The organism is Tardiphaga sp. vice304 (genome assembly GCF_007018905.1).
GTDB lineage: Bacteria > Pseudomonadota > Alphaproteobacteria > Rhizobiales > Xanthobacteraceae > Tardiphaga.
Genome location: NZ_CP041402.1, coordinates 2,471,829 through 2,529,499, shown reverse-complemented (window position 1 = coordinate 2,529,499; position 57,671 = coordinate 2,471,829). Strand labels below are relative to the sequence as shown.

The following is a 57,671-nucleotide window of genomic DNA, read 5'->3' as shown; positions in this document are numbered from 1 at the left end:
GCGGCTCCGAAGTGCAGGAGCTGGCCTGGGTACTGGCCGTGATGGTGTCCTATCTGCGCGCGCTGGAAGACGCCAACATCCCGGTCGAGACCGCGCGCTCGATGATCTATGCGCGGCTCTCCGCCGACGCCGACCAGTTTCTCACGCTGGCGAAATTCCGCGCGCTGCGGCTGCTGTGGGCGCGCGTCGAGGAAAGCTGTGGCCTCGCGCCGAAGCCGCTGTTCATCGCCGCCGAGACGGCGTGGCGGATGCTGACCCAGCGCGACCCTTACGTGAACCTGCTGCGCGCCACGGTGGCGACCTTCTCCGCCGGGCTCGGCGGCGCCAATTCGGTCTGCCTGCTGCCGCATACGCTGGCGCTCGGCCTGCCCGACGCGTTTGCACGAAGGGCTGCGCGGAATACCCAGCTCGTGCTGCTGGAAGAGTCCAACCTCGCAAAAGTCTCCGATCCCGCGGCCGGCGCCGGCGGCATCGAACAACTGACGCAGGAATTGTGCGCCAATGCCTGGGCGCTGTTTCAGGACATCGAAAAGGCCGGCGGCGCGTTCTATGCGCTCGGCAACAATTTGCTGCAGCCGAAGGTATCCGCGACCCGCAAGGCGCGGCAGGCCAGCATCGCGAAACGTCGCGAGGTGCTGACCGGAGCCTCCGAATTCCCCAATCTGCACGAGCCCCGCGCCAGCGTGCTGAAGGTCAAGCCGGTGCCGGCGAAGCCCTACGGCCGCGACAAGATCAAGTTCAACGCGGTGGAGCCGATCCGGCTGGCCGTGCCGTTCGAGGCGCTGCGCGACAAGTCGGATCACATTCTCGCCCGCAAGGGCGCGCGGCCAAAAATGTTCCTAGCCAATTTGGGCACGCCGGCCGATTTCACCGCCCGCGCAGGCTTTGCCAAGAGCTTCTTCGAGACCGGCGGCATCGAGGCCGTCGATAATGAGGGCTTCACCGATCCCGGCGCGCTCGCCGAGGCCTTCAAGGCGTCGGGTGCGGCGCTGGCCTGCCTGTGCTCGTCCGACAAGCTCTATCCCGATCACGCCGTCGCGACCGCCCGGGCGCTCAAGACCGCGGGCGCCAAGCACATCTATCTCGCCGGCAAGCCCGGCGAACTGGAGCCCGCCCTGCGCGAGGCCGGCGTGGCGGATTTCATCTTTGCAGGCGGCGATGCGCTGGCGCTGCTGGTGGCCGCCTACGGCCGGATGGAGTGAGCATGGGAATGGCGGCGAGCAAACCCGTTCTGACCGGCGGCTGCCAGTGCGGCGCGATCCGCTTTGCGCTGTCGGCCGCGCCGACCCGCGTCAGCCTGTGCCATTGCCGGATGTGCCAGAAAGCTACCGGCGCGCCATTCGCATCATTCGCCGACATTCCGAACGCCAACTTTGCCTGGACCCGCGGCACGCCGTCGTCGTTCAAGTCCTCGTCGATCGCCGAGCGCGATTTCTGTGCCGCCTGCGGCACGCCGCTGAGCTATCGCAAGATCGATGGCGACAACATCGAGATCATGACCGGCGCCTTCGACCGGCCCGACCGCATGGTCCCGACGCTGCAATTCGGCACGGAGTCGCGGCTCGGCTGGATCGGCAATATTGCCCATTTGCCGAGCAAGACCACGATGCAGAACTACGGACCCGTGCAGCTGGCGCAGGTGTTCAGCTATCAGCAGCCGGATCATGATTGATGACGACAGATACACGCAGCCGTCATTGCGAGGAGCCCTTGCGACGAAGCAATCCAGCCTTTCTGCGTGGCTTACTGGATTGCTTCGCTGCGCTCGCAATGACAAACACTAAGGCTGGATGACATGAGCAAGATCCCCGTTTTCGCCGACATTCCGTTCCAGACTGCAGCCGGCGCGCAAGGCATCGCGGCGGGGGAGCCGTGGCTCACCCCCGAGGGCATCCTCGTGAAGCCCGGCTACTCCGAAGCCGATCTCGACGGCATCGATTTCCTCGACACCTATCCCGGCATCGCGCCGTTCCTGCGCGGGCCGTATCCGACCATGTACGTCAACCAGCCCTGGACGATCCGGCAATATGCCGGCTTCTCCACCGCCGAGGATTCCAACGCCTTCTATCGCCGCAATCTCGCGGCCGGCCAGAAGGGCCTGTCGGTCGCCTTCGACCTCGCCACCCATCGCGGCTATGACTCGGACCATCCGCGGGTGTCCGGCGACGTCGGCATGGCCGGCGTCGCGATCGACTCCATCTACGACATGCGGACGCTGTTCTCCGGCATCCCGCTCGACCAGATGAGCGTATCGATGACCATGAACGGCGCGGTGCTGCCGATCCTGGCGCTGTATGTCGCGGCGGCCGAGGAGCAAGGCGTGCCGCCGGAAAAACTCACCGGAACGATTCAGAACGACATTCTGAAAGAGTTCATGGTGCGCAACACCTACATCTATCCGCCGACGCCCTCGATGCGCATCATCTCGGACATCTTCGCCTACACCTCGCAGAAGATGCCGAAGTACAATTCGATCTCGATCTCCGGCTATCACATGCAGGAAGCCGGCGCCACGCAGGACCTCGAGCTCGCCTACACGTTGGCCGACGGCGTCGAATATCTGCGCGCGGGTCTGGCGGCGGGCATCGACGTCGATCGTTTCGCGCCCCGGCTGTCGTTCTTCTGGGCGGTCGGCATGAACTTCTTCATGGAGGTCGCCAAGCTGCGCGCCGCGCGGCTATTGTGGGCCAAGCTGTTGACCCAGTTCAATCCGAAGGACCCGAAGTCGCTCTCGCTGCGCACGCATTGCCAGACGTCGGGCTGGTCGCTGACCGCGCAGGACGTCTACAACAACGTGATGCGTACCACGATCGAAGCGATGGCCGCGACGCAGGGCCACACCCAGTCGCTGCACACCAATGCGCTCGACGAAGCCCTCGCTCTGCCGACCGACTTCTCCGCACGCATCGCCCGCAACACGCAGCTTTTCCTGCAGCAGGAAAGCGGCACCAACCGCATCATCGATCCCTGGGGCGGCTCGTATTATGTCGAGCGGCTGACGCAGGAGCTCGCCGCCAAGGCCTGGGGCCACATCCAGGAGGTGGAGGCGCTGGGCGGCATGGCCAAGGCGATCGAGGCCGGCGTGCCGAAGCTGCGCATCGAGGAAGCATCGGCCAAGACCCAGGCGCGGATCGATGCAGGCCGCCAGGCGGTGATCGGCGTCAACAAGTACAAGCCGGTCGATGAAGCGCCATTGGACGTGCTCAAGGTGGAGAATTCCACCGTGCGCCGGCTGCAGATCGACAAGCTCAAGCGGCTGAAGCAGGAGCGCAGCCAGGCCGACGTCGATGCAGCACTTGCCGCGATCACCCGTAGCGCGCAGGACGGCAACGGCAATCTGCTGGCGCTGGCGATCGACGCGGCGCGCGCCAAGGCCACCGTCGGCGAAATCAGCGACGCCATGGAAAAAGTGTTCGGCCGCCACCGCGCCGAAATCAAATCCATCACCGGCGTCTACAAGCGCGAGGCTTCCACGATGTCGGACCGGGTCGAGAAGGTGCAGGCGCTGATCGATGCCTTCGAGGACGCCGAAGGCCGCCGCCCGCGCATTCTCGTCGCCAAGATCGGCCAGGACGGCCACGACCGCGGCCAGAAGGTGATCGCCTCGGCCTTCGCCGACATCGGCTTCGACGTCGACATCGGGCCGTTGTTCGCCACCGCCGACGAGGCTGCGCGCCAGGCCGTCGAGAACGACGTCCACATCCTCGGCCTGTCCTCGCTCGCCGCCGCGCATCTGAGCGCCGTGCCGGAGTTGAAGGCCGCCTTGAAGAAGCAGGGCCGCGACGACATCATGATCATCATCGGCGGCGTCGTCCCGCCGCAGGATTACGAGGAATTGTACAAGGCCGGCGCCGAAGCGATCTTCCCGCCCGGCACCGTGATCGCGGATGCAGCGGAGGAGCTGATCCACAAGCTCAATGCAAGGTTGGGGCATAGCGAAGCAGCGGAGTGATCCGATGAAACATGTGACAGTCACGGAAGCCGAAGCGCAGCTCGACAAGCTCGTTGCCGAGGTCGAGCAGACCGGCGACGAGGTCGTCATCACCCGCGACGGCGCGCCGGTAGCCCGGCTGGTTCGGGAGGAAGCGCATTCCCAGAGCGACGTACTGACCGCCGAGCAGATCGAGCGGCGCCGGCAGGCCGGACTCAATCTGCGAGAAATTGGCAAGCGGCTGAATGTCGGCGCGACACAGGAAGAGATCAAATCCTGGATTGAGGAAGGCCGACGTTGATTGTTGTCGATGCGTCCTTTGTCATCGCGCATGTGCTCGGCGAGGATGTCGCCGTGGAGCAAGCCAATCTCATCGAGACATTGCGGCAGGAACGACTCATCGCGCCCGCCCATTGGCCTGCCGAAATCAGCAATGCATTGGTCACAAATGTGCGCCGCAAGCGAATTTCACTTCAAGACGTCGGCCTGATCCTGGATGAATTGGCGACCTACACTATCGAGATCCAACCAGCTTTTGCCGGCGATGCCGCGAGACTGGTCGCTATCTCCAGCGAGCAAAACCTCACGGCTTACGACGCGGCCTATGTGATCCTGGCGATGGACTTGAAAGCGTCCATCGCTACATTGGATAAAGCCATGCGACAGGCAGCGCTCCGTCTCAAACTCAACGTGTTACCGGTCTAGATGGCAATTCCCTCCCCCCTCGATATCCCCGCTTTCGCCGCGTCCGTCCGCGCCGGCTCGCGGGCCGCGCTGGCGCGTGCGATCACGCTGGTAGAGAGCCGCCGCGCCGACCATCAGGCCGCGGCGCGCGAACTGGTGCAAACGCTGCTTCCCGACACTGGCCGCGCCATTCGCGTCGGCATCACCGGCTCGCCCGGCGTCGGCAAGTCGACCACCATCGACGGGCTCGGCATGTATCTGATCCGGCAGGGCCACAAGGTCGCGGTGCTGGCGGTCGATCCCTCCTCCGCGCGCACCGGCGGCTCGATCCTCGGCGACAAGACGCGGATGGCGATGCTCTCGGCGGAAGACAACGCCTTCATCCGGCCGTCGCCGTCGTCGGGCACGCTCGGCGGCGTCGCGGCGAAGACGCGCGAGGCGATGCTGTTGTGCGAGGCCGCCGGCTTTGACGTCGTGCTGGTGGAGACCGTCGGCATCGGCCAGTCGGAGACCGCGGTGTGCGACATGACCGACTTCTTTCTCGCACTCATGCTGCCCGGCGGCGGCGACGAGTTGCAGGGCATCAAGAAGGGCCTGATCGAGCTCGCCGACATGATCGCCATCAACAAGGCCGACGGCGACAATCTCAAGCGCGCCAATATCACCGCCGGCGACTATCGCGGCGCGCTGCATATCCTGACGCCGCGCAGCGAGCACTGGCATCCGCCGGTGGTGACTTATTCGGCGCTGGCCAATACCGGCATCGAAGACCTCTGGCAGAAGATCCTCGAACATCGCACGGCGATGAATGCGTCCGGCGACTTCGCGAGGCGACGGCGCGAGCAGCAGGTGAAATGGATGTGGACGATGCTGGAGCAGCGCCTGATGGCGAGGCTGCGTGCCGATCCGGCGCTGCGAGGCAAGGTCAAGGCGATCGAACGCGAGGTCGCCGACGCGAGCCTCACGCCCGCGGTCGCCGCCGAGCAGATCGCCGCCTTGCTGAAGGAGTGAGATGGCCACGCCCTTGCGCATCCTGATCACCGGCTTCGGCCCGTTTCCCGGCGCGCGGTTCAATCCGACGCCTGCGCTGGTAACGCGGCTGGCGACCCTGCGCCGTCCGGCGTTCGCCGACATTCTCCGCATCGCGCATGTCTTCCCGGTGAGCTACGGCGCCGTTGATCGCGAATTGCCGCGGCTCCTGGCACAGCACCGTCCCGATGCGCTGCTGATGTTCGGCCTGGCGGCGCGCACGCCGTTCATCCGGGTCGAGACCCGCGCGCGCAACGACGTCACGCTGCTGTGGCCCGATGCCGAACACACGCGCGTCCGGCAATCCGCGATCGTGCCGGGCGCGGGACCCCAGCCCTTCGGCCCGCATACACACGCGCTGCTGCGCGCGGGTCTGCGCAGCGGTTTGGATATCCGGCCCTCCCGCGATGCCGGCCGCTATCTCTGCAATTACCTCTCCTGGCGCGGCATCGAGGCGACGCAGGCGCCATGCGGCCCGGCACTGGCTGCCTTCATCCATGTACCGCTGCTGGCCCGCGATCCCCGCCCGCGCCGGTTGACGATGCCGCAATTGCTGGAGGCCGGCGAGGCGCTGCTGCGGGAAACCGTGCGGCTGACCCGGGTTTCCCGCCGCAAGACTCAGCCATAGCGCCTTGATGCGCCGGATTGCTTCAAAATCCGTCCTCTCCTCGATGGGAAAGGTGACAGAGCACCGCTGTTGCCTGGTTCCCCAATCCGCATTTGCGAAGCTGCCATGCCCAAAAACGCTTGTGCAACGCAGCATCCCCACGATAACTGCCGTCTCCTGTGAGGATTCCGCGACGTGACTGACATCAATGCCGACGCCTGGGTGTCTTCGACGCATCGACCGATGCGATTCCCGGAATTCGTCCTGGTGATCGCCTCGATCATGGCGCTCAACCCGCTGGCCATGGACATCATGCTGCCGTCGCTGCCGGACATCGGCGCGGCCTTCCGGATTTCCGACGCCAATCGGTTGCAGACCGTGCTGTCGACCTTCCTGCTCGGTTTCGGCCTCGGCCAGTTCATCATCGGCCCGCTGTCCGACCGCTTCGGTCGCCGCCCGGTGCTGCTGCTCGGGATGTCCATGTATTGCGCGGCCAGCGTTTTGGCGATCCTGGCGCCGTCGTTCGAGACGCTGCTGCTGGCGCGCGCGCTGCAGGGGCTGGGAACCTCGGCCACCCGCGTCATCGCCACCTCCGTGGTGCGCGACTGCTATGCCGGCCGCCGCATGGCCAGCGTGATGTCGCTGGTGATGATGGTGTTCATCGCCGTGCCGGTCGTGGCGCCGGCGATCGGCCAGACCATCATGCTGCTGGCGCAGTGGCGCGGCATCTTCATCGTGCTGATGGTGTACGGCTTTGCGGCGCTGATCTGGTGCGCGCTGCGGCTGCCGGAAACGCTGCCGGTGTCGGAACGCCGCTCGCTGGCGCTCGGTGACGTGCTCTCCGCCTATCGCCAGACCATCACCAACCGGCAGACGCTGGGCTATGCGCTGGCCGCCGGCGGCGTGATCGGAACGCTGTTTGCCTTCGTGTTCACCGCGCAACAGGTGTTCACCGAGATCTTCCATCTCGGCCATTACTTCCCGCTGGCCTTTGCCGCCATCGCAGTCGGCGTGGCCATTGCCGGCTTCATGAATTCGCGATTCGTAGGCTCGCTCGGCATGCGCGTGATCTCGCATGGCGCGCTGGTCGGCTACGTCATGGTCGCAGCCGTCATGCTGGCGGCCGTGAGGTTCGACATGATGACGCTGCCTCTGTTCATGGTGCTCTCGGCGCTGATGATGTTCGCCTTCGGCCTGGTGTTTTCCAATTTCACCGCACTGGCGATGGAACCGCAGGGTCACATCGCCGGCACCGCCTCGTCGCTGTATGGCACCATCACCACCCTGCTCGGCATCGGTATCGGCACTATCATCGGCCAGGACTATGACGGCACGCTGATGCCGTTCGCCACCGGGTTCTTCATCTGCACGCTGGCGGCTCTGAGCGTCGTCGCGATCGTGGAGAAGGGCCGTCTGTTCACGCCTCACAAGATGGTGAACTGAGCCTCCACGGGCGCTGGTCCGGCATGTCCTGCGCGACGTGCTCGAAAAGGACCCTCCGCCGTTCTGCAACGTTAACGTCTTTTACCGGAGCGATCCGATGCCCTATGCGCTGTTCAGCGACGATGCGAAATTGAGCAAGTCCTATCCGACCGAAGCCGACGTCTGGAAACTGGCGGCCGACAGCGGTCTGGTGACCGACGTCGAGGCCAAGACTGGCCAACCGACGCCTCGTCGGATGCTCGACAATGATTACGAGATCCGCCCCTGCCAGGCCGAGGCTGACGAATGTCCTGAAAAGAACGAGCGCGACGCCCGCGCCGAAGAGGAATTCCAGCAATTGCTGAAGGGGCGCGCGGCGTAGTTGTTGTCCTTGTCGCAGCAACGCGGCGCGCGGATGCGATACGTCCTGGCTACAAACCAATCGGCAAAACGGCTGCCGTTGCTGGAAAAGCAACGGCAGCTGTTTTGTCAGTGATTGGCCTTCAGCGAGGCCATGTCGATCACGAAGCGGTACTTCACGTCGTTGCGGATCATCCGCTCATAGGCCTCGTTGATGTCCTGGATGGCGATCATCTCGCAATCGGGCAGGACATTGTGCTTGCCGCAGAAGTCGAGCATCTCCTGGGTTTCCTTGATGCCGCCGATCAGCGAACCGGCGATGGTCTTGCGCAGGCCGACCAGGGGCGCCGCGTTGAAGCCGGGCATCGGTTCGATGGCGCCGACCAGCACCAAGTCGCCGTCACGCTTCAACAGCGCCACCAGCGGATCCAGCGGGTGGCCGGACGGCACGGTATCGAGGATGAAGTCGAAATGATTGGCCGACGCCTTCATTGCGGCTTCATCCTTCGACAGCAGGAAGTGGTGGGCACCGAGCCGGCGCGCATCGGCTTCCTTGCCGGGCGAGGTGCTGATCATGGTGACGTCGGCGCCGAAGGCGTGCGCCAGCTTGAGCGCCATGTGGCCGAGACCGCCGAGGCCGACCACGCCGACCTTACTGCCCGGACCAACCTTCCAGTGGCGCAGCGGCGAATAGGTGGTGATGCCAGCGCAGACCAGCGGCGCAACGCGGCTGATGTCTAGGTTGCCGGGCACCCGCAGCACGAAGTGCTCGGTGACGACGACGCTCTCGGAATAGCCGCCCTTGGTGACGGAGCCGTCGACGCGGTCCTTTGAATTGTAGGTCTGGGTCGCGCCGCTCTCGCAGAATTGTTCGAGGTCCTCCTTGCACGACGCGCAGGTCATGCAGCTATCGACGAGGCAGCCGACCGCGACCGTGTCGCCCGGCTTGAAGCTCTTGACGTGGCCGCCGACCTCGAGGACCCGGCCGACGATCTCGTGGCCGGGCACGGTCGGATAGATGGTGTTGTGCCATTCGTTGCGGACGACGTGGAGGTCGCTGTGGCAGATGCCGCAAAATTGGATGTCGATGCGCACATCGTGCGGCCGCAGCTCGCGACGCAAAACGGCCACGGGAGCCAGCGGCTTGTCGAAGGCCGGTGTGCCATAACCCTTAACGGTGATCATCAATGACTGCTTTCATCTGTCTTCAATTCAAATCGCCCGGCCACGGGGCAGAGCGTCGCCGTCCCCGCTGCGATCGCAGCGAGGATGAGAGGTTGCCGGGTTGTCGAAAGCCGGCGGCCGGCTCAGCTTGCGCTGATGTCGAGCACGACGCGGGCCGGCACGTCGCCGGTCTTCAGGCGGTCGAACACCGAGTTGATCGCCGACAGCGGCTGCAGTTCGATGTCCGCCTTGACCTTGCCTTCGGCGCCGAATGCCAAAGCCTCGGCCATGTCACTGCGGGTGCCGACGAAGGAGCCGCGAATGGTGATGCAGTTGGCCACCACGTCGAACAGCGGTACCGGAAACTCGCCGGGCGGCAGCCCGACCAGCACGCAGGTGCCGCGCTTGCGGGCCATGCCGATGCCCTGCTTGAAGGCGCCGAGCGACGGCGCCGTGATCAACACGCCATGCGCGCCGCCGCTGGTGCCCTTGCGCACCGCTTCCACCGCATCCGGAGCTTTGGCGTTGACCACGAGATCGGCGCCGAGCCGCGTGGCATGCGCCAGCTTGCCGTCGTCGATGTCGACGGCGCAGACCTGCAATCCCATCGCCTTGGCGTACTGTATCGCCAGATGCCCGAGGCCGCCGGCGCCGGAGATCGCGATCCATTCGCCGGGCCTGACCTCGGCCTCCTTGATGCCCTTGTAGGTGGTGATGCCGGCGCAGATCAGCGGCGCGGCCTGCTGCGGCTTCAGCCCGTCCGGGATGTGGGCGACATAATTGGGATCGGCAATGATATATTCGGCGAAGCCGCCGTTCTTGGTGTAGCCGCCGAACTCCGCTTCGCCGCACACCGTCTCCCACGCCGCGAGACAGTGTTCGCAATGGCCGCAGGCCGAATATAGCCAGGGCACGCCGACGCGGTCGCCCTCCTTCACGATGGTGACGCCGGCCCCAACGGCGGCCACACGACCGATGCCCTCATGACCGGGAATGAACGGCAGCTTCGGCTTCAGCGGCCAGTCGCCGCTGGCGGCGTGCAGGTCGGTGTGACAGACGCCGCAGGCCTCGGTCTTGACGAGGATCTGGCCGGGACCGGGCGTGGGCACATCCCACTCCCGCAATTGCAGAGGTTTGCCGAATTCTTCAACGACGGCGCATTGCATCTTCAGTGCCATGACGATGTCCTGTTCAAAGAGGAAGCGGAGTGGGCGACGCGACGGCTGCGCATTGTCCGTTGAAAGAGATCGCGCGCGACGGGCTACAGCGGCGCGTCCACAGTATTGATGCGTACCAGCTTCTTGTTGACGAAGGCCTGAATGCCCATGTCGCCGAGTTCGCGCCCGTAGCCGGAATTCTTGATGCCACCGAACGGCAGTTCGGCGTCAGTCCACGATAGGTTGTTGACGAACATCATCCCGGTATCGATCCGGCTGGCCACGCGCCGGCCGCGGGCGAGGTCCGCGGTGAACACGGAGCCGCCGAGGCCGAAATCGGAATCATTGGCGAGTGCGATCGCAGCCTCCTCGTCTTTCACGCGGAAGAACATCGCCACCGGGCCAAAGAACTCGTCGCGGAACGCCGGGTTGCCGGGCTTCACATCGGTCAGGATGGTCGGCTGCATATAGAAGCCCGGCCGATCGACGCGCTTGCCGCCCAGCACCAGCTTGGCGCCGCCAGCGACAGCCTTGTCGACCTGGTCGAGCAGTTGCACAAGGGCGGCTTCCGACGACAGCGGGCCGAGCGTGGTCTTCTCGTCGAGCGGATCGCCGGCTTCGAGCGCGCCAAGCGCCCGCTTGAATTTCTCGAGAAACGCGTCGGCAACGCTGTCGACGACGATGAAACGCTTGGCGGCGCAGCAGGTCTGACCGTCGTTGTACATGCGGCCCCACACCGCCCATTTCACGGTGTGCTCGAGATCGGCGTCCTCCAGCACGATGAAGGCATCGCTGCCGCCGAGCTCCATCGACGACGGCTTGAGATTCTGTCCGGCGCGCGCGGCGATGCTGCGGCCGGCCGCCACGCTGCCGGTCAGCGCCACGCCCTTGACGCGGGGATCGTCGATGATGGTGTCCGACTGATCGTGGGTGATGAACAGGTTGGTGTAGAGGCCGACCGGCGCGCCCGCGTCCACCCATAATTTCTCGAAGGCCAGCGCGGATTGCGGGACGATGGCGGCATGCTTCACGACGAGCACATTGCCGGCCATCAGTTGCGGACCGGCGACGCGGGCCAGCTGGTAATAGGGAAAATTCCACGGCTGGACGCCGAAGATCACGCCGATCGGACTGCTCTCCATATGGGCTTCGCCAGCGGTCGGATTGAGTTTCTGTGGCGCCAGGAAGCGCTCGGCATTCTTGGCATAATACGCCAGGATGCTGGCGCTGAACTCGACCTCGCCTCGAGCCTCGCCGATCCGCTTGCCCATTTCCAGCGTCATGATACGGGCGTAAGCCTCGACCTGGTCATGCAGCAGGGCGGCAGCCTTGTTCACGATCACCGCGCGCTCGGCATAGGACTTATGCCGCCAGATGTCATAGCAGCGCGCCGCCACCGCCAGCTTGTCGTCGAGCTGCGGCGCAGTCAGCGGCTCGAACGTCTTGAGCAGTTTGCCGCTGGTGGGGTTGATGCTTTGATAGGCCATGGATGGTTCTCATTGCTGATGTCGCGCGCCAGCAAGCGGCAGCGCGGCGGGAGCCGCGCAGTCACGATGGTCGCGGTGGACGGAGAGCACAGGCAGGCGTCGCGCTATACCGCCGGGTAATTCCGGACGGAAACGACCGCCTTCGGTAATCCAAGAGACCACGCGCCACGTTGTTCCAATTCAACGGCGCGAATTCGGACACGCGACGGCGGCATTCCTCCGCGGCCGCAGCCACGCAGTTAACCCTACTGCCAACAATCGACGGCTTGTGCTCTCGCCTGTCGGGCTGCGGCGCGGCATGGTCAGTGGCGCCGGATTGCCTATAGCAGTGCGATCCCCCGGGAGCCACGCCATGGACGTCAATCGCCGCCAGCTGCTCAATGCCTCCGCAGCCGGCCTCACCGCCGGCGCGATCGCCATGACGACGGATGCCGCGCGCGCGGCGCCGCCGGTCTCGGCGCTCGGCCGCGACGTCACGCAATATGGCGTGCGGCCGAACAGTCCGGACGACCAGACCCGCGCGCTGCAGCGGGCCATCGACGACGCCGCGCGCGCGCAGGTGCCGCTGGCACTGCCGCCCGGGACCTACCGCAGCGGCCCGCTCAGGCTTTCGACCGGCACGCAACTGGTCGGCGTGCGCGGCGCCACCATTCTGAAATTTTCCGGCGGCGCCTCCCTGCTCGCCAGCGACGGCGCCGATCACATCGGCCTCAGCGGCCTGGTGCTCGACGGCTCTGATATCAAGCTGCCGAACCGCCGCGGCCTTGTCCATTGCACAGCCGGCAAGGATCTGCGCATCAGCGAATGCGACATCACCAGATCCGGCTTTGCCGGCATCTGGCTTGAGAACATCGCGGGGGCCATTTCCGGCAACAGCTTCACCGACATCGCGACCACCGCCGTCGTCTCGTTGGACGCGCAGGGCCTGGTCGTGGCGCAGAACACCATCCTTCGCACCAGCGTCAACGGCATCGAGATCCTGCGCAGCGCGATCGGCGACGACGGCACGCTGGTGATCGACAACCGCATCGAGGACATCAAGGCGGGGCCCGGCGGCTCCGGCCAGTTCGGCAACGCGATCAATGCGTATCGTGCCGGCAATGTGATCGTGCGCGGCAACCGCATCAAGAATTGCGACTACTCCGCCGTGCGCGGCAATTCGGCGTCGAACATCCAGATCTCCGGCAACAGCGTCAGCGACGTCCGCGAAGTCGCGCTGTATTCCGAGTTCGCCTTCGAGGCCGCGGTGATCGCGAACAATACCGTCGATGGGGCTGCGGTCGGCGTCTCCGTCTGCAACTTCAACGAAGGCGGCCGTATCGCGGTGGTGCAAGGGAATATCTTGCGCAACCTGCGCCCGAAGCGCCCGATCGGCACCGCGCCGGACGATGATGCCGGCGTCGGCATCTATATCGAGGCAGATGCCTCGGTCACCGGCAACGTCATCGAGAATGCGCCGTCGTTCGGCATCGTCGCCGGCTGGGGCAAGTATCTGCGGGACGTCACCGTCACCGGCAATGTGGTGCGCAATGCCTTCGTCGGCATCGGCGTCTCGGTGATGCCCGGCGCCGGCACGGCGGCTATCAGCGGCAACCTGATCTCCGGCGCGCCGCGCGGCGCCGTGGTCGGGCTCGACCACGCCAGGCCGGTGACGCCGGACCTCACCGCCGATGGCGCGCAGAAATATGCCCAGGTCGCCCTGTCGGGAAATGTGGTGCGCTGATCGCAGCCCGGATGAACGGCACGCCCCCCTGCGTGACGACGCGACAGGCGATCCGTTACATCGTCGGCCGCAGCATCGGATAGCGCTCGCCCAGCACGTCGGGATCGAGCGCGCGCCGCCAGTCGGCGTGCGGCGCCGCGGCACGCAGCGGCTCGGCCGGCGGCTGCAGGGCCGGCGCCTCCGCGGCCAGTTCGACGACGGTCGGGGCCTGGACCCCGCGTGGCGCCCGCGGCACCTCGTGCAGCACGCGGCCCTGATATGAATTCGGCACGCCGTCCGGCCGGTCGAGCCAGGACCACGTCACCGGCTGGTTGTCGGCGGTCGCCTCCTGGGTGGCCATACCCCGCCAGCGATCGGCCGCGGCCTTGGCTTCACGAATATTGTCGAGGAAATCGACCTCGGTATGAAAACGGCGCCAACGACCGCTCTCGAAAAGATCGGTCAGGTAGTCCAGCCGGCGTTCGGCGAGGTCGGCCCAGCGCTCAACGAGCTGCCGCCCGGTAACGGATTCAGACTGCAATGACATGGAAATGTCCGCGAGAGGGAAACGGACGCAAAAAGCAACACACGAATCGATTGCCGAGACCTGATGATGGTCGGAGGAAAAGTTCCCGGGGTCCAGCGAAATGTGTCCAAAATTGGACACTCCCGCAGTTGCCCTTGGTCCCAACCACGCCTGACGTCCGGCAAGTCAAGCCGCAGGCGGATCATGGGTCAAAGATGGTTAGCAACGAGTTAACGAAAGACCCGCCCGGGGGGACAGCCGGGCGGGTCAGGCCATATCAGGCGCTTGATGATGGGCGCTTGCGCCGATCGGCCATCGGGGAGGGGTGACCGCTCCCACACCAGTAGGTCGAAGCCCGGCCGGCAAACGTTCATGCCGTCAGCGCGAAAATATTTACACGGATGGGTGAAGCGCCGTGCGAGGGCAGAAGCCAGCCTCGCCGTCACCGGCGGGCGTTTCCAGCCCCCCTGCCGGGTGGAAGGCGCCTACGGCGCGGCTGTGACCGAGCTGACGATCTTTTCGTTCGACAGCCGGCTGACCCAGCCGGCGACCTGCTCCTTGGTCATCGGCAGGCGGCCGAGCTGCAGCCGGAACAGGCCGGCCTTGCCGCCATCGACGATGGTCGCCTGATAGGTGTCGAGCAGCGCGGTGATATCCGACACCCGGGCCGCCGGCGTGAAGCGCACCAGGAGGCGGGGCGCGGCCTCCGGCGCGATCGACCGGGTGATGATCGCCGCTGAACCGGGCGGCGCGGGCGCAGGCTCGGCCGCGGTCTCGACCAGGGCATCGCCGCGCTGCATCACCATGGTGCCTATCACGCCGGCCTGCAGCACCAGCGCCAGCGCGCCGACCGCCGCCGAGGCCATCAAGGTGCGCGCCGACAGGCCCGCGAAGAACCCGGCCAGCCGCCTCGACAAGCTCGCCGAACCCGAGCTGGTGCGCGCCGGCTCGGCGTCGATCGCGGCAAAGAGCTTCTGCATCGCGCGCAGCGACGGCGCGCCGAGGCTTTCGTTCAGCAGGATGGTTTCGGCATATTCCTCGCGGATCGCTTCGTATTGCCGGGCGAGGTCGGGATCTGCCGCCAACGCCTCGTCGACGCGGCGGGTGTCGCGGGCGCTGAGCGTGCCGGCGGCATGCCACGGCAGCAGCGCCTCGATCTCGCCGGGCTGCTCGTCCTGAACCGTGTTTCTGATTGCCATCATGGCCAGCCTCGCTCCACGCCGGCTGCCTTGAGCAGATCGGCCAACTTCTTGCGCGCATAAAACAGTCGCGTCTTCACGGTATTCTCCGGAATGCCGACGATCGTTGCGACCTCTTCCACGGACTTCTCATGGTAGTAGACAAGATCGACGATCTCGCGATGTTCCGGCGACAGCGCCGTCAGGCATTTGCGCAAGGCGGCGCCAGTATCCTTCTTCTGCACCGCCACTTCCGGATCGTCGGAATCGTCCTCGATCGCGTTGGCGGTATCATCGTCCAGCTCGGCGTCGCGGCGCTTGCGCAGCGCCGACAGCGCCTTGAACCGCGTGATCGCCAGCAGCCAGGTCGAAACGGCGGACCGGCCTTCGAACTTGCCGGCCTGGCGCCAGACGTCGAGAAAAACTTCGCTGATCAGGTCCTCCGCGATCTGCTCGTCCCGCACCAGCCGCAGGCCGAAGCGAAACACCCGAACATGATGGCGACCATAGAGCACCTGCATCGCGAGCCGGTCGCCCTGCGCAATTCGCCCGATCAGCAGGTCGTCCGATGTCGCCTGCGTCGCGCTCAATGGCCATCTCTTTGGATTGGTCGGGGAAAAAACATAACAGGTTCAACCGGCAGCATCGGCTTTGCAGACGCACGGCATGCGCAGCGCGTCCTGCGGACAGGCGCGCAGAAGCTCAGGATAGGGCGGCCACCTCACCCCGCTTGACCATCCGGCATCACTATCCCCGGCCGGGCAGCGCAAGTCCGGCTAAATTAGGTCAATCGGCACCGAAAAAGGTTCATCTGAGACTACCGGATCCGGATACCTTGTCGGAAATCGGGAACGATTCTCTCGGGCCCCCCGGAAATCGGTCCCGCTCCGCACGCCGTCCAACCACTCAATATCACTTGATATCACTTGCTCAGCATCCCACCATGTGTCGCCTACCGGACAATTGAGGGCCAGGAAGATGCGTCGGGTTGCACGGGTTACCAAACCTAAAGGGATTCGGCGGTAAGGTTCCATTAACACGACGGTAGCGAGAACATGACCGCAGCACTTTCCGCCATCCTGACCCCGAACAACGGCGATTTCGATTCCGTTGACGGCGAGCTCCTTGCCGAATCGCTGGAGCGGCGACGGCGACACCGGCGCCACACCCTGATCGTCGCCGCCACCTTTCATGCCGCGAACATCGTCCTGCTGACGATGTTCGCGGTCGCCGGCACGGTCTCCGCGCCTGTCGCGCTCGGTTTCGCCGGCTGCGTCGCCGTCACCCTCGGGATATTCTGGGGCTTGTCCGAAGGCGGCATCAGCGATGGCTGGAATGACCACTCCTTCGCCCTGCCCTATGCCGCCGCGACGCTGCTGCTGCTGCTGAGTTTCATCGCTATCGCCCCGCAGGTGGCGGTAGTGTTTCTGCTGGCGCTGCTGCTGGTCGCCCAGATGGCCGGCATGCGCGCGACGCCGCGGCAGGGCCTGATCGTCTGGCTGGTGATCAGCGCCGGCGTCGTGCTGCTGTACTGGCTCGCCGAACTGCCGCTGCTATTGCCGGTCGCCAACGGCCAGGAGCGCTTCGCCACGCTGATGACCTTCTCGCTCACCATAGCCCGTGTGATCTATATCGGCGTGTTCGCCGGCTCGATGCGCGGGGCGCTGTATCGCCGCCGCATCGAACTGGAAGCCGCCTATAAAAGAATCGAGGAGCTGGCCGAGCTCGACGAGCTCACCGGATCCTACAATCGCCGCTGCATCATGCGGATACTCGGCGACGAAGCGGTCCGCGCGCAACGCAGCCAGTCGCCCTGCTCGGTCGCGCTGATCGACCTCGACTGGTTCAAACGCATCAACGACACCTATGGCCATCCGACCGGCGACGAAGTACTGCGCACCTTCGCCATCACGATGTTCGCCAATATTCGCTCGATCGACAAATTCGGTCGCTATGGCGGCGAGGAATTCCTGCTGGTGCTGCCGGACACGCCGCATGATATGGCGGTGCAAATGCTCGATCGGCTGCGCATGATCGTCGCGACGCTGGACTGGAGCGCGTTTTCCCATGGCCTGCGCGTGACCATCTCGGCCGGCGTCGCGACGCTTGCGCCCGACGAATTGCCAGTCACCCTGCTGGCCCGCGCCGACGCGGCGCTCTACGCCGCCAAGGCCGGAGGACGTAACTTGATAGCAAGCAACTAGGTCGTCTCCACAACCCTGGTCCGGCAACAAGAAACGCTGCCGTTACTTCAGGAAATTCAGCTTCGCGAAGCCTCCAGAACAGAGACAACGATGTCGAAACCCGCTTTGGCAGTCAGCTTACTCGATGAACTGCAAACAGCTCTTGCCCACGGCACGGTGGCACGCCGGGTCGAGACGTTGCGGCGCGTGACTGACCTGTTCCTGGACAATGCCGTTCCCTGTACCGACGAACTGCTCGCCATGTTTGACGACGTGTTCGAATGCCTGGTCGTGCACATGGAGAGCGCGGCCAGGATAATGCTGGCCGAACGCCTCGCGCCGGTCGATAGCGCGCCGCCGCGCATCGTCCGCACGCTGGCGTTCGACGACCTGATCGAGGTCGCAGGGCCAATGCTGTCGCAGTCCCGGCGGCTCGACGAAGATGCCCTGATCGAGAACGCCCGCACCAAGAGCCAGCGCCATTTGCTGGCGATCTCGCTCCGCAAACTGTTGAGCGGCGCCGTCACCGAAGCGCTGGTGGAGCGCGGCGATGCCGAGGTGGTGCGCAGCACGGCGTCCAATCCCGGCGCCGAATTTTCCGAGAAGGGCTACACCACGCTGCTGTCGCGGGCCGAGCACGACGACGCCATTGCCACCTGCGTCGGTCTGCGCCCGTCGATTCCGCGGCATCACTATCTGCAACTAGTCGCCCGGGCCTCGGCCTCGGTCCGCAAGCGGCTGGAAGCGGCGCATCCGCACTATGCCAACGAGGTTTCGCACGCCGTGGCGGAAGTCACGCGGCGCGCCCGCGAGGCCCCTGCCGGCGTCCCCCCCCCAGAGCAGCATCGCCCACGGCCTGGTGCGATCGCTGTTCGAGGATGGCCGGCTCGACGAGGCGGAAGTATCGGCCTTCGCCGAGGCCGGAAAATTCGACGAGACCAACGCTGCATTGGCCTTCCTCGCCAATGTGCCGGTGATCGTCGCCGAGACCATGATGATCGAATCCCGGAACGAAGGCATCTTCGTCCTGAGCAAGGTCGCCGGGTTTTCATGGGTGACCGTCAAGGCCATCATCCGGCTGCGCGGGCGACTGTCAGGCGGGGTGCTGTCGGCCACGGACGTCGACCGGGACCTCTACGAGCGACTGCGGCTATCGACCGCGCAACAGGTGCTGCGCTTCCACCGCATGCAACAGGCCACGGCGCAACTGCCGGCCTGAGCGCAGCCCGCACGGGCCGCCGCGGCCGGCAGCGCTTTTGCCAGTGCGACGCATTCTTGCAACGCCCACAGCGCTGATCTGCCATCCGACATCGGGCATCGACTTGCGCGCGACCGGCTTGATAGTGGTCGCGGCGAGACGGCCTGTGCCGCCGCGCGGGATCATGGTTGCGGGACGGCCACAATGCGGATTCTCATCACCGGCGCCGGCGGTTTTATCGGCCAGACCCTGACGCGCGTTCTGTTGCAGAACGGGCACCTCAAGAACCGCGCCGGCGAAACCGCAGCCATCGCGGAGATCCTGCTGCTCGACACAAGGCTGCCGGCCTGCTCCGATCGCCGGCTGAAGCCGCTGCAGGCCGACCTCAGCTCGCCCGCGACGCTACAGGCGATCGCACAATGGCAGCCGGACAGCGTGTTTCATCTCGCCGCCGTGCTGGCCAGCGCCGCCGAACTGGATCCGGTCCATAGTCTGGCCATCAACGTCTCGGCGCTGGCGGAACTGATCGGCGCGATCGGCAACAAGGAAGCAGCGCCACGGCTGATCTTTCCAAGCTCGATTGCCGTATTCGGCGGCCTGCTGCCGGATCATGTCGACGACGACCATCTGCAACGTCCGCAGACCTCCTATGGCACACAGAAGGCAATCGCCGAGCTGATGCTGTCGGACGCAACTAGGCACGGCGTGGTCGATGCCCGGGCGCTGCGGCTGCCGATCGTGCTGGTGCATCCCGGCCCGCCGACGCAATCGGTGTCGGACCGTATCGCAGCGATGGTGCGCGACAGCGCCGCAGGCCGCCCCGCGGTCTGTCCGCTGCGGCCCGACACCAAGGTCGCCGTCGTCTCGGCACAGACCGCGGTACAAAACCTGATCACGCTGCACGATGCCGACCCCGTGAGGCTGCGCGGCAAGCGTATGCTGAACCAGCCGGGTCTGACGGTGAACATGATGGAGATCGTGGAATCGATCGGCCGCGTGATCGGCCCGCCCGATATCGGCTTTGCACCGGACGCCGCGCTGAAAAAAATTGTCGATGGCTGGCCGAAAGGCTTTATTTCCACCCGTGCGCCCTCAGTCGGCCTCGTTGCCGACACCAGTTTCGATGATATCGTCCTGAATTATCTTTCCTTCCTCGCAACCGGCAAATCCGCGGCATGACCCAGACTTCCGCCGACATCTGCATCATCGGCGCCGGCTCCTCCGGCATCGCCGTGGCCAAGGCGCTGAACGACAAGGGGCTCGCCTTCGAGATTTGCGAGAAGGGCTCCGACATCGGCGGCATGTGGCGCTACGGCAATGACAACGGCCTGTCCTGCGCCTATCGCAGCCTGCACATCGACACCAGCCGCGAAAATCTCGGCTATTCCGACTTTCCGATTGCCGCCGACAAACCGGACTTCCTGTCGCACCAGGATCTGCTGGCCTATCTGGAGGCCTACGCCGACCGCTTCAATGCGCGCTCCTCGATCCGCTTCAACTGCGAGGTCACCGCGGTCGCCAAGGAGCGGCTCGGCTGGCGCGTCACCACGATGCAGGACGGCGTCGAGGACACCCGCCACTACGGCGCGGTGATCGTCGCGAACGGCCATCTGTGGGATCCGCGCTGGCCGTCCTTTCCCGGCACGTTCTCCGGCACGACGATCCATTCCAGCCAGTATCGCACCGCGCAGCCGTTCGACGACAAGAAGGTGCTGGTGGTCGGGATCGGCAATTCTGCCGTCGATATCGCGGTCGACCTGTGCCGGCGCGCCAGCCACGTCACCCTGTCGACGCGCACCGGCGCGCATATCATGCCGAAATATCTGATGGGAATCCCGGTCGATCGCTGGTCGGCCTTCCTGACGCGACAACTCAGACTGCCGACGCAGGTGGCGCGCCGGATCATGGCGCGGCTGATCTATCTGGCGGTCGGCAACCAGGCCCGGTTCGGCGTGCCCAAGCCGAAGCATCCGATGTGGCGCGAGCACGCCACGCTGAGTCAGGAATTGCTACCCTATGCCGGCCACGGCTGGGTGTCGTTTCGTCCGAACATCGAGACGCTCGACGGCGATGCCGTGGTGTTCACCGATGGCCGTCGCGAGCCGTTCGACGCCATCATCTACGCCACCGGCTACAAGACCAGCTTCCCGTTTCTGGCGCCGGAGATCTTTGCCGTGCCGGAGAATGGCGGCATGGTCGAGCTGTACCGCCGCATCGCGCCGCCGAACCAGCCCGGATTGTTCTTCGCCGGATTGGTGCAGCCGATCGGCCCGACGATTCCGCTGGTCGAGATCCAGGCCCGCTGGATCGCTGCCGTGCTGTCCGGCCGGGTGACGCTGCCCGATGTCGCCGAGATGGCGCTCGAAGTCCGCAGCTTCCACCAGCAGCAATTGCACACCTGGCTTCCGTCTGCGCGCTACACGCTGGAAGTCGATTTCAAGGACTACGCGGCCGAGCTGAACGGCGACATCGCGAGTGCCGCGCGCGGCAGGTCGGCGGCGGCGAAGTAACTTCGTAGCCCGGATGTCAATCCGGGACCGGCCACGCCCCACGATCGCCATTCCGGGATTGCGTCGCCGTGCCAATGGGCACGCCGACTTCATCCGGGCTACAGATCGACGCTAGTACTTCAGCCATCTCGCGCCGGCGAGCGCGCCGATCGCGGCGACCAGTGCGGTCGCCAATGTGTACCAGGTCGCGACGAACAGCGGCGAGTCGTCGATGCAATGCGCGGCGTACAGCGTCGCCGCCAGCCCCGCCGACAGCAGTCCCGCCACCGCCCCCGCCAGCGCCGGGCGTGACGGCGCGCCCTGGCGCAACGCCAGCAGCGCTGCCGCCAGGATCGGCAGTGCCAGCAACGGGATCACGCTCAGGCACAGCATCGCATTGTGGCCCATCCAGCGAGCCCCCATCGGCAGCCGGTCCGGCATCGCCATTTCGGCGGCAGCACCGAGCGCCAGGATCACCAGCGGCGCCAGCAGCCACCAGCCGCGACCGCGCAGCGTCGCCTCCGGCCGCGACAGATGCAGGCTGATCGCCAGCGCCGGGATCGCCAGCGCCAGCGTCACCACGAATTTCAGATCGAACAGCGGCGTCCGCATGGCGCTGCGAATATCCGGGCGCAGGCCGATGGACGACAGCATAATGAGCGCAGCGACCGGCAGCGCGAGCAGCAGCGCGGCCGTCAACCACAAGCCCACCGGGCGGCGCGGCGCGGCGTCGGCGGCCAGGGTCCGGATCAGGCGTTCGGTATCCATGATCATTCCTTCCGCAACTGGGACGCCAGCTTCGCCAGCCCGCGATGCAGTGCCACCCGCACCGCGCCTTCGCTCATCGCCATTTTTCGCGCGGTGTCCCTGATCGAGACGCTTTCCACCGCGATCGACTGCAGCACCTCGCGCTGCCGCGCCGGCAGTCCCGCCAGATGCGTGGCGAGTTCGCCGGCCGGCAATGTCTCGGCCGGCTCCGCGCCAGGCAACACCTCGGCGAAATCGTCGATGTTGACGAACACCCGGCGGCCGCGACGGCGCAGCGCATCGATCAGCTTGTTGCGTGCGATCGCAAACAGCCACGGCGCGAACGGCGCGTCGACCTTCCAGGTGTGTCGCTTCAGATGCACTGCCAGCAAGATGTCCTGCACAATATCCTCGGCCTGGTCCGGCGGCTGTCCGGCCCGCGCCAGGCCGCGCCGCGCGCCGGCGCGCAGCACCGGCGCGACCGACACCAGCAGCCGCCGGTAGGCCGCCTCATCGCCTGCATTGGCCGACCGCATCCAATCGGTCCATTCGTCGTCACGTCCGCGCACGCACGCTCCTGCAAAGCCCTACGGCCAGGTTTTCGATTTGTTACGGCACCTGCCCAGAATACGGCGGGAAAATGGTCCGGCAGGCCGGGCCGTCTCTTAGCACTGTTTGAAGGCCTGGGCATAACGCCGGGGACACCAGCGGTTTTGCCGCCATTGCAAGAAAATTCCCCTTTTCTGCCCTGCTGTGAACACGCGCGCAGCTTCCCTTGGCGCCCATCGAAAGCGGGCAGATCCGGAGATGGCCATGAACATCCACATCAACCGACGCGCAGCGTTGAGCCTGGCCACCGGGCTTTGGATCAGTCTTGCGGGCTTTGCCGCGCCAGGCTTTGCGCAGGAAGCCGAACCGGCCGCCGCCGCCGAGGCCCCGGTGGGCAAGCCGATCGCGCTGAAAAAATTCACCAAGCCGGCGGCGAAGAAGAAGGCAGGCGCGTCTCCCCGCACCGAAAAGGTCAAGGCCGCGAAGGCTGCGGCCTCCGACGATGCGGCGCCCGCGGTCGTCATTTCCGAAGACACCAGCAAGGCGGGCAAGGCGGCGTTGTCGCCCGCCATTGCCAACGCCAATGCGCAATGGCCGACCGAGCCGGTGGCCGATCCCTTTGCCGCCGCCACGCCGGCGCAGCCCAGTCCGCTGCAGGCCGATGCGCTGATCAAATCGGTGGGCGCCGAGTCGCATCGGGACGCCACCACGGTCGCTGCGACGGGCGCGCAGGTGGTGTCGCCCGACGAACTCAACGAGATCGACCGCGCAGCCATCGAGCCCCGCCCCGCGCTGACGCTGGCCAGCGCCACGCTCGACGCGCCGGCCGCCGCCGAGGTGAACTCGATCGACAATTCGACCTGGGACAAGACCTCGCTGATCGGCAAGATCTTCATTGCCTTCGGCGGCCTGCTGACGATGGCGTCCGCCGCCCGCATGTTCTTTGCCTGATAAGCGGTCAGGTCCGGTTGCGTTGCGGCGTTTTCGCGCCGCTGCGGCGGGATCCGATCGAGGCTCGTTCCGCGCTTGAACCGACTGCCGTCTTCGCCCACATTGCGCCGCGCCCACCAGGCCGGCAACAACATGCGGGAAGAAACATGAGCAGCTTCGAACACATCCTCGTCGAACGCCACGGCGCCGTCGGCATCCTCCGTCTCAACCGTCCGAAAATGCTCAACGCCCTGTCGTTCGGCGTGTTCGGCGAAATCAAAATCGCGATCGACGATCTCGAATCCGATGACGCCATCGGCTGCATCATCGTCACCGGCAGCGAGAAGGCATTCGCCGCCGGCGCCGACATCAAGGAGATGCAGCCGAAGACCTTCATCGACATGTACCAGAGCGACTTCACCGCGATCGGCGGCGACCGCGTGGCCACCTGCCGCAAGCCGACCATCGCTGCCGTCTCCGGCTACGCGCTCGGCGGCGGCTGCGAACTGGCGATGATGTGCGATATCATCGTGGCCGCCGACACCGCGAAATTCGGCCAGCCGGAAATCACGCTCGGCACCATTCCGGGCATCGGCGGCACGCAGCGCCTGACGCGCGCGATCGGCAAGTCGAAGGCGATGGATCTCTGCCTCACCGGCCGCATGATGGACGCCGCGGAGGCCGAACGCGCAGGCCTCGTCAGCCGCGTCGTGCCCGCGGACAAATTGATGGAAGAAGTGATCGCGATGGCCGAGAAGATCGCAGGCATGTCGCGCCCGGTGGCGTCGATGGCCAAGGACGCCGTCAACCGCGCCTTCGAGACACCGCTCCATGAAGGCCTCAAGGTCGAACGCGACCTGTTCCACGCCACCTTTGCGCTGGACGACCGCCGCGAGGGCATGGCCGCCTTCATCGAGAAGCGCAAACCGGTCAACACGAACCGCTAGCTCCGATTAGCAACAACTCAGCCGCCGTCATCCTGAGGGGCTCGCCGTCTGCGGCGAGCTTCGAAGGACGCGGCGCATCCTGCGAGGCCGTCGCATGTGCGACGGCATACGATCCTACAAAACTACCGCCGCGCCGTTCAGAAATGTCACCGCCATGCAACACACGGCTGCGTATATGGGCAGGCTAGTTGTCGCATTCCGATAACCGGTATTTGCCCTTAGGGTCCTGATCAATCAAGCGAAGTGGGCTGCAAATGCCCTGTGGGGAACACGCCAAAGCACGAGGGTTGCTCACCGGATGGTTTGCCTGTGAAGGCTGCGCCCTCTAAAGATACGGTGGACGTCGGCGGGGGCGGACGTTCGAAGACTGCTTTGGGATAAAATGATTCGGAATCACGGGAGATCGGGCCTCGCTGCTTCGCGCGTGCTCCGCACGGGCCTCGCGCTGGGCGTAATCGGCTGCAGCGTTGTGGCGGTCGGCGCAGCGCGCGCCGAGACCGTCGCGGAAGCGCTGGCACGGGCCTATCAGTCCAATCCGCAGTTGAACGCGGAACGCGCCAGGCAGCGCGCCACCGACGAGAACGTGCCGCAGGCGCTGGCCGGTTACCGGCCGCAGGTCAATGCGACGCTCGGCTACGGCCTGCAGGCGGTGCGCAACCTGCTGGTCGACAACACCATCGCGGGCGCCACGCTGAAACCGTGGACGATCGGCGTCACCGTCACCCAGACGCTCTATAACGGCAACAAGACCGCCAACAGCGTCCGCGTTGCCGAGGCGCAGGTGCAGTCCGGCCGCGAAGCGCTGCGCAATGTCGGCCAGGGCGTGCTGCTCGATGCCGTGATTGCCTATACCAATGTGCTCGCCAACCAGTCGCTGGTCGAGGCGCAACGCGCCAACGTCACCTCGCTGAAGGAAACGCTGGGCATCGCGCAGAAGCGACTCAATGCCGGCGACGTCACCCCGACCGACGCGTCGCAGGCCGAGGCCCGCCTCGCGCGCGGCCAGGCCGACCTCAACGCCGCCGAAGTCAATCTGGCGATCAGCCAGGCGACCTATGCCGCGGTGATCGGCGCCGCGCCATCGCGGCTCAGCCCGGCCGAGCCGATGGACCGCCTGCTGCCGCGCAGCCGGGAGGATGCCGTCGCGCTGGCATTCAAGGGCCACCCCGCCGTGCTCGCCGCCGGCTTCGACGTCGACGTCGCCACCACCACGATCAAGGTCGCCGAAAGCAGCCTGCTGCCGACCATCACCTTGCAGGGCAGCGCCAGCCGCTCGCGCGATTCCGACCCGACGCTGGGTACGTTCGGCACCGACCAGGCCTCGATCATCGGCCAGTTGAACGCGCCGATCTATGATGGCGGCCTCGCCGCGGCGCAGACAAGGCAGGCCAAGGAACTGTCGTCGGTGAGTCGTCTGGTGCTCGAGCAGGTCCGCAACCAGGCGCGCACCGCGGCCACCGCCGCCTGGGTCTCGAACGAAGGCGCCAAGGCGGCGGTCACCGCCGCCGAAGCCGAAGTCCGCGCCGCCGGCGTGGCGCTGACGGGCGTGCTGCGCGAAACGCAGAGCGGCCAGCGCACCACGGTCGATGCGCTGAATTCGCAGCAGGATCTGGTGTCGGCAAAGGCCCGCCTGATCGGCTCGCAACGCGACCGCGTGATCGCCTCCTATTCGCTGCTCAGCGCGATCGGCCGCCTAGACGTCAAGTCGCTCGGCCTCAACACCCCGGACTACCTGCCCGAGGTGCACTACCACCAGGTCCGCGACGCCTGGCACGGTCTGCGCACACCGGGCGGGAAGTAGCAGTTCACATCGTCCCGCTGCGGTGCGAGGGAAGAAACGCCTAGCCGTTCTTCCCCATCGCCAATGTCAGCGCCGCGATCAGCGTAGTGACGTCGTATGGCTTGCGCACGATCGGAACATGACCGAGTTCGCTTGGGATCAGGCTGGTCTCGCCGTGGCCGGTCGCGAATACGAACGGGATGCCACGCGCAACCAAGGCCTGCGCGACCGGAAGCGAGCTACCATTGCCGAGGTTGACGTCGAGGATCGCAATATCCGGCTGGAAGATCGTCAGACTATGCATTGCCTCCTTCACCGAGGAGGCGGTTTCCACCGTTCCCGCGCCCTCCTGCGCCAGCATGGTCTGCACATCCATCGCTATCAGCAACTGGTCCTCGACCATCAGGATGCTCAGCCCGCGCATCGACGCCTGCGGCGTCGCGTTGACGACCCGGGCTGGAAGGTCGGGTTTGGCCAGCGGCGCCGTCCAGGTGACGAAGCGGCCGGGGATCAGCAGTTTGACCCGCGCGCCCTCCTCCGCATAATCGACCTCACTCACGCCGCCGAGATCGTAGGGAACGCTGCGGCCGATCAGCATCGAGCCGAAGCCGGGCTTGGCGATCGCGCCGACGCGCGGGCCATCGCGCTCCAGCCAGCGGATCTCGCAATCGCCCTCGTCGGTACGCTCCCAGCGCAACGACAGCCGGCCGTCCTTGACCGACAGCGCGCCATATTTGGCGGCGTTGGTGGCAAGCTCATGCAGCACCAGCGCCAGCACGGAAAACGCGCGCGAATCGAGCAGTACGTCAGGACCGTCGAGCGAAATGTCGGCCACTGAATCCCGGTACGGCGAAAGCTCGGCATCGATCAACGCACGAAGCCCGCCACCGCCACCGCCGCGGATCACCTGGTCATGCGCCAGCGACAGCGCCTGGATGCGGCCCTTCAAGGACTTCACATAGTCTTCGATACTGTGGCCGAGTTCGACCGGGTGCGAGACCAGCGACTTGATCAGCGCCAGGATATTCTTGACACGGTGGTTGAGCTCCTCATTGAGCATCTTCTGGCGCAAATCGGTCTTGTGGCGCTCTTCGGCCAACAACTCGCTATGGCGCATCACCACTTCCACCAGCGCGATGCGCGCGGCTTCCGCCGCTTCGCGCTCATTGGCGAGCCAGGGGAGTGATTGCCGATCCACCTCCTGCTTCCAGATCGCAAAACTCTTGCGCGGCGTCAGACGGTCGCCCAGCGGGCCGCTCTCGTAACGCTTGGTGGGATCGCCGCCCCAGTTCACGGTCTGCAAGACCTCTTTACGGAAGAACACCAAATAGTCGCGCGGCAGTTGCGACAGCGGCACCGCCAGCACGCCGGACACGTCGGCGCGGTAGGCGTCCGCGCTCGGCAGCCGTTCGCTCAGCGCATTGGTGGCCCAGACGTCGCCCTCGGCCACCGAACTCACGAACGCCATCAATACCGGCACCGCCGCCGCGGGCGGCACCGTGCCATAGGTGGTCCAGGTGCGGTTGATGTAGAGCCCGACGCCGTCGCACGGCATCAGCGCGGTGAAATCCTGCACGCTATCGCGCAGCAGCTCTTCGACCTCGCCATGCGGCGCAACGTTCAGCATCAGCCGATCGAGGCATTCGCGCGCGCGCGCGGCGGCCGCGATGCGCTGCTTCTGGATCAGGGCCTCGAGCTGCATCGAGAAGAACTCGCCGAACATTTCGGCGGCAACGCGCTTTTCCATCGGCAGCACGCGCGGCTCGTAATGGTGGCAGGCGATCAGCCCCCACAGCCTGCCGCCATTGACGATCGAGATCGACATCGACGCGCCCACGGCCATGTTGCGCAGATACTCGCAATGCACCGCCGAGACGCTGCGCAGATGCGCGAACGACAGGTCGAGCGGCTCGCCGGAGGCGTCGATCTCAGGCTCGATCGCAATCCGCTCGCCATTGGAATCCGACACGATGCGGATGGTGTTCTGCAAATAGAGCACGCGGGCCTGCTGCGGAATGTCGCTGGCAGGAAAGTGCTGGCCGTGAAAACTCTCGAGATCGCCGCGTTTGGCCTCGCTGATGACCTGGCCGGCGCCGTCCGGGGCGAAGCGATAGATCATCACGCGGTCGTAGCCGAGTGCGGCGCGCAGCAGCCGCGCGCCGGTGTCGAACAGCTGATTGATGTCGGCGACCTGGGCGATCCGCCCCATCAGCAGCCGCGAAAGTTCCAGCGGCGAGGTCGTCTCGGCCGCGTTGGCGGGCTCGAATTCGACGATGTTGATGCCCTGGTGGCGATGCACCGCGATGTTGAACAGGCCGGGCGAATGCGCCAGCCGGACGTTGGTCATCAGGCCCGGACGCGGCAGATTGCCCCAGCGCGCCACCGCGTTGCGGATATCGTGCGTGGCTTGCTCGCCGATCAGATCGTCGAGCGTGGCACCGTTGATCTCGCGGCCGGCGAGGCCGAGCACCGCAGCGGTATTGACCGAATGACGGCGCACCATCGCAACCGACCCGTCACAGGCCAGCAGACAGCCGTGCGACTGAATACTGCCGGGGATATGGATCGGCTCGCGATCGCAATTGGTCAGATCGACGTTATCAACGGTAGTCAGCATCAATAATCTCTGAAAGGCGCAACAGCGGCGCTGTCGGCAGGCGATGCGCCGGGAAACCGTTTCGAATATGGGAGAGACAATAGCGGATTCGAACGCTTTCGGAACACGGGTGAACCGACGGGCACGAGACGTGCACGCCGGGATACGGTTTCAACGACCGAGCGTTCGGTTTTGATCCCCTGCGGGCGTGAAAATCCCGCTTGTCACCGTGCAATAAACGTCCCGGCGTCCGGGAACCCCGGCTTTGCACGCCGCGATACCATTTGCCGCACGATAGGCGGGCACGCGCCCGCTCAGTTCGGGGCTCCAGCGGCCAGCCAGGTGGCGATGGTGGCGCGCTCCTCGGTGGTCATTTCGGTGATGTTGCCGGGCGGCATGGCGCTCGACCACACGGCGTTGCGGCCGATCAGCGCGGCATAGCGGCGGATATGGTTGGCATCGTCCAGCAGGATCGCTTTGGGTGCCGTGACGATGCCCGACCACACCGGCTCGGCGGCGTGGCACATGCTGCAGCGGCTCGTGACGATCTCCTCGACCGCGGCGAAATCGACCTTCGCGGGCAGCGCGCCGAGATGCGCGTCGCGCGGACCCGCCGCCGAGAGCAGCAGAATTCCGATCATGCCCAGCGCGGCCACGCCCCACACCCACCAGGGCGACTTCTTGCCGGCGTGGCGGGCGTTGAAGAAATGCCGGATCACCGGGCCGAGCGCCAGCACGATGGCGACGATCGCCCAATTGTAGCGGGTGCCGAACAACAGCGGGTAATGGTTGCTGATCATCAGCACGATCACCGGCAGCGTCAGGTAATTGTTGTGCAGCGACCGCTCCTTGCCCCACGCCCCCCAGCGCGGGTCCGGCGTGTCCCCCATGATCAGCGCGGCGACGATCTTCTTCTGGTTCGGAATGATGGTGGCGAACACGTTGGCGACCATGATGGTGCCGATGATGGCGCCGATCTGGTTGAAGGCGCCGCGGCCGCTCAGCACATGGGTGAAGGCGTAGGTCAACCCGACCAGGAACAGGTAGCCACCGATCGCGAACGGCAGCTCGTGGCGCGCAAGACCCGAGCGGCACGCCATCTCATACAACAGCCAGGCCAGCACCAGGCTGCCGAAGCTGAACAGCGCCGCCTGCAGCGGCGTCAGATCCATCACCGATTTATCGACCAGGAATAGGTCGGCCTCGAGGTAGTACACGATCACCACCAGCACGAAGCCGGACAGCCAGGTCGTATAGGCCTCCCATTTGAACCAGGTGAGTTCGTCGGGCATCGCCGCCGGCGCCACCAGATATTTGACGATGCGGTAGAAGCCGCCGCCGTGCACCTGCCACGCCTCGCCCTTGACGCCGTCCGGCAGGCCCTGCCCCGGCTTCAGGCTGAGATCGAGCGCGATGAAGTAGAACGACGATCCGATCCAGCCCATCGCCGCCACCACATGCAGCCAGCGAAAAATCAGGCTGAGCCACTCGGTCGCAACGGATTGCCAGAGCATCGGGATTCCATTCCAGGGACGAAAACATCGACCCTGTCATGCGATGGCCGCACGCACGTTGACGCACGTCAAAGCGCGAAGTGTGGGGGACTGGAGCGCCAGTTGCGCACTTCTTCCTTCTCCCCTTGTGGGAGAAGGTGGCGCGGACGAAGTCCGCGTCGGATGAGGGGGCGACTAGGCGACAGAGCTTGTAGCACCCCTCACCCGTCTCGACCGCCCGTGCGAAGCAAAGCTTCGCTAGAGCGATCGATCCACCCTCTCCCACCTAGCGAAGCTTCGCTTCGCGCGGGGGAGAGGGAAGGAAGGCAATGTGCCCCTACCTTACCTTCCTTGAAAACACCGAGATCAGCACCGGCAGCGTGATCAGGATCACGAACGGCGCCAGCATCATGCCGACGACGACCACTACCGCCAGCGGCTTCTGCACCTGCGAGCCGATGCCTTCCGACAGCGCCGCCGGCAACAGGCCGATGCCCGCGACGATGCAGGTCATCAGCACCGGGCGCAGTTGCAACTCGCCGGTGCGAATCACCGCCTTGATGCGTTCATAGCCCTCGTCGATCAGCTGGTTGTACTGCGACAGGATCAGAATGCCGTCCATCACCGCGATGCCGAACAGCGCAATGAAGCCGATCGCCGCCGAGACGCTGAACGGAATGTCGAAAATCAGCAGACCCACCACGCCGCCGAAGATCGCCATCGGGATCACGCTCATCGCCAAGAGCGTGTCGGCCATCGATCCGAAGTTGAACCACAACAGCACGCCGATCAGTAAGAGGCTGATCGGCACCACGATCGACAGACGTGCGATGGCGTCCTGCAGATTGCCGAACTCGCCGACCCATTCGGCGCGGGAGCCCGGCGGCAGCGGCACCAACTCGGCGATCTTGTCCTGCGCTTCCTTGATGGCGCTGCCGAGGTCGCGCTCACGCACCGAGAACTTGATCGGCAAATAGCGCTCCTGGCCCTCGCGATAGATATAGGCCGCACCCGATACCAGATTGATATTGGCGACTTCGCTGAGCGGGATCTGCGTGATGGTGCCGTTCGGCCCGGGCGCGCCGATCCGCAGATTATGGATCGCCTCCGCGCTCTTGCGATATTCCGGCGCCAATCGCACGATGATCGGGAAGTGGCGATCAGAGCCCGGCTCGTAGAGATCGCCGGCGCTGTCGCCGCCGATGGCGACCTTGATCGTCGCGTTGACGTCGCCCGGCGACAGGCCGTAGCGCGCGGCCTTGGCGCGGTCGATGTCGATCTGGATGGTCGGCTGGCCCAGCGAGGTGAATACCGCCAGATCGGTGACGCCCTTCACCGTCGCCAGCACCGCCTTCATCTTGTTGGCGGTCTCGGTCAGTTGCTGCAGATCATTGCCGAACAGCTTGATCGAATTCTCGCCCTTCACGCCGGAGACGGCTTCCGAGACGTTGTCCTGCAGATATTGCGAGAAGTTGAATTCGACGCCGGGAAATTTCGTCTGAAGTTCTTTCAGGAGCCGCGCGGTCAGCGCGTCCTTGTCCTGCGGCGCCGGCCATTCGGTCGACGGCTTCAAGGGTGCGAAGAATTCGGCGTTGAACAGGCCGGCTGCATCGGTGCCGTCATCTGGGCGGCCATGCTGCGACACCACCGACTCCACCTCGGGCTGCTTGGCAATCAGCTTGCGCATCTCGTTGACATAGGAATTGCCGGCCTGCAGCGAGATGGTCGGCGGCAGCGTGGCGCGGATCCACAAATTGCCCTCTTCCAGCTTGGGCAGGAACTCGAGGCCCAGCAGCCGCGCCAGAATGACGGTCAGCACCACCAGCGCGATGCCGCCGGCCATCACGATCTTCCGGCTGGCGACCGCCCAGGTCAGGATCGGCATATAGGCCTTGTGCAGCATCCGCATGATCCAGGTCTCGGTCTCCTCGACATGCGCCGGCAGGATGATCGCCGACAGCGCCGGCGTGATGGTGAAGGTCGCGATCAACCCGCCGGCCAGCGCATAGGCATAGGTCCGCGCCATCGGCCCGAAGATGTTGCCCTCGACGCCGGACAGCGTGAACAACGGCAGGAAGGCGGCGATGATGATCGCGGCGGCAAAGAAGATCGAGCGCGACACGTCGGCGGAGGCCGACAGGATGCCGTGCTTCTTGATGCCCATCACGGTTTCAGGCGAGATCCCGCTGGCTTCGGCCTCCGACAATTCGGTGGTGTGCGACAGCCGGCGATAGATCGCCTCCACCATGATGACGGTGCCATCGACGATCAGGCCGAAATCGATCGCGCCGACCGACAGCAGATTGGCGGATTCGCCGCGCAGCACCAGGATGATGACGGCGAAGAACAGCGCGAACGGAATCGTGGCGCCGACGATCAGCGCGCTGCGGAGATTGCCGAGAAACAGCCACTGCAGGAACACGATCAAGAGGATGCCGACCACCATGTTGTGCAGCACGGTGTGGGTGGTGACGTCGATCAGGTCCTTGCGGTCGTAGATCCGTTCGATCCGCACGCCGGGCGGCAGGATGCTGGAATTGTTGATGGCGTGCACCGCCTTCTCGACGCGGGCGATGGTCGGCGACGACTTCTCGCCGCGGCGCATCAAGACGATGCCCTGAACGATGTCGTCGTCCTGGCCGAGCCCGGCAATGCCGAGCCGCGGCTTCTCGCCGACCGAGACGGTCGCGACGTCCTTGACCAGCACCGGATTGCCGCCGCTCTGCGAGATCATGGTGTTGCCGAGATCCTCGACCGAGCGGATCAGGCCGACGCCCCGCACCACGGCGGATTGCGCGCCGATGTTCACGGTGTTGCCGCCGACATTGATGTTTGCGTTGCCGACGGCGGTCAGAAGCTGCGGCAGCGTCAGGCCGTAGGCGACGAGCTTGCTGAACTCGACCTGGATCTCATAGGTCTTGGTCTTGCCGCCCCAGCCGGTGACGTCGATGACGCCCGGCACGGAGCGGAAGCGGCGCTGCAGCACCCAGTCCTGCAGCGTCTTGAGATCGAGCACCGAATAGTTCGGCGGACCAACCAGGCGATAGCGGAAGATTTCGCCGACCGCGGATAAAGGCGAGATGCCGGGCTGCGCCCCGCCCGGCAGCGGCGCGAGCTGCGACAGCCGGTTCAGCACCTGCTGCAAGGCTTCGTCATAGGTGTAGTCGAACGAGAACTGCAGCTTGACGTCGGACAGGCCATAGAGCGAGATCGTCCGAATCACCTTCAGGTTCTTGATGCCTGCGACCTGGGTCTCGATCGGGATCGTGATGTAGCGCTCGATCTCCTCCGACGACAGGCCGGGCGACTGCGTGACGATGTCGACCATCGGCGGCGTCGGATCCGGATAGGCCTCGATGTTGAGCTGATTGAACGCGAACACCCCGCCGATCATCACGGCGAGCAACAGCCCCACCATCAGAAAGCGGCGGTTGACGGCAAGGGCAACGAGACGATCCATCCAGATCGGACCTTTCAGAAAAGCCGAAGCTGGGAGTTAGGACGATGACGCCGCGCGGTCGATGAACAGCGAGCCCCTGGTGACGATGCGCTCGCCCGGCCGCAAATTGCCGGAGACCTCGACCAGATTGCCGTTGACCAGCCCGGTCTTGATGACGCGCAGCTCGATCGTCTTGTCGTCATCATGCGCGACCCAGACGCGGACCTGGTCGCCCTCGTAGATCAGCGCCTGGCGCGGCACGCCGACGGTCGGCTGGTCGCCCGGCGCGTAGATCGTCACGGTGGCGAACATCTCCGGCTTCAACAATCCGGCGGCATTGTCCAGGGTGGCGCGCACCATCAGCCGGCGCGTCGCAGGATCGAGCGCGGTGGCGACGTAGTTGATCTTGCCGGTCAACACACGGCCGGGCAGCGCCAGCACGTTGAAGGTCAGCTCCTGGCCGAGTTCGACCTCGGAGGCTTCGGTCTCGCGCACGAAAGCGGTGAGCCACACGGTGGAGAGGTCGCCGATCACGTAGGCCGGATCGGTGGCGCCGGCGCTGACGAACTGGCCAGGGCCGATCTTGCGCGCCACCACGACGCCCGCGATCGGCGCATAGATCGTGGTCTCCGGGTTGATCTTGCCCTGGTCCTGAAACGCGGCGATCGCCTCATTGGTAAAGCCGAGAAAGCGCAGCCGGTTGCGTGCGGCTTCCAGCGCGGTTTCGGCCGAGCGCTGGTCGTTCTGCGCCTGCAGCAGCGTCGCCTGGGTCTTCTGATAGTCCTTCAGCGGGATGGCACGGCCTTCGGAGAGGTCCTTGGCGCGCTTGTCCTGGATCGTCGCCAAATCGAGCTGCGACTTGGCCTTGTTGAGGCTGGTGATCGCGGTAATGAAATCGTTCTGCGCGCCGACATTGTCGGCGGCCTCGATGGTGAACAGCGGCTGGCCGGCACGGACGCTGTCGCCCGGCCTGGCGAGCAGCTTTGTCACCCGCCCGGCATAGGGCGAAAATACCGGCGTCGACTTGTCCTCGTCGACCGCGATCTTGCCTTCGGTGACGTGCTCGGCGCGGAACGCCCGCGCGCTGACCGGCTCGACGGTCAGGCTGGCCCATTCGGCCGGGGTGGTCACATAGCGCGTCGGATTCTTGCGCGACTGGCTCGAAACTTCGGAATTGCTGCGCGGCGCCTCGCCGCTCCGCGTCAGCGCTACGATACCTATCAAAACGACCAGAGCAGCAGCCCCGCCAACGGCGAGGCGCTTTTTGCCAAGGGACGGAAATCGTTGCTTAAAATTCATTTTTCGAGCACCCAATATCGGAGAAGGACCAGCCCGCGTCACTTTGTCTCGTCTACGCGCTAATAGTGCGCATTCTGACCGTCACACAATCAAAAACGCATGCGTACGTACGATTTTTTGTAAAAACCGGACAGTGAGGTGAACGCATTGGACATGGCTCGCTCTTGCTGCTCTGCAACATCGAGCTTGACGACCGTCGCGTCCGATTAACATCGCCATATGACGAGACGCCGACAGCCGTAGCCCTCACCTTCCCGCTCTTTACGGGACGAGGCAAGAAGCCTCAATGAAAATCCCGCGACTTGGGCAGGATGCGGACGTCGCGCGGATGCTGGATTTTCTGCGCGGGGGTGTCAGGGTGCTCGCGGCGGTCGTCGTTGAGCGGCTCGGATGGTGTTACCCCCAAGGCCGGCCGGGCAGCCAGATTGTCCGACAACCGGTTCATCTCGAAGCTGCGATCGATCAATCGCGCCGCCACCAGATGCACGACGCCCTCCTCGCTCGACTGGATAGTGCCTTCGACCATCAGCAGCCGCGCGCCCATTACTTCTTTTCGAAACCGCTCCATGACCTGGGGCCAGACCACGACATTGGCGATGCCGGTCTCGTCCTCCAGCGTCATGAAGATCACGCCCTTGGCGCTGCCGGGCCGCTGCCGCACCAGCACCACGCCGGCGCAACGCACCCGGCGGCCGTTGCCCTTGGTTTCCGAGACGCTCTTGCAGGTCGTGACCTTCTCGGCGTCGAACATCGCGCGCAAAAATTCCAGCGGATGGCCCTTCAGCGACAGCCGCAGCGTCTGGTAGTCGGCGATGACCTGCTCGGAGCGCGGCATTTGCGGCAAGGGGGCGGCGTGTTCATCCGGCTGTTCGCGCGCCTGCGCGGTCTCGAACAACGGCAGCGCCACGTCGTCCGGCAGCCTTCGCACCGCCCATAGCGCCGCGCGGCGGTCGAGCCCGATCGAGCGGAACGCATCCGCATCCGCCAGCACGATCAGCGCGCGCTTCGGCAGCGCGGTGTCGCGGGCAAAGTCCTCCAGCGAGGTGAAGGGGTTCCGCGTCCTTGCTGCAACGATGCGCGCACCCCAGTCCTCCGCGGCTGGCTTGCCGGCTTTCGCGCGTTCGCGTTGCTCGTCGGGATCGCCCCAGACAAAGCCGTCGATCTGGCGGAAGCCCAGCCGCACCGCGTGATAGTTCCGGCTGGTCGGCTCCAGCGTGTTCTGGCTGTGGCTGAACGAGACGTCGATGTCGCGGATCACGACCCCGTTCTCGCGCGCGTCGCGCACGATCTGCGACGGCGCGTAGAATCCCATCGGCTGCGAGTTCAGCAATCCGCAGCAGAATACGTCGGGATGGTAGTGCTTCAGCCACGACGACACATAGACCAACTGCGCAAACGCGGCGGCGTGGCTCTCCGGAAAGCCGTAGCTACCAAAACCCTTGATCTGCTCGAAGCAGTTCTTGGCAAACTCCGGATCGTAGCCGCGCGCGATCATGTTGCCGACCATCTTCTGCTCGAACGAGCCGATGGTGCCGACATTGCGGAACGTCGCCATGGCGCGGCGCAGGCCGTTGGCCTCCTCCGGGGTGAATTTGGCGGCCTCGATGGCGATCCGCATCGCCTGCTCCTGGAACAGCGGCACGCCGAGCGTCTTGTGCAGCACGTTGTAGAGCTCGTTTTTGTCGCCGCCCTTCGGATAGGGATATTCGATGTCCTCCGGGTTCATCTTGCGGCGCCGGAGATAGGGATGCACCATGTCGCCCTGGATCGGGCCGGGCCGCACGATCGCGACTTCGATGACGAGGTCGTAGAAATTCTTCGGCTTCAGCCGCGGCAGCATGTTCATCTGGGCGCGGCTCTCGACCTGGAACACGCCGAGCGACTCGCCCCGCTGCAGCATGGCGAACACCGGTTTCGCATCAAGCGCCTCGGCCTTGATGTCGCGCAGCTCGAAGCGCTGGCCCTTGTGCTGCTGGATCAGATCGAAACATTTGCGGATGCAGGTCAGCATGCCCAGCGCGAGAATGTCGACCTTCATCATCTTCAGCGTGTCGACGTCGTCCTTGTCCCATTCGATGAAGGTGCGGTCGTCCATCGCCGCATTGCCGATCGGCACGTAAGAGTCGAGCCGGTCCTGCGTCAGCACGTAGCCGCCGACATGCTGCGACAGATGCCGCGGGAATTCGATCAGCTCGCAGGCCAGCTCGATGGCGCGCGAGATCATCGGATTGGCGGGATCGAGCCCGGCCTGCCGCACCTGCATCTCGTTGAGGCCGCGGCCCCAGCTTCCCCACACGGTATCGGCCAGCGCCGACGTCACGTCCTCGGTGAGCCCCAGCGCCTTGCCGACGTCGCGGATCGCCGAGCGCGGGCGGTAGTGGATCACGGTGGCGATGATCGCGGCGCGATGCCGGCCGTAGCGGCGATAGACATATTGCATCACCTCCTCGCGGCGGATGTGCTCGAAGTCGACGTCGATGTCCGGCGGCTCCAGCCGCTCCTTGGAGATGAAGCGCTCGAACAGCAGGTCGACCTCGGCGGGGTTCACCGAGGTGATGTCGAGCATGTAGCAGACCGCCGAATTCGCCGCCGAACCGCGCCCCTGGCACAGGATGTTCTGGCCGCGCGCGAAGTGCACGATGTCGTGCACGGTGAGGAAGTAATGCGCGTAGTTCAGCTCGGCGATCAGGCGCAGCTCCTTCTTCAGCGTCGCCTCGAGCTTCGCGTCGACCGTGTTCGGGAAATGCTTCGCGTAGCCTTCCCAGGTCAGATCCTCGAGATGCTGCTGCGCGGTCTTGCCGGAGGGCACCGGCTCGTCGGGATATTGATATTTCAACTGGTCGAGCGAGAACGTGATGCGACCGGCAAAGCGCATCGTCTCGGCGATGGCGTCCGGCGCGTCGCGGAACAGCCGGACCATCTCGGCGGCCGGCTTCATGAAGCGCTCGGCATTGGCCTCGAGCTTCGTGCCGATGGTTTCGATGGTCGCCTTCTCGCGGATGCAGCTCAGCACGTCCTGGATCGGGCGGCGGTCGGGATGATGGTACAGCACCTCGTTGGTGGCGAGCAGCGGCACCCGCGCGGTGTCGGCGACGCGCTGCAGCAGCGCCAGGCGGCGGCGATCGTCGCCGCGATACAGGATGCTCGCCGCCAGCCACACGCCATCGGCTTGGCTGGCTTTCAATTGCGCCAGTACAACCAGCGCCACAGCCGTCTCGAAACGATGCGGCAGCGTCAGCACCAGCAATTGGCCTTCGGCGAAGTCCAGCAGATCGCCGAGCGCGAGGTGGCATTCGCCCTTGCCGGCGGCGCGCTTGCCCCGCGTCAGCAACTGGCACAGCAGTCCATAGGCGTCGCGGTCTTTCGGGTAGATCAGGATATCCGGCGTGCCGTCGGCGAACACCAGCCGCGATCCGATCAGCAGTTTTGGCTTATGCACGACCTCGTCATTGTCGAGTTCATTATAGGCCCGCACCACGCCGGCCAGCGTGTTGTGATCGGCGAGGCCGATGACGGGAATGCGCAGTTCGCTGGCCTGGTGTACGTAGTCACCCGGATGCGACCCGCCGCGCAGGAACGAGAAATTCGTGGTAATGCCGATCTCGGCGTAGTCATTCACGCGAACAGTCCGTGCATGAACCAGTCGGGCGACACCGGTAGGCCCTCTTCGGAGATTTTCTCGCGACCATAGAGGCCGTCGCGGTACAGCCAGAACCGCAGACCGGCCTCGTCCTCGACGCGAAAATAGTCGCGCGTGAGGAGTTCGCCGTGCGATCGCCACCATTCCATCGCGACGCGCTCCGGCCCTTCGGCGCGCACCACGGCATGCGTTGCGCGGCGCCAGCGGAATTGCGCGGGCGGGCCGTCCGGCACGCCGGCGATCACCTTGATGAGTTCGGGATACGCGAACAGCCGCAGCGGCCGCAACGGCGGCTCGTCCGGCGCGCGCGCCGGCCACACCGCTTGCGAGGCGACGATCAACTGATGCTGCGCCGGCGCCATCGCCATCGCGCGCTCCGGAATATGGGTGTCGACCGGCAGGTGCACGACGACGCGCTTCGCGCCGATCCGCGCCGCGATGCGGTCGATCAGCGCGGCCAACTCGTCATTGTCGTGCACATTGGCGTCGAGGTCGCGCTGCTGCTGCACCACGATCTCGGTGCGCCTCGCCGACAGCCGAATGAGGTCGAAGCCGAAGCCGGGATCGAGCGGATCGGCGATCGAATCCAGCCGCTCGCGGAACAATCGCTCGATCACCGCGACCTTGGTCACGGCCTGCCCGGTCTCCACCGTGATCGAGCGCACCGCGCCGTCGGTGCGGAAGAAGCTGGCTTCCAGCCGTCGCGCGCCCTTGCCCTGTTTGTCCATCGCGCCGACCAGCATCGCGGCGAGGCTCGACAACGTCGCGGCGATCACGCCGTCGGTCGCGACCGGTTCGGGAAAGCGTTTTTCGACGATGTAATCCGGCAGCGGTTTTCGCGGGGAGATTGGCGCATCAGATTGCCCGAGCGCCTGCTCGAGCAGCGTCGTGAATTCCGCGCCGAACCGCGCGGTGATCTCGTGGCGCGCGCGCGAGGCGACGTCGCCGATGGTCTTCAGCCCGGCGCGGCGCAGCCCGCGCGTGATCGCCTCTGCGGCGCCGAGCGTGAACACCGGCAACGCCTTGACCGCCTCGGCCTCCGCGCCGTCCGCAATGATCCGGCCGTGGCTGTTGCGGCTCAGCGTGCGCGCGCAAATCGAGGTGCCGGCGATCGAAGCACTCACGACAAAGCCCTGCGCGGCCAGCGCGGCGCACAGCATCTGCATCAAGGCCGCCTCGCCACCGAACAGATGCGCGCAGCCGGTGATGTCGAGAAACAACGCGTCCGGCCCGTCGAGCGCCACCAAGGGCGTGAAGCGGTCGCACCAGTCGGCGATGTGGTTGAGCAGCAGCCGGTCGGCGGCGGGATCGGAGTCGAACACCTGGATGTCCGGGCACATCGCGCGGGCATTGGCCAGCGGCAGGCCGACTTCGAGTCCGAGTTTGGCCGCCGCATGATCGAGTGCCGCGATCTGCAGCGCGTTGCTGTGCTTGGCGACAACGATGACCGGGTTGGCTTTTTGGTTGGACGCGTTTTCTTCGCGCGAACCGGTCCCCACTTCGCTCGAAAACGCTTTGTTATCCGGCGCGCCGCTGCGCGTGCGCAGCCGCTGCAGGCGGTCGGTGGGCAGCCGTGGCAGGAACAGGCTGAGCATACGTCGCTTCACGGAAAACACACTCATCAGACTTCCATTCCATGATCCATTGGCCGTTCGGGCCATGACGATTGCGAACCAGTTGCGCGTCCAGCATCGGCGCGCCCCATACCTGCCAGGCATTGCCGGGCGGCGAATGCGCCGAGCGCACGATCCATCTGGTTTCTGCGGTCGACGCCGTCGGCATCGCCGCGACGCGCAACAACAACGCCGTGACGCCGGAGCCGCGCGCCGCCAGCGTCAGCTTGCGGCTGACGACCAGATCGAACTGCCTGCTCTCGCCAAAACTCTCCAGCACCACGCCGCCCAGCGCGTCGCAGGCGAGAGCGTCCGCGGTGGTGCGCAACGCCGTCTCGACATCGGGCGCGCGCACCGTGACGAGGCCGCGCGGATCGAGCCCGAGTTCGTTCCAGCCACTCATCGCGAGTGCGCCAGTCTCGCGCTCGGCAAAATCCTGCCGGATCCACAGCAGCGGCCGGTCCGGGCTGATGCGTCGCGCGAGACCCGCGATGAAGCCGGTCGCCGCGGCACTCTGGCGTCCCTCGCAGAACACCTCGTGCAGCGCGCCGCGCGCCAGCCCGCCCTTCAATGCGGCATCGGCCTCGGCATGGCCCAGTGGAACCCGATCGGGCGCGTAGGTATCCGAATGCGTCTCGACGCGTTCGATGCTGCCGCGCAGATGCGCAAGCATGGTTGTGCGATCGCCGCTCATGCGTCGCTCCTCAGATTGCCAGTAATTCAGATGTTTAGAGAACCAAAGACTGGCTCAATTGTTCATGCTATGTTCTATTATAAAGCTAAGAGGGTCGGCGGAGTCAACGCGATTCAGACCGGCCGACCGAAGCAATTTTTTACGTCAATGGAATCAAAGGGATTCAAATAATGGACGTGCAACGCAAGCTGGCGATCCTGGCGGATGCCGCCAAATATGATGCGTCCTGCGCGTCCAGCGGCAGCGAGCGCAAGGACAGCCGCGACGGCAAGGGCGTGGGTTCGACCGCGCCGGGCATGGGGATCTGCCATTCCTATGCGCCCGACGGCCGTTGCATCTCGCTGTTGAAGATCCTGCTCACCAATGCCTGCAACTACGATTGCCTGTATTGCGTCAACCGCGCCTCGAGCAACGTACAGCGCGCCCGCTTCACGGTCGACGAGGTGGTCACGCTGACGCTCGACTTCTATCGCCGCAACTACATCGAGGGCCTGTTCCTGTCGTCGGGCATCATCAAGAACCCGGACTACACGATGGAACAGGTCGTCGCGGTCGCGCGAAAACTGCGCGAGCGGCATTTCAAGGGCTACATCCATCTCAAGACGATCCCGGAAGCCGACGAGGCGCTGATCACCGAGGCAGGCCTTTATGCCGACCGGCTCAGCATCAACATCGAGGTGCCGGAAGAAGCCAGCATGGCGACGCTGGCGCCGGAGAAGGACGTCCGCGCCATCCGCCGCACCATGGGCCGGCTGCGGCTGAAGCTCGACGAGGCGCGCGAGGCGAAGAAGATCACGCCGCGCGGCAATGTCGGCCCGCGCTTTGCGCCGGCGGGACAGAGCACGCAGATGATCATCGGCGCGGATGCCGCGACCGACCAGACCATCATCTCGACCTCGGCCAACCTCTACGGCTCCTACAAACTGAAGCGCGTCTATTACTCCGCGTTCAGCCCGATCCCGGATTCCAGCCGTGCGCTGCCATTGCGCGCGCCGCCCCTGATCCGCGAGCACCGCCTCTACCAGGCCGACTGGCTGATGCGGTTCTACGGTTTCGATGCCGACGAGATCGTCAGCGCCGACGACGGCATGCTGTCCCTGGACATGGACCCCAAACTCGCCTGGGCGCTGCGCAACCGCGAGCGCTTCCCGCTCGACGTCAACAAGGCGAGCCGCGAGGATTTGCTGCGCGTACCGGGCTTCGGCGCCAAGGCAGTGGACCGCATCATCGCAACGCGGCGCATCAGTTCGATCCGCGTCGGCGACCTCGCCAAACTGCACATCCCGCGGAACAAGGCGCTGCCGTTCATCGTTCTCCCCGATCACCGGCCCGCGGTGCATCTGCTCGACGGCGCGCACCTCGCCGCGCGCTTCAAGCCGAAAGCGACACAGCTGGGGTTCGGGTTTTAGAGAAAACCGATGCACTTCATCACCCTCGACAGCGAAACCGACTTCAACGGCTGGCGCAAGGCCGCGCGGACCCTGGCGCTCAACAATATCAAGCCGGAAGACGTCACCTGGTCGGCGCCGACAGACGAGCCCGAACTGTTCGCCGCGCCGCGCGAAACGCCGCCGCTGGAAACGCCGGCCGGCACCTTCAACGTCTCCGCGAGTTTCGTCGATCTCGCCAGAACCGTGATCCTGCACAGCGCCCCCGAACGCTTCGCTTTGCTCTACCGCGTGCTGTGGCGGCTGCGCTCGAACCACGAGCTGTTGCAGGTCGCGACCGATCCCGACATCGCGAAGCTCCACGCGCTGTCAAAGGCGGTACGCCGCGACAAGCACAAGATGACGGCCTTCGTGCGCTTTCGCGAGATCGGCCGCGAACCGAAGTCGCGCTTCGTCGCCTGGTTCGAGCCCGAGCATCACATCGTCGAAGCCACCACGCCGTTTTTCACGCGCCGCTTCGCCGACATGGCGTGGTCGATTCTCACGCCGGACGTCTGCGCGCATTGGGATGGCCATGCCGTCTCGATCACGCCGGGCGTGCCGAAATCCGACGCGCCAAGCGAGGACCGGCTGGAAGAGACCTGGCTGACCTATTACGCCTCGATCTTCAATCCGGCGCGGCTGAAGACCAAGGCCATGCAGTCGGAGATGCCGAAGAAATACTGGAAGAACCTGCCGGAGGCCGCCTTGATCCGGCCGCTGATCGAGCAGGCCGAGAAACTCAGCGGCGCGATGATCGCAAGCCCGCCCACCGAACCGAAACGCCTGCAGCACCGGGAGGCGCCGATGCCGAAACGGGTTCACGCCGACACCGAAAGCATCGCGGCGCTGCGCGACGAGGCCAGCCATTGCCGGATGTGCGAGTTGTGGAAGGACGCGACGCAGACCGTGTTCGGCGAAGGCCCGCAAAAGGCCTCGGTGATGATGGTCGGCGAGCAGCCCGGCGACAAGGAGGATCTGGCCGGACACCCCTTCGTCGGTCCGGCCGGGCAGATGCTCGACCGCGCGCTGGCGGAAGCCGGCGTCGACCGCGGCAAGGTCTACATGACGAACGCGGTGAAGCACTTCAAGTTCGTGCCGCGCGGCAAGTTTCGCCTGCACCAGAAGCCGGGCATCGCCGAGATCAAGGCGTGCCGCCCGTGGTACGAGCGCGAGAAGGCCTCGGTGCAGCCCGAGCTGGTGGTGGCGATGGGCGCCACGGCCGCGCATAGCGTGCTGGGCAAGGCCACGCCGATCGCCAAGACCCGCGGCCGCATCCTCGAACTCGATGACAAGACCCGCGTGCTGGTGACGGTGCACCCGTCCTACCTGCTGCGATTGCCGGACGAAGAAGCCCGCGCACGGGAGTATGCGCACTTCGTCGAGGATCTGCGGATTGTGGCGAAACACCTGAGCGAAGCGAAAGCGGCGTAACTCCGCAGCGGCTCTCCATCCTATCGTGTCGTCCCGGCGAACGCCGGGACCCATACACGCTGTCGATATGAAGCGAGAGATCGTTGTGGCAAACGGCGTGTCGCCTCACTGCGGACGGAGGCTATGGGTCCCCGCTTTCGCGGGGACGACAACAGAGGCGTTCGAGCTAAGAGCCTTAGATCACCATCTCCCGCATCACGCGCCGTGCATCGACCTCGAATTCCATGTCCACCACCGGCGGACGCGCATAGTGCCAGGTCAGGCCGGCACGCGCAGCGCCGAGGCGGACCAGTTCGTCGGCGGCGAGCGCGTGGAAATCATGCACGGTGTAGACCTGCGTGCCGGTAACGTCGTTCCAGCCGAAGCCGAGCGCCGACAGCCGCGCCAGAATCTCGGCCATTGTGAAGGTGACCTTCTCGCGAAATCCGTCCGGGCTCATATCGCGGTAGCGCACCAGGCGCTCGGGATAGCCGCCGTCGCCGCCGCGCGACTCGCCGCTGCCGGCGATCACGCAGGTCGGGCTCGCCCCCAGTGCCGGCCGCGTAAAGGAAAAGGCATAGAAGGACGGCTCCGCGGGTGGATCGATCTCCGGGCAGACATTGCTGCGCGCCACCGGATTGTTCTCGCTCGAGCCGTCATAAATTTCCCACTCCACCAGCGTCTTGACGTAATGCCGGTTGAAATCGCGAAACCCGTCGCCGTCGAGCGCGGCCGGCGAACGCAGCTCGCAGGCGCACAGCGCGGTGAGCGGACGCCCCGCGCCCAGGATATGATCGGCTATCAGCGAGAAGCCGTCAGCCAGCGCCACAGGCTTGTCGAAGCGGACGCGCTCGATCTCGAAATCCGGATCGGCGGCGACCCCGCTGGAGAACTGGAAACCCGCCGGAAGATAGCGGTAGTTGCCGGCGGCGAAGTCACGCGTCATGAGAAAGTACTCCAGAGTCAATGCGGTCTTCACCTCTCCCCGTCGGGGAGAGGTGAAGCGCGGCGCTCAGGTCGGGCGCAGCGCCGGGGCGGCGTGGTCGTGCATGTCGAACTCTTCGATCTCCTTAGCACGCCTGGTCTCGCGGCTGGCGCGATGGTCGGTGGCGATCGCGACATAGACCGCGGGCAGCACGAACAGCGTGAACAGCGTTCCGATCATCATGCCGGACACCACGACGAGGCCGATCGAGTACCGGCTGGCTGCGCCCGCACCCGCAGCAGTCAGCAGCGGCAACAGGCCGGCCACCATCGCCGCCGTCGTCATCAGGATCGGCCGCAGCCGCACGCGCGCCGACATCTCGATCGCCGAACGCTTGTCGAGCCCTTCCTTGAGCTGCAGCTCGTTGGCGAACTCCACCATCAGGATGCCGTGCTTGGAGATCAGCCCGACCAGCGTCAGCAAGCCGACCTGGGTGTAGATGTTGATCGTGGCGAGACCGAAGAACAGCGGCATCAGCGCCCCCGAGATCGCCATCGGCACCGAGATCATGATGACCAGGGGATCGCGCAGGCTCTCGAACTGCGCGGCCAGCACCAGGAAGATGATGATCAGCGCGAAGCCGAAGGCAATCGCGAGCTGGTTGCCTTCCTGCACATATTGCCGGCTGTCGGCGAGGTAGTCATGGTTGAAGCCCGACGGCAGCTGCTTGGCGGCGTTCTCCAGGAAGTCGACCGCGGCGCCGACCGTGACGCCCGGCATCGGCACGGCCTGGAAGGTCGCCGAATTGAGCTGGTTGTAGTGCGACAGCGCGTTCGGGTTGGTGGCGGTCTCCACCGTCACCAGCGTCGACAGCGGCACCTGCTGGCCGGTCGATGTCGGCACGTAATAGTTCGACAGCGAATCCTGCGAGATCCGCATCGCGCGCGGCACCTGCGGGATCACCTGGTAGGAACGACCCTCGAGGTTGAAGCGGTTGGTGTAGTTGCCGCCGAGCAGCGTCGACAGCGTGCTGCCGATCGAGGCCATGGTGATGCCGAGATCATTGGCCTTGTTGCGGTCGATCTTCACCCGGACCACCGGCTGGTTGTAGTCGAGGTCACTGTCGGCGACGATGAACAGCCCGCTCTTGCGCGCGGTGGCCTTCAGCTTGTTCATCTCCTCATAGACCGACTGGAAGCCGTTGGTGGAGTTGATGACCATCTGGATCGGCAGGCCGCCCGGGCCGCCCGGCAGCGCCGGCAGGTTGAAGGCGAACACGCTGGTGCCCTCGATCTTGCTGAGCTCGGCCTGCACCAGCGGCTTCAATTTGGTCGAGGAACGCGTGCGCTCGTCCCACGGCGTCAACGCCATGCCGGCGATGCCGTTGGAGGGGCCGTTGGTGCCGTTGATGATAAAGCGCAGATCGGTTTCCGGAAACTTCTGGAAAACCTTGTCCATCTTGTCGCTGTAGAAATTGGCGTAATCGATGTTGGCGTATTTCGGCGCCTTGGTGACGGCGAACAGGATGCCCTGATCCTCCTCGGGCGCCAGTTCCTTGGAGGTGTTGACATACATGAAGCCGACCAGGCCCAGGATCACCACCGCAAACAAAGCGGTGATCGGCCGGTAGTCGAGCGAGCGATCGAGCTGCCGGCCATACCAGCGCGTGGTGGCGCCGAACACGCGATCGACCTTCCTGGCGAACCAGCCGGCCTCTTCCTGCTTCAAGAGCACCGAGCACATCATCGGCGACAGCGTCAGCGCGATCACGCCGGACACGATCACCGAGCCCGCCAGCGTGAAGGCGAATTCGCGGAACAGCGCGCCGGTCAGGCCGCTGAGGAAGCCGATCGGCGCATACACCGCCGCCAGCGTGATGGTCATCGAGATCACCGGACCGACGATCTCGCGCGCGCCTTCCAGCGACGCCTGCACCGGCGACTTGCCCTCCTCCAGATGGCGGTGGATGTTCTCCACCACCACGATGGCGTCGTCGACGACGAGGCCGATCGCCAGCACCATCGCCAGCAGCGTCAGCATGTTGATGGAGAAGCCCATCACCAGCATCAGGCTGCAGACGCCGATCAGCGACAGCGGGATCGTCACCACCGGGATGATCACCGAGCGGAACGACGCCAGGAACAGGAAGATCACCACGATCACGATGACCACCGCCTCGATCAGCGTGTTCTGCACCTCGTTGATCGACGAGGTGATGAACTTCGTCGAATCATAGGCCACCTTCATCTTCAGCGACGGCGGCAGGCTGCGCTCCAGTTCCGGGAACAGCGCGCGCACGCCCTTAACGATGTTCAGCGGGTTGCCCTGCGGGGTCGACTGCACACCGATGAAGATGGCGCGCTCGCCGTTGAACGCGACGCTGGCATCCGAGCTCTGCGCCGCCAGTTCGACGGTCGCGATGTCTTCCATGCGAACGAAGCCACCGTCCTTGGCCTTCACGATCATCCGCTTGAACTGGTCGACGTTCTGCAGGTCGGTATTGGCGGTGACGTTGGAGACGATGTAGTAGCCCTTGGTCTGGCCCGCCGCCGACTGGAAGTTGTTGGCGCGGATCGCCGCCGTGACGTCATCCGGCGACACGCCGCGGCCCTGCATGCGCAGCGGGTCGAGCCACAGCCGCATCGCGAAGGTCTGGCCGCCGAGGATGTCGGCCGAGGCCACGCCGTCGACCGTGGAGAGCACCGGCTGCACCGCGCGCGTCAGATAGTCGGAGATCGCCGAGCCCGACAGTTCCTCGCTGGAGAAGCCGAGATACATCACGGCCGTGGTGGTGCCGGTCGATTTCACGATCACCGGGTCGTTGGCCTCGCGCGGGATCAGATATTTGACCGAATTGACCTTCGACAGCACTTCGGTGAGCGCGGCGTTGGGGTCGTTGTTGAGCTTGATGTAGACCGAGATCAGGCTCTGGCCCTGGGTCGAGGCCGAGGTCATGTAGTCGAGGCCCTCGGCGGCGGCGACGGCCTGCTCGATCGGCGTGGTGATGAAGCCCTGCATCAGGTCCGGCGACGCGCCGGGATACACCGTGGTGATGGTGATCACGGTGTTCGACAGTTTCGGATATTGCCGGATCGGCAGCGACGTCGCCGCCTTGAAGCCGATCAGCAGGATCAACAGGCTGACCACCACCGCCAGCACCGGCCGCTTGATGAAGATATCGGTAAAGGTCATCGCAGCGCTCCGTCGGCGGCACCGCGCGCCGAACGAGGCCGCGCAGATGCGAGAAATTGGTTCGTCTCTATCAAAACGGATCGCGCTTGCTGCAATCCGTCATCGTCCCAAACGCGATCGATTTCGTTTCGATCGAAACCTGCCACCTGCGCCTCTTCACCTCTGCCCACCGGGGAGAGGTCGGAGCCTCGCGTCAGCGAGGCTTCGGGTGAGGGGGCACCGGCCTGTCGATGGCGCTGAGCCCCCTCACCCGCCCGGCTTCGCCGGTCGACCTCTCCCCGGTGGGGAGAGGTTTACCTCGGACGCGGCTTCGGCAACGCAGAACACTTCGGTTCAACGTCAACGTTAGTTCAGCGGCGCCTTCGCCGGGATCTGCGGCGCGGGATCGGGCGAGATCGCCACCGCCACGCCGGACTGCAATTTGAGCTGGCCGACCTGCACCACCCGGTCGCCGGCCTTGAGGCCGCGCACGATCACGGCGCGGCCGTTGGACCGGTCGCTGGTCTGCACGAAGGTGCGTACCGCAGTCAGGCTGGTCTTGCCGTCGTCCGCTTTCTTCTCGGTAATCAGATAGACGCTGTCGCCATACAGCGTGTAATCGACCGCGGTCTCCGGCACCGTGATCACGGCCGGCTTGTCGGGCAGCACCACCGTGGTGGTCGCGAACATGCCGGGCTTCAGGATCTTTTCCGGGTTCTGGATCGTCGCCTGGACGCGGATGTTGCGGGTCTCGGCGGCGATCTGCGGCTCGATGGTGGTCAGCTTGCCTTCGAACTTGCGGCCCGGATAGGCATCGACCGTGATGCGAACGGTCTGGCCGACCTTGAGCGTGCCGGAATCCTTCTCGGTCACGGTGAAATTGGCATAGACCGCCGACAGATCGGTCAGCGTGACGATCTGGGTGCCGGCCGTGAGATACTGCCCGACTTCGACGCGGCGGACACCGAGGTCGCCATCGAACGCCGCGCGGACCAGCTTCTGCGAGATCACCGCTTCGGTGCGCGAGATGCCGGCCTGGGCCTGGTCGAACGCCGCTTGCGCGGTATCGACGGTGGCCTGCGGCCCGAACTGCCGCGACGCCAACTGCTTGGCGCGGTCGAGATTCAATTCCGCCACCTTGGCCTGCGCCTTGAAGGAGGCAAGGTCGCCCTGCTCCGGCGCGTCGAACAATTGCACCAGCGGCGTGCCGGCCTTCACCGTCGAGCCGGCCTGGAACATGATCTGGGTGACGCGGCCGTTGACGTCGGAGGTGACGTTAACCTGGTGCACGGCGGCGAGATCGCCGACCGCATTGAGCAGGTTCGGGATCACTTCGGACTTGGCCTCGGCCACCGTGACGTTGGTCGGCGGCGGCTTCATGGTGGCGAAGAAGTTCTTGATGGCGTTGGCGCGAATATAGTTGAAGCCGACGATGGCGGTCACCAGCAGCCCGAGCAGGATGCCGACGATGATGAACCATTTCACCATCCGGACCGGCCGCGGCCGGGGTTTCTCGCCACCGGCGCGGGGCGCCGCGCTGGCTTCGCTTGCAAGGGTCATGTCAGGCGCTCTCTGTCGTTGCCGCGGGCAGCAGGTCCGGCGAAATGTCTTGGTCGATATATCGGGCGATCGCCGCCTGGGTCAGGCCAATGCCGCGAAGGATGAATTCGCATAATTGCCGTTCCAGACCGGGATCGTTGCCATAGGGCAAAGCGGGAACCGGGGGAAGCCTCGACAGCGCCGCCATCATCGCGGTGTGGTGCGCGAACCAGAACAGATGAACCGGCGCCTGGCCGACCGGACTGGCGTCGCCCTGTGCGATCGCCCGGTCCAGCGAGGCGGCAAAGGCCCCGCCGATCAATGAACCGACCTTCTCGAACAACAACTGGGCAAACTCGCCGTCATTCAGCAGGCTGATGAACATCAGCCGCATCCGCTGGGCGTCCTCCTGCTCGGGCGCGGCGGGCAATGCCATGAAATGCCCGACCATGCCGCGAATCAGGATCACCAGCGTCTCGGTGGACGGTGGCAGGCCGAGCAGCTTGTGCAGGCCCGGATCGGCCTCGCATTCCTCGGCGAGGATTTCGGCGTACAGCGCCGATTTGGTCGGGAAATGCTTGAACAGCAGACCTTCTGAAATCGAAGCCGCCGCGGCCACGCTCTTGGTGGTCGTGCCGGCGAAACCGTGCCGCGCAAAGCAACGCTTCGCGGCATTCAGGATCAGCTCCCGCCGGAGATCATGGGTCATTCGCAAGGTACTCATAGTTGTGAGTAAGCACTCACCTCTTGAGAAGTCAATAATCTGATGCGTTGCGAAAGGGGATTTTGGCCGGGTGTGGCGGCGGTGCCATCGGGGCGAATGAGAAATAGCGTGGCGTTCTCACCCTCCCCTGGAGCGGGAGGGTAAAACAGAGCCGCTATCCGAAATTCTGCAGCGCCGGGAAGGTCTCGAGCAGCCAGATGCTGGCGCTGGAGACGGCGCCAGTGAGGAAGCCGATGCCGGTCAGCACCATCAGCACGCCCATCGCGCGCTCGACCTGCAGCAGATGCCGCTTCATGCGGGCGAACAGGGTGGAAAACTGCTCCACCATCAGCGCCGCCAGCAGGAACGGGATGCCGAGCCCGGCGGAATACACCGCCAGCAGCATCGCGCCGCGGGTGACGGTGGCTTCGGCCGCGGCGACCGACAGGATCGCCGCCAGGATCGGGCCGATGCACGGCGTCCAGCCGAACGCGAAGGCCAGCCCCATCGCATAGGCACCCCACAGCCCGACTGGCTTGGCCATCGCCAGCCGCCCCTCGCGCATCAACAGGCCGATCCGGGTCAGGCCGAGGAAGTGCAGCCCCATCAGGATGATGATGATACCGGCCGCGATCGAGAGTTCCGCCGAATACGCCCGCACCAGGCCGCCGATCAGGCTGGCGCTGGCGCCGAGCGCCACGAACACCGTGGAAAAGCCGAGCACGAACACCAGCGCCGAGATCAGCACCGCGCGCTTCGAGGCACGGTCGGCCTCGTCGGTGGCGACGTGCTCGATGGTCGCGCCGGTCAGGTAGATCAGATAGGGCGGCACCAGCGGCAGCACGCAGGGTGACAGGAAGCTGACCAGGCCGGCCAGCAGCGCCGCAGGGATCGAGACATCATGAATCATGCGGCTAGATGCACCGGCCGCGGCGGCGGATGCAAGGCCCGCGCGATGCCTCTCCGCGTTGTGATCGCGCGTGAACTCCGACTTCTTCCTTGTCCCCTTGTGGGAGAAGGTGGCGCCGACGCAGTCGGCGACGGATGAGGGGGGTTGCAGGGCGGCGACGCTTGTGCCGAACATACCCCTCACCCGGCTCGAACCTGCTCCGCAGGTTCGAGCCACCCTCTCCCACCTAGCGAAGCGAAGCTTCGCGCGGGGGAGAGGGAAGAAAGTGAGCATGCACAACCTCCTCACCGACATTGCCGGAATCCGTGTCGGCCACGCCGACGACACCGCGCTCGCCTCCGGCGTCACCGCGATCCTGTTCGACCGCCCGGCGGTCGCGGCGATGGATGTGCGCGGCGGCGGGCCCGGCACCCGCGACACCACCCTGCTCGACCCCGTCAACACCGTGGAGGCGATCGACGCCATCACGCTGTCGGGGGGTTCCGCCTTCGGCCTCGATGCCGGCGGCGGCGTGCAGGCGTGGCTGGCGGAACAGGGCCGCGGCTTCCGCATCGGCGATGCCGTGATCCCGATCGTGCCGGGCGCGGTGTGCTTCGACCTGTTGAACGGCGGCAACAAGCAATGGAGCCGCTTTTCGCCCTACCGCGACCTCGGCTATGCCGCGGCCGCCAACGCCGGCGAGACCTTTGCGCTGGGCAGCGTCGGCGCAGGCCTCGGCGCCACCACCGCGAATTTCAAGGGCGGGCTGGGCTCCGCCTCGGCGGTCACCTCCGGCGGCGTGCGCGTCGCGGCCCTTGCCGTGGTCAATGCAATCGGCAGCGTCACCATCGGGGACGGGCCGTGGTTCTGGTCGGCGCCGTTCGAGCAGGCGAGCGAATTCGGCGACCGCGGCCTGCCGGCGCGTTTCACGCCAGCCATGCTGGCGATGCGCGTCAAGGGCGGGACGGCCGCCTCGGCGATCGAGAACACCACGCTGGTGGTGGTCGTCACCGACGCGATCCTCAGCAAGCCGCAGGCGCAGCGCCTGGCGATGATGGCGCAGACCGGCTTTGCCCGCGCGATCACCCCGGTGCACGCGCCGCTCGACGGCGACATCGTGTTCACTGCTGCGACCGGCGAGAAGCCGGTCGATCCTTTGATCGGCCTCACCGAACTCGGCATGGTTGCCGGCCATGTTACGGCGCGGGCCATCGCGCGCGGCGTCTACACCGCCACCGCGCTGCCGTTCGAAGGCGCCCTGCCGGCGTGGCGCGACCGCTTCGGCTAGAACATCGCTATTCTTATGCCGTGATCGAAACCGCCGCCGTATTCTTGGACTGCTGGATCGCCTGGGCCTGGCGCTGAATCATCTGCTCGATGAAATTATACGACGAGCTGGCCTTCGAGGCGCTGCTCGTCGTCGTCGACGACGCGCTGCTGGCAGTCGGCGCCGAGGTCATCGAAACCACCGAGCCGTCGGCATAGGTGGTGGAGGTCGTGGTGGTACCGTCGGCATTCATGGTGGTCTTGCTGGTCGCGCCGGCGCTGTCGTCGCTCTTGCCGCCGCCACCGCCGCCCTGCAGCGCCGCAACGGCCGCGCCCGCGGACTTGCTGCTCAATTTGGCCGACAGCTCGTCCTGGCTCACCGAGCCGTCGCCATCGGTGTCCAGCTTGGCGAATACCTTGTCGGCATTGGCGACATTGGTGCCGCCGGCGCCGAGCTTCTTCTCGAACTCGGCCTTGCTGATACCGCCGCTGGAATCGCCGTCGAGCAGGCTGAACAGCTGGCTCAGCGGGTCTTTCTTGGTTTTCGAGGACGACGTGCCGCTCTGCGCATCGAGCAACGCGCTCAGCGTGCCGGTGGACAGCGTGCCGGAGGTCGAAGCGGTCGTCGACGACTTTGCGCTGGAGGTGGCCGAGGCCGTCGAGGCGCTGGCGACATCGAACGGGTTCGACGCCTTCGAACTGGCGGTGGCGGAGCCGGTCGCCGATTTCTTCTTCGCCGCGGTGAGCAGCTGGAGCGCATCGATCGCGGTGGTGGCGGCGGCGAGGGCTGGCAACATGGTCGATCTCCGGCTCGAGCGTGAGCGTGAATTCCCTGAGGAGGATTTAGCAAGGCCTGTGCCAGCGAAATACGCTTGTGATATCAACGCACTTCGGCTGCCGCGGGCGGCGGTGCGCCCGGCAGATCGTGCCGTTGCGGCATAAAATGCCGGGGCACGGCGGTGCGGCGTCCGTTGCCGGTGCCCCGGCCGCATGGTACCCGAAGCCATCCCTTCAGCCCCGTCAGGAGCGCCCGATGTCCAGCTTTGTGCCACGCCCCCTCGTCATCGCACCCTCGATCCTGGCCGCGGATTTCTCCAGGCTGGGCGAGGAGGTCCGCGCGGTGGACGAAGCCGGAGCCGACTGGCTGCATCTCGACGTGATGGACGGCCATTTCGTGCCGAACATTTCCTACGGCCCCGACGTCATCAAGGCGATGCGCCCGCACAGCAACAAGATCTTCGACGCGCATCTGATGATCGCGCCGTGCGACGCCTATCTCGAAGCCTTCGCGAAAGCCGGCTGCGACCACATCACGGTGCATGCCGAGGCAGGTCCCCATCTGCACCGCTCGCTGCAGGCAATCCGCGCGCTCGGCAAGAAGGCCGGCGTCTCGCTGAACCCCGGCACGCCGCTGTCGGCGATCGAATATGTCATCGACCTGCTCGACCTCGTGCTGGTGATGTCGGTCAACCCAGGCTTCGGCGGCCAGGCCTTCATCCCCTCCGCGCTCGGCAAGATCTCCGACCTGCGCGCCATGACCGCGGGGCGCCCGATCGACATCGAAGTCGACGGCGGCGTCTCGGCGGCGGTTTCGGGGCAGCTCGCCGCGGCCGGGGCGAATGCGTTCGTCGCGGGCTCCGCGGTGTTCAAGGGCGGGACTGTGGAGAGCTACAAGGCCAACATCGACGGGATTCGCGGAGAAGCGCTGAAGGCGCGCGGGGAGATGGTGTAATTCGCGCCTTTAAGGCGCTAGTTAAACACCCCTTGAAATTCCACCATTATGGTGTATTTTCAGATGCCAGAACACAACAAGCCAACGCATGATCTGAAAACAGTTCAATCCGTATTTTCAAACACGCAGGGTTTGCACATCACCGGTACGGCACTTCGTGATGCAGCAGCGCTGGGCTACGGGTCGGAGGGGATCATCGAAACGATCCAGTCCATCGAAGCCAGCCACTTCTACAAGTCGATGCCGTCTGAAAAGAAGCCCGGTACCTGGCAGGATGTGTACCGGGTGCCGGATGGCGATATCGAACTCTATGTGAAGTTCACGTCGGACGTGGTGACAGAATTCAGGCTCCTGTCGTTCAAGGAGAGGTGAGATGGAAGAATCCCCGACGTGTCCCGAAACAGGCCTGCCGATGGTACGCGACACGCGGCCCATGACCATCACCTACAAGGGGCAGTCATCCACTATAGATATGCCCGGATGGTACTGCGATGAATCGGACGAGAGCATTCATACCGGCGACGATCTGAAAGTATCCGACGCTGCATTGAAAGCGCTTCGGATGCATACCGAGAACCTGCTTTCCCCGCAGGACGTGAAGCGAATTCGGACCAAGATCGGATTGACGCAGCGAGAGGCGGGAACGCTGATCGGCGGTGGCCCGAATGCATTCCAGAAGTACGAGCAAGGGACCGTTACCGTCAGCAAGGGCATCAGCAATTTTCTGCGACTGCTGGAAAGACACCCCGAGGAAGTCGAAGAGCTCAAGAAGCAAGCGTAGCCCTACTCCCCCATCCGCGCCGGCCGGACCACCGTCACGCTGCAGCGCGCCTCCGCTGCGACCTTCGCCGACACGCTGCCGAGCAATTTCCGCCGCAACGACTTCTGCCGGGCGCCGATCAAAATGTGGTCGACCTTGTTGACCTCGGCGAATTCCAGCACCGCGGCGGCCGGGTCGATCGCCTCGATGACGTGGCTGGTCATGCGCTCCGGCTCCAGCCCCAGCGTCGAGGCCCAGTGGCGCAGTTGCACCAGGCGGTCGACGTGCTTGTTGTTGTCGTTTTCGTCCAGCGTCTTGTCGATGCTGAGGCGGCCGAGTTTCAGCACGTTGACGCAGGCGAGGCGCGCCGCCGGCAGCGTCGATAGGATGCGCGCGGTCGCCACCCGCAGCGCGTCGTTGAGTTCGGCCGAGTCGTCGCCGACATCGAGCGCGACCATCACGATCGGCGCCGCCTCCACCACCGCGGCGACGTCGGTCTTCGCCTGCGGCAGCGCCGCGCCGCGGTTGAAGCGGCGGTGCCACACCGTGCGCCAGGGATCGCGATCGAACTTCTCGGCGCGCGCGGTGAGCGGCACCTGGTCGGGATGGCCGAGATCGAAGGCGAGCTGTGCTGCGGTCGGGTGCCGCGCCGAGGGCTCGATCGCCAGGCAGCGCAGCACGATCTCCTGCAGCCATGGCGGATAGTCGGCGCGCAGCCGTCGCGGCGGCAGCACGTCGCGCCACAGCCGCCGCCGCATGCCGCGCAGCGTCTCGCTCTCGCCATGCGGCCGCTCGCCGGTGGTGAAGAAGTACAACAGCGCGCCCAGCGAAAACAGGTCGCTGCGCGGGTCGTCGCGGACGCCGAGCAGCCGCTCCGGCGCCATGTAGGGCGCGGTGCCGAACGGCAGCCGGAATTCCTCCTGCAGCAGATCCGGCAGTTGCGCGTGAAACGACAGGCCGTAGTCGATCAGCACGGCCTCGCCGCTGTCGCGAAACATCACGCTGCTCGGCTTGAGGTCGTGGTGGATGACGTGCTGCGCGTGCAGGTCGGCCAGCGCCACCGCGATCTTGCCGGCAATCGCCACCGCCTCGTCATAAGACAACGGCAGCTCCGGCAGCCGCTTGTACAGCGTCTGGCCGGGGAGCCGCTCGATCACCACATAAGGCTGCCGCGCAAAGTCGCCGGTGCCGAAACAGGCCGGCACGTGCACCCCGCTGAGGCGCGGCACGATCATCTGCTCCATCTCGAAGGAGACGATAGCCGCGGGATCGTCGCCCTCACTGATGCGCGGCACCTTCATCAGCAGCGGCTGCGCGATGTCCGGCCGCGTGACCCGCCACAGCGTCGCCATGCCGCCGGCGTGCAACTGCTCGCCGATGGTGAAGCCGTCGATCACCGAGCCCGGATGCAACTGGTCGCGCGCCATGGTCAGCGTCCCGTCGCGAGGCGCTGGGCCAGCCATTCCGGCAGGCCGTGGGCGCGGATCCGGGCCGCCGCCGCCTCGATGTCATAGGGCACGCGGCAATAGGTGATCTCGTTGCGCGCGGTGTCGAACATCGCGAACGCCGCCGCCGGGTTGCCGTCGCGGGGTTGCCCGACCGAGCCCAGCACCGCCAGCCAGTGCCGCCCCGGCAACAGTTGCACGGCGACGTCGGTGACCGGCGTGAACGCCGTCATCTTCGCGACCACCGACATCGAATACAGCGCCGGCCGATGGATATGGCCGCAGAAGCCGACCGTGGCTGGCGTCGCTACGATGCTGCGCGCGGCGTCGGAGGCGTCCTGCACGTAGCGCCAGCGCGCGGGCGCGCTGGCTTCGGAATGCACGTAGAGCCGGTCCTCGTCCTCGACCGTCATCGGGAGTTCGGCGAGAAAGTGCTTCTGCCCGGCGTCGAGCCGGCTGCGGGTCCATTCGATCACCGCGCGGGCATTATCGTTCATGGTCTCGGATGGCGTGCCGACCGCGTGATCGTGATTGCCGAGCACCGCCACCGCGCCGTCCTCGACCAACGCCATCACGGTATCGACGCTCCATTCGGGATCGCCGCCATAGCCGACGAAATCGCCGAGCAGGATCATGCGCTCCGCGCCACGCGCGCGCGCCGCTGCCAGGCACGCGCTGAACGCCTGCTTGTTGGCATGGATATCGGCAAAGATCGCCAGAAGCACGCCGCCTCCCCTGTTTTGGCCATTCTGACAGCCGGTTTCGGCGGATGGCTTGACCGACATCAATTGATACGGCGGATCGGCACTCCGTAAATGCGGCTAAAGATATCGCGCGTCGTCGCCCGTCAGAACATCGCGCATCCCGCGCGGCACCGGAAAACCGTAGCCCGACCAGTCGTCGGCCCAGTCCAGCCGCCCGGCCTCGTGCTCCGCGCTGCAATAGAGCTCGGAGCCGACCATGTTGAGCGCCACGAGCAACGCCTGGATGGCGTCGGCCCCGCCCGCCGACCCCTTCCGCTCGCGGTCGGGCCAGCCGATCGTCCAGTCCGCGAACCAGGAGTTTTCGCGTGGTTCGGGCCAGAAAATGCTGACGACGACATCGACATGGCCGGAGTCGCGGCGAAGTCTGAAGACCCGTTGCATGGGCTCTGGCATGATCACCCCTTGGGAGCGAGCGTCGGTGGCACGTCGCCGGATTTCACCGCCCAGGACGTGCCGCGCCTCACCGTACCAAACGCAGCGCAGGCGCCGCAACGCTCGCCTACAATCCCAGTTTCTCGATATTCTCATCGCGCCAGGATTCGATGACCGCACGCAGGCCAACCGGATCGTTCTCCAGAAAATAAAGAACCTGTTGGATGACGGTCCTGCAATTCTGCTGGGTAGCCGGGCTATATTCGTCGAGATCGATGTGCAGTTGACGAAAGATGGCGAGCGCTTCCTGAATATTTCCCAGCATATAGTGATTGATACCCAGGTCGGTCCGGAAAGGTAGCATCCTGTTTCCGGACATCCAGGCAACATGCCCCATGAAATCGCGGGTCGTCTGAATTTT

General features: G+C 65.3%; 47 protein-coding genes and 1 pseudogene (2 of these 48 cut by a window edge). 23 read left to right on the top strand and 25 right to left on the bottom strand.

Features of this window, described 5'->3' with window-relative positions; translation table 11 throughout:
* From FNL56_RS11900 to FNL56_RS11860, 9 genes are all read left to right on the top strand, one after another.
* A protein-coding gene (locus FNL56_RS11900) for a methylmalonyl-CoA mutase family protein (RefSeq protein ID WP_143572937.1) crosses the window boundary here: on the top strand, window positions 1-1,202 show its 3' portion. Its footprint begins 664 nt before the window's first position; 1,202 of the gene's 1,866 nt are visible here — the last part of the coding sequence; the start codon falls outside the window, past its left edge; the stop codon is at window positions 1,200-1,202.
* Between the two features lie 8 nt (window positions 1,203-1,210).
* Window positions 1,211-1,672 (top strand): GFA family protein, encoded by a 462-nt coding sequence (locus FNL56_RS11895; RefSeq protein ID WP_143572936.1) that lies wholly within the window; start codon window positions 1,211-1,213, stop codon window positions 1,670-1,672.
* 123 nt (window positions 1,673-1,795) lie between these two features.
* Window positions 1,796-3,952, top strand: coding sequence for a methylmalonyl-CoA mutase (scpA, locus tag FNL56_RS11890; RefSeq protein ID WP_143572934.1), 2,157 nt, complete (start codon window positions 1,796-1,798; stop codon window positions 3,950-3,952).
* A 4-nt stretch (window positions 3,953-3,956) separates the two neighbouring features.
* Window positions 3,957-4,232 (top strand): type II toxin-antitoxin system Phd/YefM family antitoxin, encoded by a 276-nt coding sequence (locus FNL56_RS11885; RefSeq protein ID WP_143572932.1) that lies wholly within the window; start codon window positions 3,957-3,959, stop codon window positions 4,230-4,232.
* Window positions 4,229-4,636 (top strand): type II toxin-antitoxin system VapC family toxin, encoded by a 408-nt coding sequence (locus FNL56_RS11880; RefSeq protein WP_143572930.1) that lies wholly within the window; start codon window positions 4,229-4,231, stop codon window positions 4,634-4,636. Before FNL56_RS11885 ends, FNL56_RS11880 begins: the two co-directional genes overlap by 4 nt.
* Window positions 4,637-5,626, top strand: a complete 990-nt coding sequence (meaB, locus tag FNL56_RS11875) for a methylmalonyl Co-A mutase-associated GTPase MeaB (protein ID WP_143572928.1) — start codon at window positions 4,637-4,639, stop codon at window positions 5,624-5,626. It begins immediately after the preceding gene.
* 1 nt (window position 5,627) lies between these two features.
* Complete coding sequence (locus FNL56_RS11870) at window positions 5,628-6,272, top strand: pyroglutamyl-peptidase I family protein (protein ID WP_143572926.1); 645 nt, start codon at window positions 5,628-5,630, stop codon at window positions 6,270-6,272.
* Window positions 6,273-6,446: 174 nt separating this feature from the next.
* Entirely contained in the window at window positions 6,447-7,694 is a 1,248-nt protein-coding gene (locus FNL56_RS11865) for a multidrug effflux MFS transporter (protein ID WP_168202909.1), read from the top strand.
* Between the two features lie 97 nt (window positions 7,695-7,791).
* Entirely contained in the window at window positions 7,792-8,055 is a 264-nt protein-coding gene (locus FNL56_RS11860) for a hypothetical protein (RefSeq protein WP_143582010.1), read from the top strand.
* Window positions 8,056-8,162: 107 nt separating this feature from the next.
* On the opposite strand, the gene FNL56_RS11855 is transcribed toward FNL56_RS11860, so the two are convergent.
* The 3 genes from FNL56_RS11855 to FNL56_RS11845 all read right to left on the bottom strand — a co-directional run bounded on the left by FNL56_RS11855 (window position 8,163) and on the right by FNL56_RS11845 (window position 11,841).
* Window positions 8,163-9,218 (bottom strand): NAD(P)-dependent alcohol dehydrogenase, encoded by a 1,056-nt coding sequence (locus tag FNL56_RS11855; RefSeq protein ID WP_143572924.1) that lies wholly within the window; start codon window positions 9,216-9,218, stop codon window positions 8,163-8,165.
* Window positions 9,219-9,340: 122 nt separating this feature from the next.
* On the bottom strand, window positions 9,341-10,375 hold the full coding sequence (locus FNL56_RS11850) for a zinc-dependent alcohol dehydrogenase (RefSeq protein WP_143572922.1): 1,035 nt from the start codon (window positions 10,373-10,375) through the stop codon (window positions 9,341-9,343).
* Between the two features lie 83 nt (window positions 10,376-10,458).
* Window positions 10,459-11,841, bottom strand: coding sequence for an NAD-dependent succinate-semialdehyde dehydrogenase (locus tag FNL56_RS11845; RefSeq protein WP_143582009.1), 1,383 nt, complete (start codon window positions 11,839-11,841; stop codon window positions 10,459-10,461).
* Window positions 11,842-12,193: 352 nt separating this feature from the next.
* Here FNL56_RS11845 and FNL56_RS11840 point away from each other — a divergent pair, with 352 nt between their 5' ends.
* The gene (locus FNL56_RS11840; protein ID WP_143572918.1) at window positions 12,194-13,564 is read left to right on the top strand and encodes a TIGR03808 family TAT-translocated repetitive protein; all 1,371 of its coding nucleotides are present in this window, start codon (window positions 12,194-12,196) and stop codon (window positions 13,562-13,564) included.
* 55 nt (window positions 13,565-13,619) lie between these two features.
* Here the strand turns inward: FNL56_RS11840 and FNL56_RS11835 are convergent, their stop codons facing one another.
* The 3 genes from FNL56_RS11835 to FNL56_RS11825 all read right to left on the bottom strand — a co-directional run bounded on the left by FNL56_RS11835 (window position 13,620) and on the right by FNL56_RS11825 (window position 15,837).
* Window positions 13,620-14,090, bottom strand: a complete 471-nt coding sequence (locus FNL56_RS11835) for a TIGR03809 family protein (RefSeq protein ID WP_143572916.1) — start codon at window positions 14,088-14,090, stop codon at window positions 13,620-13,622.
* Window positions 14,091-14,554: 464 nt separating this feature from the next.
* Complete coding sequence (locus FNL56_RS11830; RefSeq protein WP_143572915.1) at window positions 14,555-15,271, bottom strand: hypothetical protein; 717 nt, start codon at window positions 15,269-15,271, stop codon at window positions 14,555-14,557.
* A complete protein-coding gene (locus FNL56_RS11825; protein WP_143572914.1) occupies window positions 15,268-15,837 on the bottom strand; it encodes a sigma-70 family RNA polymerase sigma factor in 570 nt (189 codons plus the stop codon). Before FNL56_RS11825 ends, FNL56_RS11830 begins: the two co-directional genes overlap by 4 nt.
* A gap of 465 nt (window positions 15,838-16,302) precedes the next feature.
* Between FNL56_RS11825 and FNL56_RS11820 the strand changes: the two genes are divergently transcribed.
* The 4 genes and pseudogenes from FNL56_RS11820 (at window position 16,303) to FNL56_RS11805 (ending at window position 21,138) form a co-directional block, all read left to right on the top strand.
* On the top strand, window positions 16,303-17,451 hold the full coding sequence (locus FNL56_RS11820) for a GGDEF domain-containing protein (RefSeq protein WP_143577840.1): 1,149 nt from the start codon (window positions 16,303-16,305) through the stop codon (window positions 17,449-17,451).
* Window positions 17,452-17,541: 90 nt separating this feature from the next.
* Window positions 17,542-18,649 (top strand): annotated as a pseudogene (locus tag FNL56_RS11815) (DUF2336 domain-containing protein).
* A 183-nt stretch (window positions 18,650-18,832) separates the two neighbouring features.
* Window positions 18,833-19,807: an NAD-dependent epimerase/dehydratase family protein gene (locus tag FNL56_RS11810; RefSeq protein ID WP_143572909.1), complete on the top strand. Its 975-nt coding sequence runs from the start codon at window positions 18,833-18,835 to the stop codon at window positions 19,805-19,807.
* Complete coding sequence (locus FNL56_RS11805) at window positions 19,804-21,138, top strand: flavin-containing monooxygenase (protein WP_143572907.1); 1,335 nt, start codon at window positions 19,804-19,806, stop codon at window positions 21,136-21,138. Before FNL56_RS11810 ends, FNL56_RS11805 begins: the two co-directional genes overlap by 4 nt.
* Window positions 21,139-21,249: 111 nt before the next feature.
* On the opposite strand, the gene FNL56_RS11800 is transcribed toward FNL56_RS11805, so the two are convergent.
* A complete protein-coding gene (locus FNL56_RS11800) occupies window positions 21,250-21,885 on the bottom strand; it encodes an NrsF family protein (RefSeq protein ID WP_143572906.1) in 636 nt (211 codons plus the stop codon).
* 2 nt (window positions 21,886-21,887) lie between these two features.
* Window positions 21,888-22,433 (bottom strand): sigma-70 family RNA polymerase sigma factor, encoded by a 546-nt coding sequence (locus tag FNL56_RS11795; RefSeq protein ID WP_143572904.1) that lies wholly within the window; start codon window positions 22,431-22,433, stop codon window positions 21,888-21,890.
* A gap of 244 nt (window positions 22,434-22,677) precedes the next feature.
* On the opposite strand from FNL56_RS11795, the gene FNL56_RS11790 reads away from it, so the two are divergent.
* From FNL56_RS11790 to FNL56_RS11780, 3 genes are all read left to right on the top strand, one after another.
* A complete protein-coding gene (locus tag FNL56_RS11790; RefSeq protein ID WP_143572902.1) occupies window positions 22,678-23,364 on the top strand; it encodes a hypothetical protein in 687 nt (228 codons plus the stop codon).
* 146 nt (window positions 23,365-23,510) lie between these two features.
* A complete protein-coding gene (locus FNL56_RS11785; RefSeq protein ID WP_143572901.1) occupies window positions 23,511-24,290 on the top strand; it encodes an enoyl-CoA hydratase in 780 nt (259 codons plus the stop codon).
* Window positions 24,291-24,672: 382 nt separating this feature from the next.
* Window positions 24,673-26,091 carry a TolC family outer membrane protein gene (locus FNL56_RS11780; RefSeq protein WP_143572899.1) on the top strand — a complete coding sequence of 473 codons (1,419 nt, stop codon included), beginning with the start codon at window positions 24,673-24,675 and terminating at the stop codon, window positions 26,089-26,091.
* 40 nt (window positions 26,092-26,131) lie between these two features.
* On the opposite strand, the gene FNL56_RS11775 is transcribed toward FNL56_RS11780, so the two are convergent.
* The 7 genes from FNL56_RS11775 to FNL56_RS11745 all read right to left on the bottom strand — a co-directional run bounded on the left by FNL56_RS11775 (window position 26,132) and on the right by FNL56_RS11745 (window position 40,844).
* Complete coding sequence (locus FNL56_RS11775) at window positions 26,132-28,687, bottom strand: HWE histidine kinase domain-containing protein (protein ID WP_143582008.1); 2,556 nt, start codon at window positions 28,685-28,687, stop codon at window positions 26,132-26,134.
* A 293-nt stretch (window positions 28,688-28,980) separates the two neighbouring features.
* Window positions 28,981-30,180 (bottom strand): urate hydroxylase PuuD, encoded by a 1,200-nt coding sequence (locus FNL56_RS11770; protein ID WP_143572895.1) that lies wholly within the window; start codon window positions 30,178-30,180, stop codon window positions 28,981-28,983.
* 316 nt (window positions 30,181-30,496) lie between these two features.
* Window positions 30,497-33,619: an efflux RND transporter permease subunit gene (locus FNL56_RS11765; protein WP_143572893.1), complete on the bottom strand. Its 3,123-nt coding sequence runs from the start codon at window positions 33,617-33,619 to the stop codon at window positions 30,497-30,499.
* A 36-nt stretch (window positions 33,620-33,655) separates the two neighbouring features.
* Window positions 33,656-34,897, bottom strand: coding sequence for an efflux RND transporter periplasmic adaptor subunit (locus FNL56_RS11760; RefSeq protein ID WP_143582007.1), 1,242 nt, complete (start codon window positions 34,895-34,897; stop codon window positions 33,656-33,658).
* A gap of 283 nt (window positions 34,898-35,180) precedes the next feature.
* Window positions 35,181-38,516 carry an error-prone DNA polymerase gene (locus tag FNL56_RS11755; protein WP_246661645.1) on the bottom strand — a complete coding sequence of 1,112 codons (3,336 nt, stop codon included), beginning with the start codon at window positions 38,514-38,516 and terminating at the stop codon, window positions 35,181-35,183.
* Window positions 38,513-40,159 (bottom strand): Y-family DNA polymerase, encoded by a 1,647-nt coding sequence (locus tag FNL56_RS11750; RefSeq protein WP_246661532.1) that lies wholly within the window; start codon window positions 40,157-40,159, stop codon window positions 38,513-38,515. The genes FNL56_RS11755 and FNL56_RS11750 overlap by 4 nt, the downstream gene beginning before the upstream one ends.
* Window positions 40,056-40,844 carry an ImuA family protein gene (locus tag FNL56_RS11745; RefSeq protein WP_143582005.1) on the bottom strand — a complete coding sequence of 263 codons (789 nt, stop codon included), beginning with the start codon at window positions 40,842-40,844 and terminating at the stop codon, window positions 40,056-40,058. The genes FNL56_RS11750 and FNL56_RS11745 overlap by 104 nt, the downstream gene beginning before the upstream one ends.
* Before the next feature lie 170 nt (window positions 40,845-41,014).
* Here FNL56_RS11745 and FNL56_RS11740 point away from each other — a divergent pair, with 170 nt between their 5' ends.
* Both FNL56_RS11740 and FNL56_RS11735 read left to right on the top strand, forming a co-directional pair.
* The gene (locus tag FNL56_RS11740; RefSeq protein WP_143572888.1) at window positions 41,015-42,253 is read left to right on the top strand and encodes a putative DNA modification/repair radical SAM protein; all 1,239 of its coding nucleotides are present in this window, start codon (window positions 41,015-41,017) and stop codon (window positions 42,251-42,253) included.
* Between the two features lie 9 nt (window positions 42,254-42,262).
* Window positions 42,263-43,705: a UdgX family uracil-DNA binding protein gene (locus tag FNL56_RS11735; protein ID WP_143572886.1), complete on the top strand. Its 1,443-nt coding sequence runs from the start codon at window positions 42,263-42,265 to the stop codon at window positions 43,703-43,705.
* Between the two features lie 175 nt (window positions 43,706-43,880).
* Here FNL56_RS11735 and cnbZ read toward each other — a convergent pair whose 3' ends face one another.
* From cnbZ to FNL56_RS11710, 5 genes are all read right to left on the bottom strand, one after another.
* Entirely contained in the window at window positions 43,881-44,630 is a 750-nt protein-coding gene (cnbZ, locus tag FNL56_RS11730) for a 2-amino-5-chloromuconate deaminase CnbZ (RefSeq protein ID WP_143572885.1), read from the bottom strand.
* A 66-nt stretch (window positions 44,631-44,696) separates the two neighbouring features.
* A complete protein-coding gene (locus tag FNL56_RS11725) occupies window positions 44,697-47,801 on the bottom strand; it encodes a MexW/MexI family multidrug efflux RND transporter permease subunit (protein ID WP_143582004.1) in 3,105 nt (1,034 codons plus the stop codon).
* 345 nt (window positions 47,802-48,146) lie between these two features.
* Window positions 48,147-49,340, bottom strand: coding sequence for an efflux RND transporter periplasmic adaptor subunit (locus tag FNL56_RS11720; RefSeq protein WP_143572881.1), 1,194 nt, complete (start codon window positions 49,338-49,340; stop codon window positions 48,147-48,149).
* A gap of 1 nt (window position 49,341) precedes the next feature.
* Window positions 49,342-50,043, bottom strand: a complete 702-nt coding sequence (locus FNL56_RS11715) for a TetR/AcrR family transcriptional regulator (protein ID WP_143572880.1) — start codon at window positions 50,041-50,043, stop codon at window positions 49,342-49,344.
* Between the two features lie 154 nt (window positions 50,044-50,197).
* Complete coding sequence (locus FNL56_RS11710; RefSeq protein ID WP_168202908.1) at window positions 50,198-50,932, bottom strand: cytochrome c biogenesis CcdA family protein; 735 nt, start codon at window positions 50,930-50,932, stop codon at window positions 50,198-50,200.
* Between the two features lie 271 nt (window positions 50,933-51,203).
* Between FNL56_RS11710 and FNL56_RS11705 the strand changes: the two genes are divergently transcribed.
* Window positions 51,204-52,199 (top strand): P1 family peptidase, encoded by a 996-nt coding sequence (locus FNL56_RS11705; RefSeq protein ID WP_143582003.1) that lies wholly within the window; start codon window positions 51,204-51,206, stop codon window positions 52,197-52,199.
* Window positions 52,200-52,212: 13 nt separating this feature from the next.
* Here the strand turns inward: FNL56_RS11705 and FNL56_RS11700 are convergent, their stop codons facing one another.
* Complete coding sequence (locus tag FNL56_RS11700; RefSeq protein ID WP_143572878.1) at window positions 52,213-52,974, bottom strand: EF-hand domain-containing protein; 762 nt, start codon at window positions 52,972-52,974, stop codon at window positions 52,213-52,215.
* Window positions 52,975-53,210: 236 nt separating this feature from the next.
* On the opposite strand from FNL56_RS11700, the gene rpe reads away from it, so the two are divergent.
* The 3 genes from rpe to FNL56_RS11685 are packed head-to-tail and all read left to right on the top strand — an operon-like array spanning window position 53,211 to window position 54,690.
* Complete coding sequence (rpe, locus tag FNL56_RS11695) at window positions 53,211-53,909, top strand: ribulose-phosphate 3-epimerase (RefSeq protein ID WP_143572876.1); 699 nt, start codon at window positions 53,211-53,213, stop codon at window positions 53,907-53,909.
* A 48-nt stretch (window positions 53,910-53,957) separates the two neighbouring features.
* Window positions 53,958-54,281 carry a type II toxin-antitoxin system MqsR family toxin gene (locus FNL56_RS11690; protein ID WP_246661531.1) on the top strand — a complete coding sequence of 108 codons (324 nt, stop codon included), beginning with the start codon at window positions 53,958-53,960 and terminating at the stop codon, window positions 54,279-54,281.
* 1 nt (window position 54,282) lies between these two features.
* On the top strand, window positions 54,283-54,690 hold the full coding sequence (locus tag FNL56_RS11685) for a type II toxin-antitoxin system MqsA family antitoxin (protein ID WP_143572872.1): 408 nt from the start codon (window positions 54,283-54,285) through the stop codon (window positions 54,688-54,690).
* A gap of 2 nt (window positions 54,691-54,692) precedes the next feature.
* Here the strand turns inward: FNL56_RS11685 and FNL56_RS11680 are convergent, their stop codons facing one another.
* The 4 genes from FNL56_RS11680 to FNL56_RS11665 form a co-directional block, all read right to left on the bottom strand.
* Window positions 54,693-56,096: a bifunctional serine/threonine-protein kinase/universal stress protein gene (locus tag FNL56_RS11680; RefSeq protein ID WP_143572870.1), complete on the bottom strand. Its 1,404-nt coding sequence runs from the start codon at window positions 56,094-56,096 to the stop codon at window positions 54,693-54,695.
* A gap of 2 nt (window positions 56,097-56,098) precedes the next feature.
* Complete coding sequence (locus tag FNL56_RS11675) at window positions 56,099-56,839, bottom strand: metallophosphoesterase family protein (RefSeq protein ID WP_143572869.1); 741 nt, start codon at window positions 56,837-56,839, stop codon at window positions 56,099-56,101.
* A 96-nt stretch (window positions 56,840-56,935) separates the two neighbouring features.
* On the bottom strand, window positions 56,936-57,271 hold the full coding sequence (locus tag FNL56_RS11670; RefSeq protein ID WP_246660937.1) for a DUF6968 family protein: 336 nt from the start codon (window positions 57,269-57,271) through the stop codon (window positions 56,936-56,938).
* Between the two features lie 106 nt (window positions 57,272-57,377).
* On the bottom strand, window positions 57,378-57,671 hold the final stretch of the coding sequence (locus FNL56_RS11665) for a hypothetical protein (RefSeq protein WP_143577834.1). The gene runs 318 nt beyond the window's last position; only the last 294 of its 612 coding nucleotides appear in the window; its start codon lies off the right edge, out of view; it ends in the stop codon at window positions 57,378-57,380.

What these genes read in the sequence shown, in the direction of transcription:
- FNL56_RS11760 (WP_143582007.1), bottom strand. Translation starts at nt 34,897, where the DNA reads ATGAATTTTAAGCAACGATTTCCGTCCCTTGGCAAAAAGCGCCTCGCC.
- FNL56_RS11775 (WP_143582008.1), bottom strand. Translation starts at nt 28,687, where the DNA reads ATGCTGACTACCGTTGATAACGTCGATCTGACCAATTGCGATCGCGAG.
- FNL56_RS11840 (WP_143572918.1), top strand. Translation starts at nt 12,194, where the DNA reads ATGGACGTCAATCGCCGCCAGCTGCTCAATGCCTCCGCAGCCGGCCTC.
- FNL56_RS11895 (WP_143572936.1), top strand. Translation starts at nt 1,211, where the DNA reads ATGGCGGCGAGCAAACCCGTTCTGACCGGCGGCTGCCAGTGCGGCGCG.
- FNL56_RS11805 (WP_143572907.1), top strand. Translation starts at nt 19,804, where the DNA reads ATGACCCAGACTTCCGCCGACATCTGCATCATCGGCGCCGGCTCCTCC.
- FNL56_RS11710 (WP_168202908.1), bottom strand. Translation starts at nt 50,932, where the DNA reads ATGATTCATGATGTCTCGATCCCTGCGGCGCTGCTGGCCGGCCTGGTC.
- FNL56_RS11685 (WP_143572872.1), top strand. Translation starts at nt 54,283, where the DNA reads ATGGAAGAATCCCCGACGTGTCCCGAAACAGGCCTGCCGATGGTACGC.
- cnbZ (WP_143572885.1), bottom strand. Translation starts at nt 44,630, where the DNA reads ATGACGCGTGACTTCGCCGCCGGCAACTACCGCTATCTTCCGGCGGGT.
- meaB (WP_143572928.1), top strand. Translation starts at nt 4,637, where the DNA reads ATGGCAATTCCCTCCCCCCTCGATATCCCCGCTTTCGCCGCGTCCGTC.
- FNL56_RS11845 (WP_143582009.1), bottom strand. Translation starts at nt 11,841, where the DNA reads ATGGCCTATCAAAGCATCAACCCCACCAGCGGCAAACTGCTCAAGACG.
- FNL56_RS11835 (WP_143572916.1), bottom strand. Translation starts at nt 14,090, where the DNA reads ATGTCATTGCAGTCTGAATCCGTTACCGGGCGGCAGCTCGTTGAGCGC.
- FNL56_RS11785 (WP_143572901.1), top strand. Translation starts at nt 23,511, where the DNA reads ATGAGCAGCTTCGAACACATCCTCGTCGAACGCCACGGCGCCGTCGGC.
- FNL56_RS11765 (WP_143572893.1), bottom strand. Translation starts at nt 33,619, where the DNA reads ATGGATCGTCTCGTTGCCCTTGCCGTCAACCGCCGCTTTCTGATGGTG.
- FNL56_RS11705 (WP_143582003.1), top strand. Translation starts at nt 51,204, where the DNA reads ATGCACAACCTCCTCACCGACATTGCCGGAATCCGTGTCGGCCACGCC.
- FNL56_RS11750 (WP_246661532.1), bottom strand. Translation starts at nt 40,159, where the DNA reads ATGAGTGTGTTTTCCGTGAAGCGACGTATGCTCAGCCTGTTCCTGCCA.
- FNL56_RS11870 (WP_143572926.1), top strand. Translation starts at nt 5,628, where the DNA reads ATGGCCACGCCCTTGCGCATCCTGATCACCGGCTTCGGCCCGTTTCCC.
- FNL56_RS11740 (WP_143572888.1), top strand. Translation starts at nt 41,015, where the DNA reads ATGGACGTGCAACGCAAGCTGGCGATCCTGGCGGATGCCGCCAAATAT.
- FNL56_RS11830 (WP_143572915.1), bottom strand. Translation starts at nt 15,271, where the DNA reads ATGATGGCAATCAGAAACACGGTTCAGGACGAGCAGCCCGGCGAGATC.
- FNL56_RS11770 (WP_143572895.1), bottom strand. Translation starts at nt 30,180, where the DNA reads ATGCTCTGGCAATCCGTTGCGACCGAGTGGCTCAGCCTGATTTTTCGC.
- FNL56_RS11720 (WP_143572881.1), bottom strand. Translation starts at nt 49,340, where the DNA reads ATGACCCTTGCAAGCGAAGCCAGCGCGGCGCCCCGCGCCGGTGGCGAG.
- FNL56_RS11800 (WP_143572906.1), bottom strand. Translation starts at nt 21,885, where the DNA reads ATGGATACCGAACGCCTGATCCGGACCCTGGCCGCCGACGCCGCGCCG.
- FNL56_RS11745 (WP_143582005.1), bottom strand. Translation starts at nt 40,844, where the DNA reads ATGAGCGGCGATCGCACAACCATGCTTGCGCATCTGCGCGGCAGCATC.
- FNL56_RS11860 (WP_143582010.1), top strand. Translation starts at nt 7,792, where the DNA reads ATGCCCTATGCGCTGTTCAGCGACGATGCGAAATTGAGCAAGTCCTAT.
- scpA (WP_143572934.1), top strand. Translation starts at nt 1,796, where the DNA reads ATGAGCAAGATCCCCGTTTTCGCCGACATTCCGTTCCAGACTGCAGCC.
- FNL56_RS11680 (WP_143572870.1), bottom strand. Translation starts at nt 56,096, where the DNA reads ATGGCGCGCGACCAGTTGCATCCGGGCTCGGTGATCGACGGCTTCACC.
- FNL56_RS11670 (WP_246660937.1), bottom strand. Translation starts at nt 57,271, where the DNA reads ATGCCAGAGCCCATGCAACGGGTCTTCAGACTTCGCCGCGACTCCGGC.
- FNL56_RS11700 (WP_143572878.1), bottom strand. Translation starts at nt 52,974, where the DNA reads ATGTTGCCAGCCCTCGCCGCCGCCACCACCGCGATCGATGCGCTCCAG.
- FNL56_RS11735 (WP_143572886.1), top strand. Translation starts at nt 42,263, where the DNA reads ATGCACTTCATCACCCTCGACAGCGAAACCGACTTCAACGGCTGGCGC.
- FNL56_RS11885 (WP_143572932.1), top strand. Translation starts at nt 3,957, where the DNA reads ATGAAACATGTGACAGTCACGGAAGCCGAAGCGCAGCTCGACAAGCTC.
- FNL56_RS11690 (WP_246661531.1), top strand. Translation starts at nt 53,958, where the DNA reads ATGGTGTATTTTCAGATGCCAGAACACAACAAGCCAACGCATGATCTG.
- FNL56_RS11790 (WP_143572902.1), top strand. Translation starts at nt 22,678, where the DNA reads ATGAACATCCACATCAACCGACGCGCAGCGTTGAGCCTGGCCACCGGG.
- FNL56_RS11850 (WP_143572922.1), bottom strand. Translation starts at nt 10,375, where the DNA reads ATGGCACTGAAGATGCAATGCGCCGTCGTTGAAGAATTCGGCAAACCT.
- FNL56_RS11820 (WP_143577840.1), top strand. Translation starts at nt 16,303, where the DNA reads ATGACCGCAGCACTTTCCGCCATCCTGACCCCGAACAACGGCGATTTC.
- FNL56_RS11715 (WP_143572880.1), bottom strand. Translation starts at nt 50,043, where the DNA reads ATGAGTACCTTGCGAATGACCCATGATCTCCGGCGGGAGCTGATCCTG.
- FNL56_RS11810 (WP_143572909.1), top strand. Translation starts at nt 18,833, where the DNA reads ATGCGGATTCTCATCACCGGCGCCGGCGGTTTTATCGGCCAGACCCTG.
- FNL56_RS11855 (WP_143572924.1), bottom strand. Translation starts at nt 9,218, where the DNA reads ATGATCACCGTTAAGGGTTATGGCACACCGGCCTTCGACAAGCCGCTG.
- FNL56_RS11725 (WP_143582004.1), bottom strand. Translation starts at nt 47,801, where the DNA reads ATGACCTTTACCGATATCTTCATCAAGCGGCCGGTGCTGGCGGTGGTG.
- rpe (WP_143572876.1), top strand. Translation starts at nt 53,211, where the DNA reads ATGTCCAGCTTTGTGCCACGCCCCCTCGTCATCGCACCCTCGATCCTG.
- FNL56_RS11780 (WP_143572899.1), top strand. Translation starts at nt 24,673, where the DNA reads ATGATTCGGAATCACGGGAGATCGGGCCTCGCTGCTTCGCGCGTGCTC.